51 protein-coding genes, 1 tRNA gene and 1 pseudogene (1 of these 53 running past the window's edge) are annotated in these 56843 nt (G+C 65.7%); 26 read left to right on the top strand and 27 right to left on the bottom strand.

Features of this window, described 5'->3' with window-relative positions; all coding sequences use genetic code 11:
• From LTI14_RS12650 to LTI14_RS12635, 4 genes are all read left to right on the top strand, one after another.
• Positions 1-200, top strand: partial view of a flavin reductase family protein gene (locus tag LTI14_RS12650; protein ID WP_241463613.1) — the 3' end only. It extends 331 nt beyond the left edge of the window; 200 of the gene's 531 nt are visible here — the last part of the coding sequence; the start codon falls outside the window, past its left edge; the stop codon is at positions 198-200.
• 144 nt (positions 201-344) lie between these two features.
• Positions 345-2384, top strand: a complete 2040-nt coding sequence (acs, locus tag LTI14_RS12645) for an acetate--CoA ligase (protein ID WP_274616169.1) — start codon at positions 345-347, stop codon at positions 2382-2384.
• Entirely contained in the window at positions 2381-3676 is a 1296-nt protein-coding gene (locus LTI14_RS12640) for an O-acetylhomoserine aminocarboxypropyltransferase/cysteine synthase family protein (protein WP_241463612.1), read from the top strand. Before acs ends, LTI14_RS12640 begins: the two co-directional genes overlap by 4 nt.
• Complete coding sequence (locus LTI14_RS12635) at positions 3676-4212, top strand: CoA-binding protein (RefSeq protein WP_241463611.1); 537 nt, start codon at positions 3676-3678, stop codon at positions 4210-4212. The genes LTI14_RS12640 and LTI14_RS12635 overlap by 1 nt, the downstream gene beginning before the upstream one ends.
• On the opposite strand, the gene LTI14_RS12630 is transcribed toward LTI14_RS12635, so the two are convergent.
• From LTI14_RS12630 to LTI14_RS12620, 3 genes are read right to left on the bottom strand one after another with little or no spacing between them, the layout of a single operon-like run.
• Complete coding sequence (locus tag LTI14_RS12630) at positions 4199-5473, bottom strand: O-antigen ligase family protein (RefSeq protein WP_241463610.1); 1275 nt, start codon at positions 5471-5473, stop codon at positions 4199-4201. The genes LTI14_RS12635 and LTI14_RS12630 overlap by 14 nt on opposite strands.
• Positions 5470-6123, bottom strand: coding sequence for an arsenate reductase/protein-tyrosine-phosphatase family protein (locus LTI14_RS12625; RefSeq protein WP_241463609.1), 654 nt, complete (start codon positions 6121-6123; stop codon positions 5470-5472). The genes LTI14_RS12630 and LTI14_RS12625 overlap by 4 nt, the downstream gene beginning before the upstream one ends.
• Positions 6120-7478 carry a polysaccharide biosynthesis tyrosine autokinase gene (locus LTI14_RS12620; protein WP_241470308.1) on the bottom strand — a complete coding sequence of 453 codons (1359 nt, stop codon included), beginning with the start codon at positions 7476-7478 and terminating at the stop codon, positions 6120-6122. The genes LTI14_RS12625 and LTI14_RS12620 overlap by 4 nt, the downstream gene beginning before the upstream one ends.
• Positions 7479-9181: 1703 nt before the next feature.
• Between LTI14_RS12620 and LTI14_RS12615 the strand changes: the two genes are divergently transcribed.
• Genes LTI14_RS12615 through LTI14_RS12600 form a run of 4 tightly spaced genes read left to right on the top strand, consistent with a single transcriptional unit; the run spans position 9182 to position 12301 of the window.
• Positions 9182-9871: a SipW-dependent-type signal peptide-containing protein gene (locus tag LTI14_RS12615; protein WP_241476719.1), complete on the top strand. Its 690-nt coding sequence runs from the start codon at positions 9182-9184 to the stop codon at positions 9869-9871.
• 26 nt (positions 9872-9897) lie between these two features.
• Positions 9898-10572: a SipW-dependent-type signal peptide-containing protein gene (locus LTI14_RS12610; RefSeq protein WP_241476718.1), complete on the top strand. Its 675-nt coding sequence runs from the start codon at positions 9898-9900 to the stop codon at positions 10570-10572.
• Complete coding sequence (locus LTI14_RS12605; protein WP_241476717.1) at positions 10569-11711, top strand: hypothetical protein; 1143 nt, start codon at positions 10569-10571, stop codon at positions 11709-11711. The genes LTI14_RS12610 and LTI14_RS12605 overlap by 4 nt, the downstream gene beginning before the upstream one ends.
• A 17-nt stretch (positions 11712-11728) precedes the next feature.
• Positions 11729-12301 (top strand): signal peptidase I, encoded by a 573-nt coding sequence (locus LTI14_RS12600; RefSeq protein WP_241476716.1) that lies wholly within the window; start codon positions 11729-11731, stop codon positions 12299-12301.
• Positions 12302-12317: 16 nt separating this feature from the next.
• Here LTI14_RS12600 and LTI14_RS12595 read toward each other — a convergent pair whose 3' ends face one another.
• The 10 genes from LTI14_RS12595 to LTI14_RS12550 form a co-directional block, all read right to left on the bottom strand.
• Positions 12318-13607 carry an adenylosuccinate synthase gene (locus LTI14_RS12595; RefSeq protein WP_241463603.1) on the bottom strand — a complete coding sequence of 430 codons (1290 nt, stop codon included), beginning with the start codon at positions 13605-13607 and terminating at the stop codon, positions 12318-12320.
• Positions 13608-13713: 106 nt separating this feature from the next.
• Complete coding sequence (locus tag LTI14_RS12590) at positions 13714-14364, bottom strand: thymidine kinase (RefSeq protein ID WP_241470312.1); 651 nt, start codon at positions 14362-14364, stop codon at positions 13714-13716.
• Positions 14365-14400: 36 nt separating this feature from the next.
• A complete protein-coding gene (locus LTI14_RS12585) occupies positions 14401-14823 on the bottom strand; it encodes a DUF3151 domain-containing protein (protein ID WP_241463601.1) in 423 nt (140 codons plus the stop codon).
• Positions 14824-14978: 155 nt separating this feature from the next.
• On the bottom strand, positions 14979-15398 hold the full coding sequence (locus tag LTI14_RS12580) for a hypothetical protein (RefSeq protein ID WP_241470313.1): 420 nt from the start codon (positions 15396-15398) through the stop codon (positions 14979-14981).
• Between the two features lie 219 nt (positions 15399-15617).
• Positions 15618-16640, bottom strand: coding sequence for a class II fructose-bisphosphate aldolase (gene fbaA / locus LTI14_RS12575; protein ID WP_241463599.1), 1023 nt, complete (start codon positions 16638-16640; stop codon positions 15618-15620).
• A gap of 60 nt (positions 16641-16700) precedes the next feature.
• Positions 16701-18956: an MMPL family transporter gene (locus LTI14_RS12570; RefSeq protein WP_241476715.1), complete on the bottom strand. Its 2256-nt coding sequence runs from the start codon at positions 18954-18956 to the stop codon at positions 16701-16703.
• A 349-nt stretch (positions 18957-19305) separates the two neighbouring features.
• Entirely contained in the window at positions 19306-22752 is a 3447-nt protein-coding gene (locus LTI14_RS12565; protein WP_241476714.1) for a pyruvate carboxylase, read from the bottom strand.
• 119 nt (positions 22753-22871) lie between these two features.
• Complete coding sequence (locus tag LTI14_RS12560; RefSeq protein WP_241463596.1) at positions 22872-23189, bottom strand: P-II family nitrogen regulator; 318 nt, start codon at positions 23187-23189, stop codon at positions 22872-22874.
• Positions 23189-24691 carry a DUF1538 family protein gene (locus tag LTI14_RS12555; protein ID WP_241470316.1) on the bottom strand — a complete coding sequence of 501 codons (1503 nt, stop codon included), beginning with the start codon at positions 24689-24691 and terminating at the stop codon, positions 23189-23191. Before LTI14_RS12555 ends, LTI14_RS12560 begins: the two co-directional genes overlap by 1 nt.
• Before the next feature lie 44 nt (positions 24692-24735).
• A tRNA-Ala gene (locus LTI14_RS12550) sits at positions 24736-24808 on the bottom strand.
• A gap of 217 nt (positions 24809-25025) precedes the next feature.
• Between LTI14_RS12550 and LTI14_RS12545 the strand changes: the two genes are divergently transcribed.
• The 3 genes from LTI14_RS12545 (at position 25026) to LTI14_RS12535 (ending at position 28389) form a co-directional block, all read left to right on the top strand.
• Positions 25026-25814 (top strand): PTS sugar transporter subunit IIA, encoded by a 789-nt coding sequence (locus tag LTI14_RS12545; RefSeq protein WP_241476713.1) that lies wholly within the window; start codon positions 25026-25028, stop codon positions 25812-25814.
• Between the two features lie 9 nt (positions 25815-25823).
• Positions 25824-27359 (top strand): PTS ascorbate transporter subunit IIC, encoded by a 1536-nt coding sequence (locus LTI14_RS12540; RefSeq protein WP_241476712.1) that lies wholly within the window; start codon positions 25824-25826, stop codon positions 27357-27359.
• Positions 27360-27507: 148 nt separating this feature from the next.
• Positions 27508-28389: a hypothetical protein gene (locus LTI14_RS12535; protein ID WP_241463592.1), complete on the top strand. Its 882-nt coding sequence runs from the start codon at positions 27508-27510 to the stop codon at positions 28387-28389.
• 36 nt (positions 28390-28425) lie between these two features.
• Here LTI14_RS12535 and LTI14_RS12530 read toward each other — a convergent pair whose 3' ends face one another.
• Together LTI14_RS12530 and LTI14_RS12525 are read right to left on the bottom strand one after the other, a co-directional pair.
• On the bottom strand, positions 28426-29055 hold the full coding sequence (locus LTI14_RS12530) for a TrmH family RNA methyltransferase (protein WP_241463591.1): 630 nt from the start codon (positions 29053-29055) through the stop codon (positions 28426-28428).
• A gap of 106 nt (positions 29056-29161) precedes the next feature.
• The gene (locus LTI14_RS12525; protein WP_241470321.1) at positions 29162-29833 is read right to left on the bottom strand and encodes an O-methyltransferase; all 672 of its coding nucleotides are present in this window, start codon (positions 29831-29833) and stop codon (positions 29162-29164) included.
• Between the two features lie 85 nt (positions 29834-29918).
• On the opposite strand from LTI14_RS12525, the gene LTI14_RS12520 reads away from it, so the two are divergent.
• Positions 29919-30458, top strand: coding sequence for a GNAT family N-acetyltransferase (locus tag LTI14_RS12520; protein ID WP_241476711.1), 540 nt, complete (start codon positions 29919-29921; stop codon positions 30456-30458).
• 43 nt (positions 30459-30501) lie between these two features.
• Here LTI14_RS12520 and LTI14_RS12515 read toward each other — a convergent pair whose 3' ends face one another.
• From LTI14_RS12515 to LTI14_RS12500, 4 genes are all read right to left on the bottom strand, one after another.
• Positions 30502-31431: an endonuclease domain-containing protein gene (locus LTI14_RS12515; protein WP_241463588.1), complete on the bottom strand. Its 930-nt coding sequence runs from the start codon at positions 31429-31431 to the stop codon at positions 30502-30504.
• A 184-nt stretch (positions 31432-31615) separates the two neighbouring features.
• Complete coding sequence (locus LTI14_RS12510) at positions 31616-32875, bottom strand: MFS transporter (RefSeq protein ID WP_241463587.1); 1260 nt, start codon at positions 32873-32875, stop codon at positions 31616-31618.
• A 43-nt stretch (positions 32876-32918) separates the two neighbouring features.
• Positions 32919-33512: an orotate phosphoribosyltransferase gene (gene pyrE / locus LTI14_RS12505; RefSeq protein ID WP_241463586.1), complete on the bottom strand. Its 594-nt coding sequence runs from the start codon at positions 33510-33512 to the stop codon at positions 32919-32921.
• Positions 33513-33525: 13 nt separating this feature from the next.
• Complete coding sequence (locus tag LTI14_RS12500) at positions 33526-34317, bottom strand: potassium channel family protein (protein WP_241463585.1); 792 nt, start codon at positions 34315-34317, stop codon at positions 33526-33528.
• Between the two features lie 273 nt (positions 34318-34590).
• Between LTI14_RS12500 and nadE the strand changes: the two genes are divergently transcribed.
• Both nadE and LTI14_RS12490 read left to right on the top strand, forming a co-directional pair.
• On the top strand, positions 34591-35418 hold the full coding sequence (gene nadE, locus LTI14_RS12495) for an ammonia-dependent NAD(+) synthetase (RefSeq protein WP_241476710.1): 828 nt from the start codon (positions 34591-34593) through the stop codon (positions 35416-35418).
• A gap of 44 nt (positions 35419-35462) precedes the next feature.
• The gene (locus LTI14_RS12490) at positions 35463-36266 is read left to right on the top strand and encodes an exodeoxyribonuclease III (RefSeq protein WP_241463583.1); all 804 of its coding nucleotides are present in this window, start codon (positions 35463-35465) and stop codon (positions 36264-36266) included.
• Between the two features lie 410 nt (positions 36267-36676).
• Here LTI14_RS12490 and LTI14_RS12485 read toward each other — a convergent pair whose 3' ends face one another.
• The gene (locus LTI14_RS12485) at positions 36677-37252 is read right to left on the bottom strand and encodes a sigma-70 family RNA polymerase sigma factor (protein ID WP_241476709.1); all 576 of its coding nucleotides are present in this window, start codon (positions 37250-37252) and stop codon (positions 36677-36679) included.
• 795 nt (positions 37253-38047) lie between these two features.
• Between LTI14_RS12485 and LTI14_RS12480 the strand changes: the two genes are divergently transcribed.
• The 4 genes from LTI14_RS12480 to LTI14_RS12465 all read left to right on the top strand — a co-directional run bounded on the left by LTI14_RS12480 (position 38048) and on the right by LTI14_RS12465 (position 44684).
• A complete protein-coding gene (locus LTI14_RS12480) occupies positions 38048-42106 on the top strand; it encodes a Pls/PosA family non-ribosomal peptide synthetase (RefSeq protein WP_241476708.1) in 4059 nt (1352 codons plus the stop codon).
• 38 nt (positions 42107-42144) lie between these two features.
• Positions 42145-43149, top strand: a complete 1005-nt coding sequence (gene dapA / locus LTI14_RS12475; protein WP_241463580.1) for a 4-hydroxy-tetrahydrodipicolinate synthase — start codon at positions 42145-42147, stop codon at positions 43147-43149.
• Positions 43150-43265: 116 nt separating this feature from the next.
• On the top strand, positions 43266-44369 hold the full coding sequence (locus tag LTI14_RS12470; protein ID WP_241463579.1) for a heparan-alpha-glucosaminide N-acetyltransferase domain-containing protein: 1104 nt from the start codon (positions 43266-43268) through the stop codon (positions 44367-44369).
• Between the two features lie 63 nt (positions 44370-44432).
• Positions 44433-44684, top strand: coding sequence for a hypothetical protein (locus tag LTI14_RS12465; RefSeq protein ID WP_241463578.1), 252 nt, complete (start codon positions 44433-44435; stop codon positions 44682-44684).
• Between the two features lie 34 nt (positions 44685-44718).
• On the opposite strand, the gene LTI14_RS12460 is transcribed toward LTI14_RS12465, so the two are convergent.
• Positions 44719-45108 (bottom strand): 4'-phosphopantetheinyl transferase family protein, encoded by a 390-nt coding sequence (locus tag LTI14_RS12460; protein ID WP_241476707.1) that lies wholly within the window; start codon positions 45106-45108, stop codon positions 44719-44721.
• Positions 45109-45457: 349 nt separating this feature from the next.
• On the opposite strand from LTI14_RS12460, the gene LTI14_RS12455 reads away from it, so the two are divergent.
• Both LTI14_RS12455 and LTI14_RS12450 read left to right on the top strand, forming a co-directional pair.
• Entirely contained in the window at positions 45458-46759 is a 1302-nt protein-coding gene (locus LTI14_RS12455; RefSeq protein ID WP_241470329.1) for a M1 family metallopeptidase, read from the top strand.
• A 182-nt stretch (positions 46760-46941) separates the two neighbouring features.
• On the top strand, positions 46942-47838 hold the full coding sequence (locus LTI14_RS12450) for a hypothetical protein (protein WP_241470330.1): 897 nt from the start codon (positions 46942-46944) through the stop codon (positions 47836-47838).
• Positions 47839-47885: 47 nt separating this feature from the next.
• On the opposite strand, the gene LTI14_RS12445 is transcribed toward LTI14_RS12450, so the two are convergent.
• Positions 47886-49010 (bottom strand): helix-turn-helix transcriptional regulator, encoded by a 1125-nt coding sequence (locus tag LTI14_RS12445; RefSeq protein WP_241476706.1) that lies wholly within the window; start codon positions 49008-49010, stop codon positions 47886-47888.
• A gap of 268 nt (positions 49011-49278) precedes the next feature.
• On the opposite strand from LTI14_RS12445, the gene fdhA reads away from it, so the two are divergent.
• Positions 49279-50496, top strand: coding sequence for a formaldehyde dehydrogenase, glutathione-independent (fdhA, locus tag LTI14_RS12440; RefSeq protein WP_241463573.1), 1218 nt, complete (start codon positions 49279-49281; stop codon positions 50494-50496).
• A gap of 155 nt (positions 50497-50651) precedes the next feature.
• Here fdhA and LTI14_RS12435 read toward each other — a convergent pair whose 3' ends face one another.
• The 5 genes and pseudogenes from LTI14_RS12435 to LTI14_RS12415 form a co-directional block, all read right to left on the bottom strand.
• A complete protein-coding gene (locus LTI14_RS12435) occupies positions 50652-51419 on the bottom strand; it encodes a GAF and ANTAR domain-containing protein (RefSeq protein ID WP_241463572.1) in 768 nt (255 codons plus the stop codon).
• Positions 51420-51425: 6 nt separating this feature from the next.
• Positions 51426-51764 carry a hypothetical protein gene (locus LTI14_RS12430; protein WP_241463571.1) on the bottom strand — a complete coding sequence of 113 codons (339 nt, stop codon included), beginning with the start codon at positions 51762-51764 and terminating at the stop codon, positions 51426-51428.
• On the bottom strand, positions 51761-52495 hold the full coding sequence (locus LTI14_RS12425) for a GAF and ANTAR domain-containing protein (protein WP_241463570.1): 735 nt from the start codon (positions 52493-52495) through the stop codon (positions 51761-51763). Before LTI14_RS12425 ends, LTI14_RS12430 begins: the two co-directional genes overlap by 4 nt.
• A gap of 460 nt (positions 52496-52955) precedes the next feature.
• Positions 52956-53103 (bottom strand): annotated as a pseudogene (locus tag LTI14_RS13370) (manganese catalase family protein); the annotation flags it as partial.
• 159 nt (positions 53104-53262) lie between these two features.
• A complete protein-coding gene (locus tag LTI14_RS12415) occupies positions 53263-53712 on the bottom strand; it encodes a hypothetical protein (protein ID WP_241476705.1) in 450 nt (149 codons plus the stop codon).
• A gap of 495 nt (positions 53713-54207) precedes the next feature.
• On the opposite strand from LTI14_RS12415, the gene LTI14_RS12410 reads away from it, so the two are divergent.
• The 5 genes from LTI14_RS12410 to LTI14_RS12390 form a co-directional block, all read left to right on the top strand.
• Positions 54208-54609, top strand: a complete 402-nt coding sequence (locus LTI14_RS12410) for a hypothetical protein (protein WP_241476704.1) — start codon at positions 54208-54210, stop codon at positions 54607-54609.
• 51 nt (positions 54610-54660) lie between these two features.
• Entirely contained in the window at positions 54661-55215 is a 555-nt protein-coding gene (locus tag LTI14_RS12405; protein WP_241463567.1) for a hypothetical protein, read from the top strand.
• Positions 55216-55286: 71 nt separating this feature from the next.
• On the top strand, positions 55287-56207 hold the full coding sequence (locus LTI14_RS12400) for a hypothetical protein (protein ID WP_241476703.1): 921 nt from the start codon (positions 55287-55289) through the stop codon (positions 56205-56207).
• Complete coding sequence (locus LTI14_RS12395) at positions 56204-56629, top strand: phage holin family protein (RefSeq protein ID WP_241476702.1); 426 nt, start codon at positions 56204-56206, stop codon at positions 56627-56629. Before LTI14_RS12400 ends, LTI14_RS12395 begins: the two co-directional genes overlap by 4 nt.
• Positions 56626-56843: DUF3618 domain-containing protein (locus LTI14_RS12390; protein ID WP_241476701.1), on the top strand; the 218-nt coding region annotated here is incomplete at its 3' end. The genes LTI14_RS12395 and LTI14_RS12390, both read left to right, overlap by 4 nt.

Here is a 56843-nt window from a genome sequence, read left to right as displayed (position 1 = left end):
GGGTGGACTACCAGCTCCACGGCTCGGCGCTGCTGCTCGATGGGGTCCCGATGTGGCTGCGCACCCGGATCTACGACCGGGTCCGCGCCGGGGACCACGACATCATCGTGCTGGAGATCCTGGACCTGGGCTTCACCGAGGGCGCTCCTGGGCTGGTCTTCCACCAGCACGAGTTCAAGACCCTGACCACCCTGAGCTGACCCGAAGGACCCTTGTTGAGCATCCACCCTCGATCCACCGTGCCCGCAGCCGCGGCCACTCCCGAAGACTCGACGCACCGCGACACCCCCGAAACAACACCCTCGTGCAAGGACCAGCGCTCCGCGATCGTGCCCTCGCATCCGTTGAGCGCCGACGTGCACGCCTGGACGGACCCGCAGGACGAGGACCAGCGCATGGCATTCTGGTCCGCGGCGGCCACCCTGTTGGACTGGTCGACCCCGTGGGAGACCACCCACTCCTGGACCCCGCCGAACCCGGTCACCCAGCGCGGCCCGAAGATCGGCTGGTATGAGGGCGGGACGCTCAACGCCGCGGTGAACTGCGTGGACCGCCACGTCGCCGCGGGACGCGGGGAGAAGATCGCGCTGCACTTCGAAGGCGAGCCCGGAGACCGCGAGGACGTCAGCTACGCCGAGCTGGGCCGTCGGGTCAACCAGGCGGCGAACGCGCTGACCAGCATGGGCATCACCCGCGGGGACCGCGTGGTGATCTACCTTCCGGTGCTGGTGGAGACCATCGTGATCACGCTGGCCTGCGCCCGGGTCGGCGCGGTGCACTCGCTGGTCTTCGGCGGATTCTCCGCCGAGGCGCTGAAGTTCCGTGTCGAGGACACCGGGGCGAAGCTGCTGGTCACCACCGATGGTCAGTTCCGCCGCGGCAGGGCCGTGCCGGTGAAGGCCAACGCTGATGCCGCCGTCGCCGAGGCCACCGCCGAGCACGGCGGCAACCTCGAACACGTCCTGGTGATCAACCGCACAGACTCCCCCGTGGCATGGACGCCGGCGCGGGACCTCTGGTGGCACGAGGTGGTCGAGACCGCCTCCCCCGAGCACACCCCGGAGTTCTTCGACGCCGAGACCGAGCTGTTCATCATGTACACCTCCGGGACCACCGGCAAGCCCAAGGGACTCGTCCACACCACCGGCGGCTACCTCACCGGGGCCCTGTACACCTACCTGCGGCTCTTCGCCCACCCTGACCCGGAGCGGCGCACCCAGGACGTCCACTGGTGCACCGCCGACCTGGCCTGGGTCACCGCGCACACCTATGAGATCTACGGCCCGCTGGCCGCCGGCGCCACCCAGGTGATCTTCGAGGGCACGCCGAACACTCCGCATGAGGGCCGCCACTTCGAGATCATCGAACGCCACCAGGTCACCACCTACTACACCGCCCCCACGCTGGTGCGTTCCCTGATGGGCTGGTTCCCCGACGGTGTTCCGGCGCAGTATGACCTCTCCTCGATCCGGCTCGCCGGGACCGTGGGCGAGGCGGTCAACCCCGAGGCCTGGCACTGGATCCGCCGCGAGATCGGCCGCGACACCACCGACGACGCCGGCCGACCGGCGCTTCCCATGGTGGACACCTGGTGGCAGTCCGAATCCGGGTCCACGGTGCTCTCCCCGCGGCCCGAGGACGCCCGGTCGACGCACCCAGGGCTCAAGCCCGGGGCCGCGACCCGTGCACTTCCCGGCTGGGGCGCCGCCGTCGTCGATGAGGCCGGCCAGCAGGTGCCCGCGGGCACGCAGGGCAACATCGTGCTCACCCACACCGGCCCCTCGATGGCCAGGACCGTCTGGGGCAACCCGGAGCGGTACTTCACCTCCTACTGGGAGAAGTACGCGGAGCAGGGATGGTTCCTCGCCGGGGACGGGGCGCGGAAGGACGAGGACGGGGACATCTGGATCCTGGGCCGGATCGATGACGTCATCAACATCTCCGGACACCGGCTCTCCACGATTGAGATCGAATCGGCGCTGATCTCCCACCCCGATGTGGTCGAGGCCGGGGTCTGCCCGGTCTTCGATGCCATGACCGGTCACGCGGCCGTCGCGTTCACCGTGCTGACCACCGCCGCCCGCGAGCGCCTCGACGCCGCGGGGGGTGCGGGCAGCGCGGCCGAGCGGGAGCTGCTCGGGACGCTGCGCAGCCATGTGGGCGAGGTGATCGGCCCGGTGGCCAAACCACGCACGGTGATCCCCGTGCCCGAGGTGCCCAAGACCCGCTCCGGGAAGATCATGCGCCGGCTGCTGACCCAGCTGCATGACGGCGAGACCCTGGGAGACACCACAAGCCTGCAGAATGAACCCTGTGTACCGAAGATCGAAGAGATCTGCCAACGGCGCGGAACCGCGCCGAGAAGAGAAGAGGTAGCTACATGAGCGATCGCCAGTTCGGCTTCCGCACCCGCGCCCTGCACGCCGGGGCCGTCCCCGATGCCGTCCACGGATCGCGTGCTGTGCCCATCCACCAGTCCACCTCCTTCGTGTTCAAGGACACCGACGACGCCGCGAACCTCTTCGCGCTGCAGAAGTACGGGAACATCTACTCCCGGATCGGCAACCCCACCGTCTCGGCGCTGGAGGAGCGCGTCGCGTCGCTGGAGGGCGGCATCGGCGCGGTGGCCACCGCCTCCGGGATGAGTGCTGAGTTCCTGGTCTTCGCCGCACTCTGCGGCTCCGGGGACCACATCGTGGCGAGCTCGAAGCTCTACGGCGGCACGATCACCCAGCTCGACGTCACGCTGCGCCGCTTCGGGATCGAGACCACCTTCGTGGACTCCCTGGAACCGGAGGACTACGAGGCCGCGATGCAGGAGAACACCAAGGTTCTCTACACCGAGGTCGTCGCGAACCCCAGCTCTGACATCGCTGACCTGCGCGGACTCTCAGAGGTCGCGCACAAGCACGGAGTCCCGCTGGTGGTGGACTCCACCCTGACCACCCCGTACCTGATCCGCCCGTTCGAACACGGCGCGGACATCGTGATCCACTCGGTCACCAAGTTCATGGGTGGCCACGGCACCACCCTGGGTGGAGTGATCGTGGAATCCGGCGAGTTCCCCTGGGACAACGGGAACTTCCCCGCGATGACCGAGCCGGTGGCCTCCTACGGCGGGCTCTCCTGGTGGGGCAACTTCGGCGAATACGGCTTCCTGACCAAGCTGCGCGCCGAGCAGCTGCGCGACATCGGACCCTCACTGGGCCCGCAGGCCGCGTTCAACCTCATCCAGGGCATCGAGACCCTGCCGCAGCGTATCGACGAGCACGTCGCCAACGCCCAGAAGGTCGCCGAATGGCTCGAAGCCGATGACCGGGTGGTCTACGTCAACTACGCCGGTCTGCCCTCCCACGCCGATCATGACCGGGCCAAGGAGATGCTGCCCAAGGGTGTGGGCTCGGTGTTCAGCTTCGGCATCCGCGGAGGCCGGGCGACCGGCGCCCGCTTCATCGAGTCCCTGCAGCTGGCCAGCCACCTGGCTAATGTGGGGGATGTGCGCACCTTGATCCTGCACCCAGGATCAACCACCCACCAGCAGCTTTCCCCGGAGCAGATGGCCGCAGCCGGGATCCCGGAGGACCTGATCCGCATCTCGGTCGGCATCGAAGACGTCGATGACATCATCTGGGACCTGGACCAGGCGCTGAGCACCGCAGTCGAAGGAGACAAGTGATGAGCGAGCAGACCCTGCAGCACCACGACGAGGCTACGGCCGAACATCCCCACGGCCGCTGGGAAGCGCCGTCGCCCTCCCGCCGGCTGCAGCTGCTGCGCAGCGCCAAGTCGGTGGCGATCGTGGGCATGTCGGACAAGCCAGCCCGGGCCAGCTACTTCGTGGCGACCTACCTGCTGAGCTCCTCGAGCTACACGGTCTACTTCGTGAATCCGCGACTCAAAGAGGTGCTCGGCCAGCCGGTCTACGCCTCACTGAAGGATCTCCCCGAGGTCCCCGACATCGTGGACATCTTCCGCCGAGCCGAGGATGTTCCCGACATCGCCCAGGAGGCTGCCGAGATCGGCGCCAAGACCATCTGGGCCCAGCTCGGCATCGAGACTGAGCAGGCCATGCAGCTGGCCCAGGACGCCGGGCTCAACGCGGTGCAGAACCGGTGCCTGAAGATCGAGCACGGCCGCTTCCACGGCAACCTTCACCTCGCCGGCTTCAACACCGGTGTCATCTCTGCGAAGCGGCAGATCATCGACCGCTGAGTGAGACACGCTTCGAGGGCGCGGCACTGAGGGACTCCGTCTCCGGGTGCCGCGCCCTCGTCCGTCGGTGCTGCAGCAGCCCGAAGAACAGCGCGAACAGCGCGAAGCTGCCGAAGTGGTTGTAGTTGATGAAGAGGAACTCTGTGGGTGACGCGATCAGGAAGATGACCATCACCATCAGCAGTCCCACACCGGTGCGCGTGTCTGTGCTGCGGGCGTAGAGATACGCCCAGCCGGTGGTGCAGCCCAGCACCAGGATCAGCAGCAGCAGGCCCAGCAGACCCAGGTCGACGCCGGTCTGGATATAGGAGTTGTGGAAGTGCGCGATGGCGTAGTCGTCGAACTGCGGCACATACAGGCTGGGAACTTCACCCTCAGGCGAGTGGAAGTAGCCGGTGAAGCCCCACCCCGTCACCGGCCGTTCGGCGATCGCGCGGTAGCCCCATTCCCAGAGCACCGTGCGTCCGGTCAGCGTCGGATCGCGCCCGATCGCCTCCAGCAGAGGCACCCAGACCTGGTTCAGCACCGCCCCAGCGGCCACGCCCACCGGCACCAGGACGGCGAGCAGGCCTCCCAGCGGGATGCGCGGGACCAACAGCTGGGCAAGCGGCACGATGATCACTGCGGCGCCCGCGAGCAGGACCCCCGTGGCGGAGCCGGCCCAGAGGACGAAGAGGATGAACGCCGCGAGCACCAGCACCCGGCGAAGACCGCGCAGCAGCGTCATGGCCAGGACAGCGCCGGTGGCCCCGTAGAAGCCGGCCATGATGTTGTGCTGGAAGAAGCCGCGGATCGGATCTCCGCCGAGGAGGTTAGCGCGGCCATGCGGATCGATGTACAGCACCTGGTCAACGCCGACGAGAGCGAAGGCCATGCCTGCCAGCACCAGCACGGTCAGCACTCGGAGGAACACCCGGGCAATCTGCTGCAATGAGTATTCGGCGGCCAGCATGCACGCGACGAGGATGTTTCCGGCGGCCATGACTCCATAGACCAGTGAATCCGTTGGAGAGACGGACCAGGCGGCGCTGAGGACCACGAGTCCCCCGATACTCACGGCGATCGTGATCGGCACCGGGCTCAGTGACCGTGAGGTCAGCAGGACCAGCACCGAGATCAGGTGAAGCAGGACCCAGCTTGCGGAGAAGATCGAGTTGTCCACGACGCCACCGGCGGGGTCGTACGAGATCAGGATGACGGCATTCGCCCCGAGGGTGCAGGCGATGTAGACATAGAAGAACCAGGTCCGCAGCGACCTCACCAAGGCACTCCCTGCGCGAGCTTCCGCACCGATCCGTGGATGCGCGCCAGCGACTCCTGGACCTGTTCGGCGGACGCTCGGTAGACCTTCGGGGCATGCCCGTAGGGGTCGAGCACGTCCATGGTGTCCGGATCACGGGGTGGAATCATCCCGCGCTGGGCAGCCGCACGCTCGACTCCCTGGCGCAGCTGGTCCGGCAGCAGCGGCGACGCGAGACCCGAGCGAGGTGAGGGCAGCGGCTGGAACCGATGAGCCGACGCCCGCTCGACACCTTCGAGAAGGTCGGCAAACTCGGTCAGCAGGAATGCCTTGCGTGACGCCCGTGGTGCAGCGCGAACCACCTCACTGCGGTGTTCACGCGCCATGCCCAGGACGAGATCGGCTTCCTCGACCATGGTCGGGGTGAGCTGCCTGGCTGTGTGGCCGGTGGCATCGGCTCCCAGTCTCACGGAGAGCGCTGCCGCCTGCTCATCCATGGGGGCTCCTTCCAAGGCTCGGGTCCCCGCACTGGCGATCACCACCGCCGAGCGCCAGGACTCCCCGGCCTGCGCAACCGCGGCCTGCAACAGCTGCGCAGTCTGGGGCGAGCGGCAGATGTTCCCGGTGCAGACCACCAGGACCCTGAACGGGTCGTCACTGACCGGCATCATCGCGGAACCACCCCCACCTGCTGACGGTATGGAGTGCTGTAGCCGTCGACTGCCTTCGGGGGCAGCATTGTGGGCACCACTCCGAACAGCGTCACGTCCACTATGCGCATCGCCTCGATGGCCTTCTGCAGCTGCGGCTTGTGCACCCTGCCAACCGCCACCACCAGAAGCACTCCGGAACACAGGGCGCCCAGCACGCGGGCGTCGCTGACCGGCAGCAGCGGCGGGGCGTCGAAGATGATGATCTCGTACTCACGCTGAAGCGCCGCGACCAGCTCTTCCATGGCCTCGGAGCCAAGGAGCTCGATGGGATTCGGAGGCACCGTCCCGGCAGGCAGCATCTCCAGGTTATCGGGTCCCCAGAATTGGATGACGTCGGGCAGCTCCACGCGTCCGCTGAGCACATCGGTGAGTCCCACCGCGCCCTCGAGTCCGAGCATCTGGGCGGCCATGGGCCTGCGCAGATCTGCATCGACCAGCAGAACCCGGTGGCCTGCGGCGCGCAGGCTGATGGCGAGGTTGACCGCTACCGATGACTTCCCCTCCGCCTCGATCGAGGAGGTGACGACGAAGCTGCGCGCCGACTGTCCCACGGCCAGGAACTGCAGATTGGTCCCGAGCGTGCTGAAGGATTCGGTCAGCGGACTGCCCACATCTGCCTGGGCTATGAGCCGACCCTTCTGCAGCTCCCGGTCGAACTGCACGCCTCCCAGCACTGCCTGATCGGTGACCTCCGTGATGTCCTGCTCGCTGCGGACCTTCGTGTCGAGGACTTCGCGCAGCGCCAGAATCACGATCCCGATGGCGAAGCCGGCCAGCAGTCCGAGTCCCAGGATGCTGATCGGCTGCGGAAAGCTGGGAGCATCCGGGACGAAAGGTTCTTCCACGGCGGTCAACGTGACGTTTCCGTCACCCTCCGTCGATGTCGTGAGACCCTGGACCACATCATCGAGCGCAGCAGTCATCGACGTCGCGATTGCGGCGGCCCGCTGAGGATCCTCGTCGGCGACGGTGACCTCCAGGATCACCGTGCCGGTCTGCGCGGCCACCGTGATCTGTTCGGCGAGCTCTCGCGGGGTGTCCTCAAGCTCCAGGTCCTCCACCACAGGTCCAAGAACGGCTGAGCTCCGGGCGAGCTCGACGAAGCTCCTTACGAGTTCCTGGCTGTAGATCGACCGCTGGCTCAGGTCGTAGGCCTCAGCATCCTCCACCGCGACGTATATGCGCGTCTCCGCCTCGTAGGTCGCCGGCAGCAGCGCGACCAGCGCGGCCGCGGCACCGACGGTCACGACCACGGCCAGGACCAGGGTCAGCCATCCTCGCTTGAGGACTCGGACATATTGCTGGAGCTCCATTGAGAAACCTGCTCTTGTAGAGAAACGACGGCTACAGACTTAGATTACGGTGCAGAATGCGAATCGAGAAGGGTTTTTCGCGGGAGAAGCCAAGGTCAGTCACGATTTGACAGGTTCGTCCACGGTCTGGCAACCTGTTTTGTCTTGACCCCGCAGAGATGAATGGACTGCAGAAGAAGCGCTTCCCGTGAGCACGGGGCAGCAGGCTCCCCGCAGAGCCCGCCGCGAGCGGCCGCGTGCCGGGTGAGGCATCACGCAGTCGGTGCCGAATCTCGTTGCGGGACGAGACGTAGACCTTCGTCATCGCATTGCGCACATGGAAATCTACGGTGCGCAAGGACAACCCCCAGCGCCTCGATGATCTCCTTGTTTGTCCAGCCGTCAGTGATGAGCACAGCGGCCTGGCGCTCTCACGCCGAGAGCCCCTCCAAGACTTCTGCCCCATCGACAGCGACCTCGGCGCAAGCTTCCTGCGGGGGCGTCTCCACGGATTTCACCGCTGAAGGTCGGAGCGGAGCCGTCTCCTGCGCGCGTGAGATCTAAGGTTCCCAGGGCAAGGAAATTGAACGCCCGAAATACGCGGTGGGCGCCGAAATCCGAGACGTGCTGCGCGGAATGGATCGGCTGAGTGCGCGGTCCGCACCACGAGCAGCATCAAATCTGCTCCAACGTTCCACCACGCCCCGGACTCGCCTCGAAGACGCAACAGGTGCTTCACGACCTGCTTATGACCCGGCTCCACGATGGCCTCCAGGCATGGAATCGCTCTTGCCCGGCCGAGACCAGCACTCCGGATTCCCGGCGCACGGCGGTGATCTCGGCTATCATGGGCTCGGCGTCGTCGCACTGGCTCCGACTGATCGAAATCAAGGCCCAGGTCAGGTTCGCGACAAAGACCCCGGCATCCTCGCATCCGGGGACACTGTCACGGCAGTGGAAAGATCGGCAAAGGCGGCGATGGGGTCACCCAGCTGGCGAGAGATGTCTTCCTCTGCTTCGCGGATCTTCCCGGGCCCCGATGACGCTGAAGGCCGGGGCCTCATTCTTCTGCCTCACCTGAAGGCCTACACGCGATGCTCGGCGGTGTCGCCCCGATCCAACCACGCGACATCTAGACACTATGCCCAGCTACCAAAGACCTTCTGGTCGTCTGAGAAAATAGATCATTGATGGAATCGCATAGATCATGGAATCTGAGAAACGTCGACATATGGCCATCCGCTTCACTGATATCAGTTCCAGTTAACGCGCCAAAAATCTAGTCTTTCTACTAGAAGATACTTGAAACAAGCAACAAGTTACTGCTCCGTATCACACCCTCGAGAGCGCACGATTCGACGAGTCACCAGACTTTCTTCGGAAGACTGCGGACAATCACCCAGAATCCCCCTTGCGCCCCACCTGGTTTCATCCTTATGCGGACGCGTGTACGCATTACCGCCCGGGAGATCTAGTCGGAATGGCCAGCAGCTCTTGTGAGTCATATCACTACACCGCGTTGCGGTTACCTGTAATTTTCCTCAAAACCTTGAATACTGCACTTGATTGTGTTTTAGTTAGGACGTCTAAGCGTCTTGCACCGCTTGGATCTGTCACCAGCAGCGAATGCGCGAGTACTTCGCTCCACCCTTGTCCGTTTACTTTCCCGTCCACTGTGCCGTGGATTCATCCGGTACAGCATGCCTGCGCCCAGGAGATCATCCATGACTGCAACACCCCCTGCCTCACGCCCAGAAACCTTCGAATCCCAGACCCGCGCTCACTCACGCCGCCGCAAGATCAAAGCCGTCGTCGCCGCAGGCACCGTCCTCGGCATCGGCGCCGTGGCCACCCTCGCGACCTGGAACGACTCAGAATTCGCCCAAGGCCTGTTCGGCGCCGGGTCGTACAGCGTGGAGAGCTCCAACAATGGCGAGAGCTTCGGCAACCATGGTTCCAAAAATCGTGCCGCAACCCTCAGCTTCGGGGACCTGAACGCAGCCAACGCAGCCCCCGGTGATGAGTTCGCGGCCGAATTCTGGCTGCGCACCACCCCCGAAAGCACCTATGCCGGTCGGATCACCCAGATCAATCTTGTAGATGACTCTGCAGAAGGCCAGTACGAGAACTTCCGCGACGTGGAGGTATGGCATGTGGACGAAGGCAGCAGCTGCACCACTGGCACCGTTCAGGGCACCGTCGTTGCCAGTGGTGATCACCTCGGCGATCTGACCAGCGCGATCAACGGGGGGATCCCCCTGAGCTACAAGAATGAGGCGGCAGGGGACGCGGTTCAGCTGTGCTTCCAGGCCACAGCAACTGACTCCGAGACCGACGGCGTGCCTGACCTGCGCAGCGGAGTCGAAGCGCGCGCCACCTGGTCAATCGAGACTGAGTCGACCCACGAAGACTGATTGTTCACATCACGTAAGCTCAATGAATGAAGACTGTCCCAGCCGGCGATCACCACGATCGGCAGCTACGCACGCGCAGTGCACGTCTCGCGAAACTGCGAGCCCTGCTGGCGAGCGGCAGCGTTCTGGGTCTGGGCGCGTTCGCCACGGTGGCATCCTGGACGGATCAACAGGATGCCACCGGCACGCTGACCGCGGGGGAGTTCGTACTGACCAGTTCGACCAATGGTGAAGACTTCTCTCAGTACAGCCCCGATGCCCCGGCTCCACTGTTCATCGATGCCGCAGAAGTGGACATGATCCCTGGATCTCCGGTCTACGCCCTGCTGAGCGTGAGCACTGATGAGGGTTCGGTCGGCGGCGCAGTCGCCCTGCTGGCTCACCCGGACAACATCACGGGACTGGGCGCGCACCTGACCTACGGAGTCCAGCGGCTCCCCCCGAGTCCGGCCGGCCCCCCTTCCTGCAATGCCGACAGCTTCACAGCCAGTGAGACTGCGGTCGTCCCGCTCGGGTCATCCTTGGCCGATGGCGGCGGTCCGGGCAGTGAACAGGCACTTCAGGCACAGGGGTCCGACCAGGTCGACTTCTGCTTCGCCATCACTCTGCCGCCCGAGATCAGCCCCAGCCCCGACGCGACCTCAGTGGAGGCCTCGTGGGAGCTGGCAGGAACCGCGAATGGAACTGGCAGCAACCAATGACATCGAACCCCCGCATGCTCAGCGCCTGGGCCGCGATCCTCGGCGTGGCCGCGCTGGCTCTGGCCTCCGTGCACCATCCGGCCGAGCTCACCGAAGCGTCCTGGACCGACTCCGAATATGCGGCGGCAGAGCTGCGCTATGAAGCTCCTGAGCCTGAGGAGACGGAGGAGCCCCCGGAATCTGACGCGCCCACCGAGCCAGAGGATCCCTCCGAGGCCGAAGACCCTGCTGATCCGTCGGAACCCGAAGACCCCCGAGACCCCGAAGACCCCGACTCCTCCCCAAACCCAGAAGACCCAGATGAGGGCGAACCAGAGACCCCCGACGTTCCCATCGCAGACGGTGGCGCCGAGGTGGATCAAGCCCGCGTCGACGAGATCAACACACTCCCCGCCCTGCAACCCAAGAATGACCTCGCCGCAATGGGGCTGACCTTCCAGACCACCTCGGTGACCCCCCTCGGAGGACGCACACTCGACTTCTGCCACGACTCCACAATCAGCAACTCCTCTGAAGAGCCCGTGGAATGGGAGCTTGAGTTCGACACATCTCAGGCACCGCTCTGGGGCTGGACTCCCTACGCCACATCGGGGGAACCACGCTTCCAGACCCAGGGAAACCCTCGACAGGGGGCCTTCACCGGCGATTTCGATACAACCTCATCGATCTGGAGCATTCGCGGGCAAGACTTCAGATCTGACGCTCGGCAGTCTTGGCTCGGTGACACTCGCACCATTGAGCCCGGGGCCGATATGGCACTCCGCTTCTGCACGCTGCGCGATTCCGTGCCATACCCCGAGGTTGACACAGCGCTGTTCACCTGGGACTTGAGCAATGATGGCGGATGGTCACTTGGCATCAGCGCAGACGTGCAGACTCCAGTGGAGACGTACATTCCCTGGGCGATCACCATAGATCTGTCCCAGATCGTCTGCCCCGAGTTCCTGGACGACGCGACCCTCCGCTGGCAGGGCGGCGAGGTGACTGCCCTGGATGATTCCGGGCATCGGTTCTCCTACAGACTTTCCCAAAACGATGAGTTCGACCTCATTCGCGCCGATGCACCGGTCCAACGGGGCATCGTTCGCGTCCAGCTGCCCGGTCGATCCGCGGGCGCCAACCTGCAGCCCAACTGCTGATGGGCGTCCAGCGCTTCATGAAACGCGCCCTCCACCTTCTGGGCGAACTCTTCCTGTGGCTGGCTGCGGTCCTCGGCGGAATCTCGATCCTGCTGGTCGTCCTCGGGTGGGCCATGAACATCTCACTGATCATGTTCCGCACCGGGTCGATGGAACCGACGATCCCCACCGGAGCTGTCGCCGTCGTCCAGGAGATCTCAGCCGAGGAGGTGGAGGTCGGCGACATCCTGACGGTCGACCGAGACGACCAGCTTCCAGTGACGCACCGTGTGACGAGCATCGAACCCGGAGCCGGGTCCGCCGAGCGCGTCATCCGCATGCAGGGAGACGCCAACGAGACGGAGGATCCTCACCCGTACACGATCACCGAAGCGCGACTCTCGCTGTTCCACATCCCGCACATCGCCAACGCGGTCCACCAGCTCAACAACCCCTACCTGCTGGGTCTGATCACGGTCGTGGCGGCGGCTGGCGTGGGCTGGACCTTCTGGCCCCGAGAAGAACATCGACCGCGCAGCTCCGCTGCGCCTTCCCCTGCTCCCGCCTCACCGCCTCCACGGCACCGGCCGCGCCATACCTCAGTGGAGTGACGCTGACCGGTCTGGCTCAGTCCTCGATCAAGTCGTGGATCGCGATCACCTGGTCGCGGCCAGGCCCCACGCCCACGCCCGAGATCCGGCAGCCGCTGAGCTTCTCCAGCGCGAGCACGTAGTTCCGTGCGTTCTCCGGGAGGTCCTCCAGCGTGCGGGCGCCGGAGATGTCCTCGGTCCAGCCGGGGTAGTTCTCGAAGACCGGCTTCGCGTGGTGGAACTCGGTCTGGGTCATCGGCATCTCGTCCTGACGGACGCCGTCGACCTCGTAGGCCACGCAGACCGGGATCTCTTCGATGCCGGTGAGCACGTCGAGCTTGGTCAGGAAGAAGTCGGTGAAGCCGTTGATGCGGGAGGCGTAGCGCGCCATCACCGCGTCGTACCAGCCGCAGCGCCGCGGGCGTCCGGTGTTGACGCCGAACTCGCCGCCGGTCTTCTGCAGGTACTCGCCCCACTCGTCGAAGAGCTCGGTCGGGAACGGGCCGGCACCGACGCGTGTGGTGTAAGCCTTGACGATGCCGATGGAGCGCGTGATCCGGGTCGGCCCGATGCCGGACCCGACGGACGCGCCGCCCGCGGTCGGGTTGGAGGAGGTCACGAACGGGTAGGTGCCGTGGTCGACGTCGAGGTAGGTCGCCTGACCACCCTCCATCAGTACCACTTCGCCGCGGTCCAGCGCGTCGTTGAGCAGGATGGTGGTGTCCACGACCATGGGCCGCAGTCGCTCGGCGAAGTCCAGGAAGTACTCGGCGATCTCATCGACCGCGATGGCTCGGCGGTTGTAGAGCTTGACCAGGAGCTCGTTCTTCTGCCGCAGCGCCCCTTCGATCTTCTGCCGCAGGATCGACTCGTCAAAGATGTCCTGGACCCGAATGCCGAGGCGGGCGACCTTGTCCATGTACGTGGGACCGATGCCGCGACCGGTGGTGCCGATGGCGCGCTTTCCGAGGAACCGCTCGGTGACCTTGTCCATGGTCTGGTGATAGGGCGCGACGAGGTGCGCATTGGCCGAGATCTTCAGCTTCGAGGTGTCGGCGCCGCGCGCCTCGAGGCCATCGATCTCGTGGAAGAGCGCCTCCAGGTTCACGACGACGCCGTTTCCGATCACCGGCACGGCGTTCGGGGAGAGTATCCCGGCCGGAAGGAGCTTGAGCTCGAACTTCTCGCCGCCGACGACGACGGTGTGACCTGCGTTGTTGCCGCCATTGGGCTTCACCACGTAGTCGACCCGGGAACCGAGCAGGTCCGTGGCTTTGCCCTTACCTTCGTCGCCCCACTGGGCTCCGACGATCACAATGGCTGGCATGGCAGTCCTTTCCCGAGCTGAGCTGGTCTGGGAGCACCCGCAACCGCAAAGGCGTCCTTGTAGATCCTACCAACGTCGACCGAAACCAGGATTGGTCCTGACACAGTCAGCCCAGTCGACCACCCGAAGCCTCGAGATAGCAGGCGGCGCAGAGGGATTCGTACCAGATGTCGGTGCCGTCGATCGCGACCTGATCACCGTCGAAGATGATCGCGTCACCGGCGCGTCGGGTGTTGAACACCGCCTTGCGCCCGCAGCGGCAGATGGTCTTGAGCTCCTCGAGTGCATGGGCGAGGTCCATCAGCCGCGCCGACCCGGGGAACGCCATCGTCCGGAAATCCGTGCGGATGCCGTAGGCGAGCACCGGAACGTCATCGAGCACGGCGATGCGCAGCAGGTCCTCCACCTGCGCCGGGGTGAGGAACTGGGCCTCATCCACGAGCAGACAGGCCACGGGTTTGATCTGCCGGTTCAGCGCCCCTGACTCCGCTTCCATGTCATCGAGCAACGTTCCCGGCGTGGTCCCCGCCGCATGCTGTGCCACCAGGTCGCGCAGCGGAGCCTGCGGCGGGATCAGGAAGTCCACGTTGCGGGTCACGCCGAGACGGGAGACGATCTCGTCCTCGCCCTTAGTGTCTACCTGGGGCTTCGCCAGCAGAACCCGCTGACCGCGCTCCTCATAGTTGAACGCGGCCTGCAGCAGCCCGGTCGACTTGCCCGAGTTCATCGCGCCATAGCGGAAGTAGAGCTTAGCCATTCTCAGAAGAACCCTTCGGCTTTGACAGCTCCGGGCTCAGCGCAGGCGGCTGATCGCCTCGGGTGCGGAAGCGTCGCAGTCGCGCAGCAGCTTGGTGATGCGTTCAACCTCGGCGGTCTCGCCGATGGCGGCCGCAGCCTGGCCCAGCGCGCCCAGGGAACGCAGGAAGCCGCGGTTGGGCTCGTGGCTCCACGGCACAGGGCCGGCACCGCGCCAGCCGGAGCGGCGCAGCACGTCGAGGCCGCGGTGGTAGCCGACCCGGGCGTACGCGTAGCCCTCCACGGTGTATCCCTGGTCCAGCGCGTCCTCTGCGAGCAGCGCCCAGACCAGGGAGGACTCCGGGTGTTTCGCCGCGAGATCCACGGGCTCCTCGCCGGTGGCCAGCGATTCGGAGACTTCGGGTTCAGCCGGAAGCAGCGTGGGCTCCGGCTCCATCAAATTTTGACCAACGATGCTCATGGCCACATCCTACTGCCAAGATTCCTCACCGGGATTCGCATCCAAAGCCGCTCCCGCACGGGCTGCGCGGCCCTCTCGACGTGAAGATCTCGGCCGGAGCCCGGCGACGGCCCGCCTGGACTCCAGCGGGCCGCCGCCTGATGTGGCTGCGCGGATCACTTCTTCTTGCGGCTGGACTTCTTGCCGGAGTCGACGAGGGCGATGGCGATCGCAGCGAGCCAGGCGTCCTTTGCCAGCGGAGTGCCGTCCTGGGTGGGGCGGACGCCGTCGGACTGGGTCATGCCGTCATTGCGGAAATACATGCTGAGCATGCCCGCGGTGAAGGTGCCGAGTGCGAGACCTGCGACCCGGTTGCTCACGAAGGGTGCCAGCAGCGCGCCGCCGAGGGCGATCTCTCCCCATGCCAGAGCCTTGCCGAACTGCTCCGGCGAGAGCTGCTTGACTGCGGGCACGCCGGTGGCGGCCATGCCCTGCATGCCGGCGGCGGAATCGGCATCAAGGCCGAGCTTGCCGATCCCGGCGTTGAGGATGAAGGCACCGGGGACGGTGCGCAGCGCGATCGTGGACATGTTCATGAGGTTCTCCGACCTGTTGGGGACGTCCGGCCGCCTGAGACGGCGGCCGTTGAAGACGATTTCCCAAGGCTCAACCCTACCGAGGGCGCGGCCATTCCCACGCTCGGGACCAGTCAGCGGCCCGGTCGGCTGGGAACGACGACGGCGGCCGCCGCTTCGCCGAGAAGGGACGGCCACCGTCGTCGTCGTTGCTCGGCGCGGGACGCTGAGCGAGAAGTATTACTTGATGGACTTGCCGGCGGAGCCGAGGCGCTGGGAGGCCTCCACGATGCGGGCGGCCATGGACTCTTCGGCCTTGGCGCCCCAGACGCGCGGGTCGTAGGTCTTCTTGTTCCCGACCTCGCCGTCGATCTTCAGCACGCCGTCGTAGTTGGCGAGCATGTGACCGGCCACCGGGCGGGTGAAGGCGTACTGGGTGTCGGTGTCGATGTTCATCTTGATCACGCCGTAGGAGACCGCGTCGGAGATCTCCTGCTCGGAGGAGCCGGAACCGCCGTGGAAGACCAGGTCGAAGGGTGCCGCCTTGCCGTACTTCACGGCGGCCTCCTCCTGGATCGCCTTGAGGATCTCCGGGCGCAGCTTCACGCCGCCGGGCTTGTACACGCCGTGGACGTTGCCGAAGGTCAGCGCGGTCATGTAGCGGCCGTGCTCGCCCAGGCCGAGCGCCTCGATGGTCGCGGTGGCGTCTTCGATGGTGGTGTAGAGCTTCTCATTGATCGCGTTCTCCACACCGTCCTCTTCGCCGCCGACGGTCCCGATCTCTACCTCGAGGATCTGCTTGGCGGCCGCGCTGCGGGGAAGCAGCTCGGCGGCGATGCGCAGGTTCTCCTCGAGCGTCTCTGCGGAGCCGTCCCACATGTGGGAGTTGAAGATCGGGTCGCGTCCGGCCTTGACCTCGGCCTCGGAGGCTTCGAGCAGCGGCAGCACGAACCCGTCGAGCTTGTCCTTGGGGCAGTGGTCGGTGTGCAGCGCGATGTTTACGCCGCAGCTCTTGGCGACCTGCTTGGCGAAGGCGGCGAAGCCCAGGGAGCCGACCACCATGTCCTTGACGCTGGCGCCGGACCAGTACGCGGCACCGCCGGTGGAGACCTGGATGATGCCGTCAGACTCGGCCTCGGCGAAGCCGCGGATGGCGGCGTTCAGGGTCTGCGAGCTGGTGACGTTCACCGCGGGGTAGGCGTAGCCGCCAGCCTTCGCGGAATCGATCATCTGGTTGTACTTGTCCGGGGTTGCGATAGCCACGTGTGAGCTCCTTATTGCATAAGTCAGAGACGGCAACGTCATTGGTGCGCTGCCGTCATCCTATCGGGGTTGAGCCGCCAGAGCCGAGGAATCTTTCGCTCGATCTGCAGAATCTTCAGGTCCCGACGTGGTCACAGGGTCGTTGCTCCAGCGGTCGCCTCTGCCGATCTTCGAGGGCCACCAGAACCGGTGACCGAGGTCCACGCCGATCGCCGGGACCTGCAGGGTACGCACGATGAAGGTGTCGATCAGCACGCCCAGGGCGACCAGGAAGGCCAGCTGCACCATGAACATCAGCGGCAGCACGCCCAGGGCGGCGAAGGTCGCGGCCAGCACGATGCCGGCGCTGGTGATGACTCCGCCGGTGATGACCAGTGAGTAGAGCAGCCCCTCCTTCGGCCCGCGGCGGATGGTCTCCTCCCGGGCTCGGGTGGCCAGGAAGATGTTGTAGTCCACCCCCAGGGCGGTGAGGAAGACGAAGCCGAACAGCGGCACCGTCGGGTCGGCTCCTGGGAATCCGAAGATGTAGTTGAACACCAGCGCGGAGATGCCCAGTGCTGCGGTGTAGGAGAGCACCGTGGTGACCAGCAGGATCAGCGGGGCAGTCACTGAGCGCAGCAGCACGATCAGGAAGGCCAGGATGACCAGCAGCACGATCGGGATGATCGTGATCAGGTCACGCTGGGCGGTCTCGTTGGTGTCCAGCTGGGTGGCGGTGGTGCCGCCGACCAGCGCTTCGCCGTCGAGCGCGTTGAGCTCCTCGCGGAGCTCCCCGATGGTGCGCTCAGCCTCGAGGGAGTCCCCGGAGTCGGTCAGCGTGACCGAGAGCTGGTTGTAGCCGTCGACCTCATTGGCATCCTCAGGTCCCTGGGCCGGTGCGCCGTTCTCGGCCACCGCGTAGACCTCGCCTACGCCGTCGCGGGCATCGACGATCTCGAGTGCCGCGGCAAGCTCATCCGCAGGCACGAAGACGTTCGCGGGGGCACCGGTGCCGGCATCGAAATGCTCCTCGAGCATCGCCTGGCCATCTTTGGCGTCGGTCTGGCCCAGCACCTGTTCCGACTGCGGGACGCCCTCGGCGCGCAGATCCAGCACGCCCACCGAGGCGATGAGCAGCAGGCCGGTGACCACGAGCCAGATGAACCGGGGACGGGCGCGGACCTTCTCCGCGACCACGGCCCAGAGGGTCCGACGCCGCGAGGTGTGCTTCGTGCGGCGCGTCTCCAGGTCTGGGTTCGCGGCCAGGGCCTCCTCCACGGCGGGCTTGGGCGCATGCGGGACCTTGGGCCAGAAGACCGGACGGCCGAAGAGCGCGAGCATCGCGGGCAGGAAGGTCAGCGTGGCGAGCATCGCGAAGACGATGCCGGTGCTGGCCACGGGGCCCAGTGCCCGGTTGGAGTTCAGATCGGAGAAGAGCAGGCAGAGCAGCGCGGCGGCCACGGTGCCGCCGGAGGCGAGGATCGCAGGGGTGGAGCGGCGCCAGGCTTCCCAGAGCGCATCGAAGCGGTTCTCTCGGGCGAGCAGCTCTTCGCGGTAGCGGGCGACCAGCAGCAGCGAGTAGTCGGTGGCGGCGCCGATGACCAGGATCGAGAGGATGCCCTGGGCCTGGCCGTTGAGCGTGATCCACTCCCACTTGGCCATCTGGAAGATCACGGTGATGGCGCTGGAGAGCGCGGCGATGGAGGAGAGCAGCACCAGGAAGGGCAGCAGCACCGAGCGGTAGACCACCACCAGGATGACGAAGACCGTGATCACGGCGACCAGCAGGAGCAGCCCGTCGATGCCGGCGAAGGCGTTGGCGAAGTCATCGGAGAGCGCCGCCGGTCCGGTGACGTGGGTGGTCCACTCATCTTCCGTGAGCTCGGAATCGACGAGGTTGCGCAGCTCTTCGACAGCACCGTCCTCGACCGCGGCCTCTTCCATGAGCACCAGCACCTGGAAGGCCTCCCCATCTTGGGAGACCTGCGGGGGCAGGGAGCGGTCGACGCCGCCGAGCTCGTTGATCTCGCCCACCAGAGCCTCCAGGGAGGCGAGCGCCTGCTCATCGACCTCACCGCCGGCGGGTTCACCGATGAGGGTCGCCGGGACGGAGTCATCGTCGGAGAAGCCCTGGCTGAGTTCGAGCGCCTGGGTGGACTCCGCGTCGGCGGGAAGGAAGGTGGTCTGATCATTGGTGGTGACCTCGCTGACCTTCCCGAAGGTCTGACCGCCCACGGCGGTCACCCCGAGCCAGACCAGCACCAGAATCGCGGGGATCAGGATCCGGATCCAGCCGGGCTGGGTGCGGCTGCGCCCCTGCTGAGTCTTGTTCTTCACGTCTTCTCGCTATCGTTCCCGCCGTACCTAGACGCTGCGCCGCGCCACGTGGCACGAAACGCTGCACTGTACGGGCATAACCTCGGCCTTCACCGGCAGGTGTTGATCCCTGCGTGGAAGACATCTGACGAAGACACTGTACTGCGCTCGAGTATTTCTAATTTGTAGCAGATTCCCAGGCTTGGGTGGGCGTGCGAGATGCGACTGTCGACTCCCCCCACATCTCGGCTCGCTTCGCGCGGGACGCGGAGACGCGGCACGCGCAGCGTCACCTGTAGGCCCGGAGGTGGCTCAGGTGACGCTGCGCGGTCGGCGGCGTCGAGCAGAGGGTGAGGTGCTCGCGTGCTGACTATTCGACGACGACGAGCAGATCTCCGCCGTCGACCTGCTGCACCCCGCTGATCACCGCTCGGGTCACGGTGCCCGCCACCTGGGTGGTGATCCCAGCTTCCATCTTCATCGCCTCGATGGTGGCCACGTTCTGTCCGGCCTCCACGGTGTCACCCTCCTCGACCGTGAGCGTGACCGCTCCGGCGAAGGGTGCGGCGACATGGCCCGACTTGGAGGCGTCGGCCTTCTCGGCGACCGCCACGGTGGCTTCCACGGAGTCGTCCCGGGCGCCGACCTGGCGGGCCTGCCCGTTGAGCGTGCACATGACGGTCCGCACACCCTTGGGGTCAGGGTCTGAGACGGTCTGCAGCGTGACCAGCAGCCGCACACCTCTGCCCAGCGAGATGACGTGTTCGTAGCCGGTGCGCATTCCGTAGAGGAAGTCCCGGGTGTGCAGGACTTGGACGTCGCCGTACTTGTCCCGGGCGGCCTCGAAGTCCTTGGTCGGGCCGGGGAAGAGCAGCCGGTTCAGCGTGCGACGCCGGACGGCGGCGTCGTCGGAGCGCAACGCTGCGGAGTCCTCCTCGGTGAGATCCTGATCCAGCGGCTTGATCGTGCGGCCTTCCAGCGCCTTTGAGCGGAACGGCTCGGGCCACCCGCCTGGCGGGTCTCCGAGCTGTCCGGCGAGGAACTGGATCACCGAATCGGGCAGGTCGAAGCTCTGCGGGTTCGCCTCGAACTCTTTGGGGTCGACGTCCATGCCGACCAGCTGCAGCGCGAGATCCCCGACCACCTTCGAAGACGGGGTGACCTTCACCAGCCGGCCCAGCATGGTGTCGGCTGCGTGGTACATGTCCTCGATGTTCTCGAACCGCTCCCCCAGGCCCAGCGCGATGGCCTGCTGGCGCAGGTTCGAGAGCTGACCACCCGGGATCTCGTGCCGGTAGACCCGGCCGGTGGGGCTGGTCAGCCCTGATTCGAAGGGCGTGTAGATCGAGCGCACGGCCTCCCAGTAGGGCTCCATGGAGGCCACGGCCTCCAGGCCCAGCCCGGTGTCGCGCTCGGTGTGCTCCAGGGCTGCCACGAGCGCCGAGGCCGGAGGCTGCGAGGTGGTCGCCGCCATCGAGGCCACCGCGACGTCGACGGCGTCGACCCCGGCCTCGGCGGCGGCCAGCAGGGTGGCCAGCTGTCCGCCGGCGGTGTCGTGGGTGTGCAGGTGCACGGGCAGGTCGAAGCGTTCCCGCAGGGCGGTGACCAGGGTCTTCGCCGCGGAAGGACGCAGGAGCCCGGCCATGTCCTTGATTGCGAGGATGTGCGCGCCGGCGTCGACCATCTGCTCAGCCAGGCCGAGGTAATAGTCCAGGGTGTAGAGGTCCTCATCCGGGTCGGAGAGGTTGCCGGTGTAGCAGATGGCGGCCTCGGCCACGGCTGTACCGGTCTTGCGGACCGCCTCGATGGCCGGGACGATCTGGTTCACATCGTTGAGCGCGTCGAAGATCCGGAAGATGTCGACCCCGGTGGCGGCGGCCTCGGCCACGAAGGCGTCGGTGACCTCCAGCGGGTAGGGGGTGTAGCCCACAGTGTTGCGGCCGCGCAGCAGCATCTGGATCGGGATGTTCGGCAGCTCAGCGCGCAGCAGGCGCAGCCGGTCCCAGGGGTCCTCGGAGAGGAAGCGCAGCGCGACGTCGTAGGTCGCGCCGCCCCAGGCCTCGACCGAGAGCAGATCGGGGGTCACATGCGCGACGGCGGGCGCGGCGGCGAGCAGGTCGCGGGTGCGCACGCGGGTGGCGAGCAGCGACTGGTGGGCGTCACGGAACGTGGTGTCGGTGACGGCCAGCGCGGTCTGTTCGCGGAGCTTCCGGGCGAAGCCCTCGGGGCCCTCGCTGATGAGGACCTGGCGCCAACCGTCGGGCTTGGGGTGGTCCGAGGGGCCGTCGAAGGGACTGCGGTCCGGCTCGTCGCGCTTGTCGCCGGGGAAGTGCGGGAGCTTGTCGCGCGGGTCGATGCCTTCGACCCGGGGGCCGTAGGGCTGGTTCACGGTGACGTCGGCCAGGTACTGCAGGGCCTTGGAGCCGCGGTCCTGGGAGCGGTTGATCTTGGCCAGCTCGGGGTGGGCGTCGATGAAGTCGGTGGCCACGTCCCCTGCGAGGAACTCCGGCGAATCCAGCACGTTGAGCAGGAACGGAATGTTGGTGGCGACCCCGCGGATCCGGAATTCCGAGAGCGCGCGACGGGCGCGGGCGATGGCGGTCTGGTGGTTGCGGCCGCGGGCGGTGAGCTTGACCAGCATCGAGTCGAAGTGCGGGCTGATCTCGGCGCCGGCGTAGACGGTGCCGCCGTCGAGCCGGATGCCGGAGCCGCCGGCGGAGCGGTAGACGGTGACCGTGCCGATGTCCGGGCGGAACTCGTTGGCCGGGTCCTCGGTGGTGATCCGGCACTGCATGGCGGATCCGCGCACGCGCAGGTCCTCCTGCCGGATGTCGAGGTCTTCGAGGGTCTCCCCTGCGGCGATGCGCATCTGGGCGGAGACCAGGTCGATGTCGGTGATCTCTTCGGTGACGGTGTGCTCCACCTGGATGCGCGGGTTCATCTCGATGAACACGTGCTGCCCGGCGCGCTCACCGACGGTGTCCACGAGGAACTCCACCGTGCCGGCGTTGCGGTAGTTCATGGCCTTGGCGAACGCGACGGCGTCGCGGTGCAGCGCCTGGCGGATGTCCTCGTCCAGGTGCGGGGCCGGGGCGATCTCCACGACCTTCTGGTAGCGGCGCTGCAGCGAGCAGTCGCGCTCGAAGAGGTGGACCACGTTGCCTTCGCCGTCGGCCAGGATCTGGACCTCGATGTGGCGGGGACGCAGGACAGCCTGTTCGAGGAAGACGGTGGGGTTGCCGAAGGCGGTCTCGGCCTCGTGCATGGCCGAGCGCAGCGATTCGGCGAGGTCTTCACGCTTGTCCACCCGGCGCATGCCGCGTCCGCCGCCGCCGGCGACGGCCTTGACGAAGATCGGGAAGCCGATCTCCTCGGCGGCCTTGATGAGCTCTTCGGTGTCCTTGGAGGGCTCGGAGCTCTGCAGCACCGGGACTCCGGCCTTCTTCGCGGCACGCAGGGCCTTGACCTTGTCTCCGGTGGATTCCAGGACGTCGGCAGGCGGACCGATGAAGGTGATGCCCGCCTCGTCACAGGCTCGGGCCAGGTCAGGGTTCTCGGAGAGGAAGCCGTAGCCGGGGTAGATGGCATCCACGCCGGCGTCCTTGGCGACGCGGATGATCTCTTCGATGTTCAGGTAGGCGCGGACGGCGTGGCCCTCTTCGCCGATCCGGTAGGCCTCGTCGGCCTTCTGCCGGTGGAAGGAGTTGCGGTCCTCATGCGGATACACGGCGACGGTGCGCGCGCCGAGTTCGACGCCGGCGCGGAACGCGCGGATGGCGATCTCCCCGCGGTTGGCGACCAGGATCTTCGAGAACATAACTGCGGTCTCCCTCACTTCGTGGCGCCGCCACCTCATTGTGGCGGCGTTGGAGCGATCCTACCGGGCTGGGGGTTCGAGGAGGAGGGTCTCCCTCAGTCGCGCGGGTCTCCTCGTGTTCACTCGTGGTGTGAGAGGCCCGGCACCGAGATCTGATCCACCGGGACCGAGAAGCAGATGCCGTGAGACTCCCCGCGCTTGAAGAGGACCTGATGCAGGGAGTCCGTGATGGGCTGCACCTTTTCCTCCTGCACGACCATCATGAGCACCGACTGCGCGCCCGTGAAGCGGACCCCGAAGAACGTCTTGTGCGGATGAGCGCCCACGCCTCGGGCCGACAGCGCTGTCACGCCGGTCGCTCCGGCGTCCTCGACCAACGAGATGGCTCTCTCCTCCTGATCGTCCGGGATCACGACGAAGACGACTCGGTGCGGCATCAGGTCTCCTTGGGGGCGGTCGATGAAGATCTTCGAGCTTGCGCCGTGGCGGCGAATCTCACGACGCAAGCATAGGCGAGGACCGCGATGACCGGACCGACCGAGGCGAACGCGATGAGCCCGAAACCGTCCATGAGCATGTCCCTGCCGGGCGTCGCCGTAGCCAGGCCGATTCCCAGAGCGGTGATCAGCGGGACGGTGATCTCGCTGGTGGTGACTCCACCGAGGTCGAAGGAGAGCGGAACCAGGTCCTTCGGCGCCAGCAGCAGCAGGAGCAGCGCGAGCAGGTACAGCCCGATGATGATCGCCACGAATGACCCCCCGGTCAAGATCCGCAGCACGCCTACTCCGATGCCCACCGCGACGCCGCAGGCCACCAGGACCCTGAGCGTGTTCGCGCTCAGACGCTTCTCGGAGATCTCCTGCGCCTCCTCGCTGATGGCCATCAGCGCAGGCTCTGCCATGGTCGTGGCGAACCCGATCAGCACGCCGAAGGCGACGATGAGCAGGACCTGGTCCGTCTCGATGAGCTGCTCCGCCATCCGACTGCCCATCGGCAGGAGTCCGATCTGCAGCCCCACGATGAACCCGTAGAGGCCGAGGACGACCATCGCGAAGCCGACAGTGACCCCGATGGGATTGCCGAGTCTCCTGCGCAGCACGACGAACTGGAAGAACAGCACCACGGCGATCACCGGAAGCACGTCGCGAACAACGGTCATCAGGCCCACCAGCAGATCCAGCCACCATGCCGCTTCATCCGCTGAGTCAGTCGAGACGACGGCCGCGGCATCTCCGAACTGATAGACCACGATCCCGTAGAGCTGGACGCTGATCATCGGAACCATCACGCACAGCGCCACGAGACCGAATCCGTCTCCGAGGCGACTCCTGCCGGTGATAGAGGCGGCCATCCCGATGCCGATCGCCGCGATGAGCGGGACCGTGACGATGTTCGTGGTGACCCCACCGGAGTCGTAGGCCAGGCTGGCGACCTCCTCCGGTGAGATCAGGGTCAGCCCGATGACGACGGTGTAGCCGATGAGCAGGACTCTGTGCAGGGCCCAGCCCAGGAACACACGCAGCGCGCCGATCACCATCACAAGCCCCACGCTCAGCGCGATCACGAATCGCAGCGTCATGCTGTTGATCCGGCCCTCGCTGACCAGCTCCGCCTGATCTGCGACCGAGATCAGCGCCGGCTCGGCAATGACCGCTGCGAACCCGATGAAGAAGCAGAAGGGAAGAAGCTTCCACAACGACGCCGTCTTCACCAGCTTGTTGGTGATCGACTTCCCGACCGGAAAGACGCTGCGCTCCAGTCCCTCGAGGAAGAGCGCGATCCCCGCGGCGACGATCAACAGCCCGATGAGGATGGAGCCGGCCCCCTCCGGGACCTGTCGGAAGACCGCGGCCTGGAAGAGGACGACGACCAGAAGGATGGGCAGAAGTGCCCTGAGCGCGTGGATGAACCGTCGTCGCAGCGAACCCAGCAGCTTCACATCAGATCCCTCCCGTGCAGCTGCTGCACCTCGACGTCGAAGAGTGGAGCTAAGGGGAGTCGAACCCCTGACCTCGTCGATGCGAACGACGCGCTCTACCAGCTGAGCTATAGCCCCGCGCCCTGCCGCCGTGCTGCAGACCAGACTTCTCCGGCCATCTGGACCCGCGGCGTCGGCCCTCACAGGATAATGGACATGAGACGCCGGCTGCTGAGGCTGCCGCCGCCGATCCCACGCCCTAGGGTCTCCACCCCAGCCCGTGGTAACGTCTCTGACCCTCCGCAGCACTTGCGCCAGCAGCGACACGAGCAGGTCTGAGCAGAACGGATCAACAATGTCCTCATCTCTCCCTGAACTCATCCACCAGGACTCGATTCTGCTGGATGCGGAAGCAGCCGACTGGAAATCCGCCGTGCGCCTAGCAGGTGGCCTCTTGGAACAGGCAGGCGTCGCGTCTGCTCAATACACCCAGGCGATGATCGACAACGTCGTCGACAACGGTCCCTATATCGTGATCGCACCCGGCTTCGCGTTCGCGCATGCCCGCCCCTCCGAGGCTGTCCAGCGCACCGGCATGTCCTGGGTGCGGCTGAAGGAGCCGGTCGACTTCGGAAGTGGGGACAACGACCCGGTCTCCTTGGTCGTGGCACTTGCTGCCGTAGATTCCAAGCACCACACGCATGCCCTGGCCGAGCTCAGTGGCGTCCTGGGCGATGAGGACACCCGGGCCGCGTTGGACGCCGCCCCGTCCCCCGCAGCCATCTCCGCCATCCTTCGAGGAGAAGACGAGTCCCCTAAGTCTGCAGGCCCGGCGACCCGGTCGTCGGGCGGGAACGAACAGCACCTGATTCTCACCGTCTGCGGCAACGGCCTCGGGACCTCGTTGTTCTTGAAGAACACTCTTGAAGGTGTTCTGGACACGTGGGGCTGGGGTCGGTACCTCAACGTTGAAGCCACCGACACCATCTCGGCTCGCGGACGGGCTTCAGAGGCGAAGGCGATTCTCACCTCCGGAGAGATCGCCAAGTCCCTCGGCGACGTCGGCATCCCGGTGAAGGTCATCGAGAATTTCACCAGCAAAGACGAGCTCGACGGCGCTTTGCGCGAACTCTACAACGTCTAAGGAACTCACATGGACTGGCTCGTCGCAATAGCCGAATTCCTCGTCAACGAGATCCTCTCCGTCCCGGCGTTCCTGATCGGCATCATCGTCGCCGTGGGACTGATCGCGCTCAAGAAATCCACTGGACAGATCATCGGTGGCGCGATGAAGGCGATACTCGGATTCCTGCTCATCGGTGCGGGAGCCGGGCTCGTCGTCGCATCTCTGGACCCGCTGGGGATCATGATCCAGGGGGCCACCGGCGCCCAGGGCGTCATCCCCACAAACGAAGCCATCGTCGGCATCGCCCAAGAGACCTATGGCGCCCAGGTGGCGTGGCTGATGATCCTAGGATTCGCCATCAGTCTGGTGCTGGCGCGCTTCACCCCGCTGAGCTACGTCTTCCTCACTGGCCACCACATCCTCTTCATGGCGACGCTGCTGACTATCGTGCTGGCCACTGCCGGGTACTCCGGGCCACTCACCGTAGGACTCGGCGGAGCTCTGCTGGGCATCCTGATGGTCTCTCTTCCGGCCTTCTCACAGCCCTTCACCCGCAAGATCACCGGCGATGACAGCATCGCCATGGGGCACTTCGGCACCGCTGGCTACATCGCGGCAGGCACCGTGGGTCGCCTGGTCGGCGGCAAGTCCAGTCGATCCACTGAAGACCTGAAACTGCCTGAAGGCCTGCGGTTCCTCCGAGACTCCATGGTCGCGACTGCACTGTCTATGGTGATCATGTACGTCGTCGTGGCACTGATCTTCTTCGCCCGCGAAGGTGAAGCGGCTTACGAGGCATTCGACGGTGGAGCCGAGAATCTCGGCAACTTCATCATGCTCTCGGTGACGCAGGGGCTGCAGTTCGGCATTGCGGTAGCAGTGATACTTTTCGGTGTCCGCACCATCCTCGGAGAGATCGTCCCCGCGTTCCAGGGCATCGCAGCCAAGATCGTGCCGGGTGCCAAGCCGGCCCTCGATGCTCCAATCGTGTTCCCTTTCGCGCAGAACGCAGTGCTTATCGGTTTCCTCTCGAGCTTCACCGGTGGATTGGTGGGACTCGCGGCGCTGACCCTCTGGCTCAACCCGGCACTCGGACTGGCCCTGATCCTGCCGGGGCTGGTGCCGCACTTCTTCACCGGCGGCGCAGCCGGTGTATACGGCAACGCGACTGGTGGTCGGCGCGGAGCAATCGCAGGAGGCTTTGTCAATGGGCTCCTCATCACGTTCTTGCCCGCACTTCTGCTCCTGGTCCTTGGAGACTTTGGAAGTGCCAACACGACGTTTGGAGATACTGACTTCGGCTGGTTCGGGATTCTAGTCGGCTACGGAGCAGGCATCGGCTCTGTCGCCGGCATCGTGGTCGTCTCGGCCCTGGGCCTGGTGATTCTTGGTGCTGCGATCCTGGTGCAGCGTCGCGTCGTAGACCGGAACTGGGACCCATCGCCCAATCGGCCCGACCAGGGAGAACGGGCCTCGATCGACACTCCCGCAGCAGACGCCCACGGTCAGTATCCAAAGATTGCCCCACCCGAGGGAGCGCCCGCACCGCCTCCGCGAGGGTAGCTCTGCTGCGTGCCGTCCTCTGCCAGGCCAGGAGTCGCTCCAAGAGCGCTCGGCAGAACGAATGCTGCTGCGCCCACCACTCAGCGTCAGAACCGAACCTCCCCGCCACGCCGACCCGCGGCGTCACCGACTACGGGATAATGGACACGTGACTTCCACTGCTGAGGCTGCGGCCTTCAATCCCACCCCTCCCTTCGGTCTGCTGCTCGACGTGGACGGGCCCATCGCCTCTCCGGTCAGCCGCACCGTCGCCATCGAGTCCATCGCCCGGGATCTCACGGCGATGGCCAACCAGGGCATCCCGGTCATCTTCAACACCGGACGATCCGACGACTTCATCGCCCGACAGGTGATCCCACCGATGCGCGCCGCCGGCCTGCTCCCCGACGCCCCGGTCTTCACCATCAGCGAGAAGGGTGCGGTGTGGGCCGAGGTCACCCCTGAGGGTCTCGGCGAGATCCACATCGACGAGGAGCTCAAGCTCACCACCGGCCTCTCCGACGATGTTCGGACCCTGGTCACCGAGCGCTTCAGCGCGCACATGTTCTTCGATGAGACCAAGCGCGCCATGATCTCTGTGGAGCAGTCCACCGAGGTCGAGAACAAGGACTACCTCGAAGCGCAGAAGGAGTTCGACGCCGCGATCCCCGGCCTGCTGAGCAAGCACCAGCTGGAACATGTGCGGATCGACCCGACCATCATCTCCACCGACGTGGAGCACGAACGCGTGGGCAAGGACCTCGGCGCCGAGCGCTCCCTGAATCTGCTCAAGGCCCGCGGCATCACCGCGGAGACCTGGTTCACCATGGGTGACTCCCGCACCGACTACGCCATGGCCACCTGGCTGCACGAGCGCGGCCTGCCCGTCTCCCACGTGGACGTGCGTCCCGAGGACGGGATCCCCGAGACCGCATATGAGGTGCTCACCTCCTCCACCGGCGCGATCCATGACGAAGCGGGTGCTGAGTTCCTCAGCCGCTGGGCCGCAGACCCCGCCACCACCAAGGCCGGCCGCGGGGAGACGTCGTAGGTTCCAGCGGTGAAAGTGATGTCGTTGCGGAGCCGGTCAGCTGTCGAAGCGGTGCTGCCGGATCCAGGCGTGCATCGCGATCCCGGCCGCGGTGCCGGCATTGATCGACCGGGTGGAGCCGAACTGCGCGATGGACAGCGTGTCCAGCGCGGCCTCCCGCACCTCGTCGCTGAGCCCCGGACCCTCCTGGCCGAAGACCAGCACGCACCGCTTGGGCAGCTCATAGGTCTCAATCGGCATCGAGTCCGGGAACAGGTCGACGCCGAGCACCGGCAGTCCCTCCGACTCGGCCCAGGCCACGAAGTCCTCCACCGATGCGTGGTGGCGGACGTGCTGGTAGCGGTCGGTGACCATCGCGCCGCGGCGGTTCCAGCGGCGGCGCCCGATGATGTGGACCTCTTTGGCCATGAACGCGTTGGCGGTGCGCACCACGGTGCCGATGTTGAAATCGTGCTGCCAGTTCTCGATGGCCACGTGAAAGTCGTGCCGGCGGGAATCAAGGTCCGCGACTATCGCCTCATGGGACCAGTAGCGGTACTCGTCGACCACATTGCGGCGGTCGCCCGCGCGCAGCAGCTCCGGGTCGTAGTGCTCACCTGAGGGCCAGGGTCCCTCCCACGGGCCCAGGCCGATCTCACGTTCGGTGGGCTGCCCAGATTCATCCATGGATTCGAGGCTATCCCACCGGTGGGGTGTCAGGATTCGGTGGTCTGCGCGCGGGGGTCCGGGGCTCAACGTGCCGAGCAGAGTGTGCGTGGCGGGGCGTGCAGGGTCAGTTCACGCGCGCCAGGAGGAACCCGTCCCAACCCTTGAGCCCCACGGTCTGCAGAGCGGTGGCGCTGAGCCGCTCATCGGCCTGGATCAGCTCCATCAAGGTGCGGATGCCTTGGATGTCCGGGTCGGCGCTGTCCTGCTCGAGCACCGCACCGGAGCGCACCACGTTGTCGATGACGATCACCGTGCCCGGGTGCGACAGCGTCAGCGAAGCTTCAAGGTAGTGCGGGGTGTTCGCCTTGTCGGCGTCGATGAACACCAGGTCGAAGGGGTGGGTTCCCTCATCGATCAGCGCGTGCGCGGATTCCAATGCGGGGCCGATGCGCAGCTGGATGCGCTCTGCGACGCCGGCGGCATGGAAGTTCCGCCGGGCCACCTGCGCTGCCGCCGGGTCGATGTCCAAGGTGACCACGGCGCCGTCGTCGTCCATGGCTCGGGCCATCCAGATGCTGGAATACCCGGCGAGGGTGCCGAACTCCAGGACGCGGGTGGCGCCGGTCATCTGCACCAGCAGCGCGAGGAAGGCGCCCATGTTCGCGGTGACATCGATCCCCGGGGTGGCGGTCTCCGCAGAGCTGAGCCGGGTGTCCGCGAGCGCCTGGTCCTCGTGCACCAGATGATCGATCAGGTAGGCGTCGACGGCTGCGAAATCATCGTGTGCTGTGACCATGCCAGCACCCTAGGCCGGGAATGGTCTTGGGCACCAGGAGGCGTGTGTCCTGAGGAGGGGCGGGAGCGGGGATTATGCTCCTGCTATGCCTGATGCCGACTCCCTCGCATCCCCCGCCTCCCCGGTGCGGATCCGCGATGCAGAGCTGCCCGATCTGCCCGCGGTGGTGGAGATCCAGACCCACTACGCCCACCACACGGTCACCACCTTCAGCGAGGAGCCGCTGAGCCTGGCGGCTTGGGCTGAGAGCCTGGAGGAGAAGCGCGCGGCGAATCATCCGTTCCTCCTTGCGGAGCAGGACGGGGTCGTTCTCGGGTTCGCCTACGCCGGGCACTGGCGGCGGAAATCCGCCTATCGGTACACCGTGGAGGACACGATCTATCTGCGTCCCGGGGCGGAGGGCCGTGGGGTCGGGCGGGCGCTGCTCACCGAGCTGCTGGCCCGGTGCGAGGCCGCCGGGCACCGGCAGGTGATCGCGGTGCTCACCGACGACGTCTCCACCCGCGCCTCCTACGCGCTGCACCTGAAACTCGGGTTCACCCAGGTGGGGCGGTTGGCCGATGTCGGGGTCAAGCGCGGGCAGACGCTGAGCACCGTGCTGATGCAGCGCTCACTGGGGAGCTAGGTCGGGGGCTGCTGCTGCGGGTGCAGACCCGGCGCGCATCGGCTCAGCCTCCCGCGAGCGCCGCGCGAACCTGCGTCACGGCCCGCTGGAACCCTTCCCGGGAGTCTTCTGCATTGAACCGCAGCACCCGCCAGCCCTCCGTGAGAAAGACGTTGTCGCGTCGCTGATCCGCGCGCTGCTGCTGCGGTGTGAAATGGGTGTCACCCTCGTATTGGATCGCGACCTTCAGGGCCGGGTAGCCCAGATCCGCGCGGGGAGACCAGCGAAATCCCGGCTGCGCGGGTACCTGCAGCTCAGGTTCAGGCAGTCCCGCCCGGATCAGCGCGAGTCGAAGCAGCGTCTCCTGCACGGAATCAGAGCCCACCCGAATCCAGGTCAGGGCCGTGAGGCAGCGTCGTCGTCCCGCTGCTCCAGGGGTTGCCTGGAGGAGGTCTCGCAGTTCATCGATGGTGGTGTGCGGGGTGGTTCGGGCGTCGAACCGCGGGTACGGGTGGCGCACGAGCAGGTCTCCCATGATGATCAGCTCCCGCACGCTGCAGACCCTGGCGACGTCGAGCCAGGTCCTCGCTGGGGTGCTGAGCCGGAGGCCCTCACGCGTGGTGATGTCCTGGGGCCGCAGCGATACCCGGTGTCCGCAGACACCCCGTCGGCGAGTCCAAAGGCCTGGTTCCAGTGGATGAGAGAGGTGCAGGCGCTGATCCGTCAAGGGCCCGCCGGGAAGCCATAGCCGATGGATCTGCGCGGCGCTCGAGTGGGAGATCCACGCGTCTGGGCGCTCGCGAAGGAGTGCGGCCGCTTTGAGCTGGAGCGTTTCCAGTGGGGTGCGTGCATCTGCGAGCGTCTGCACTGCGTAGACGCCTGCCCCGAGCGCCACCACGTCTTTGCGCCGCAGTCGCTCTCGCGGCACACCCTTGCGCAGGGCCTCGGCCGCGGTGAACGCCCCTCCGGTGAGCTCCTGCGGCAGCGGGTACATGGGGTCAGTGTGCCCAAAGTCCCCGAACAACCCTCTGGTTTTCCACACCGCCACATCTACTGGGCGATTTGAGGGAATTCTGCCTCCGTTTCGGCCCCCATTTCTCCTCATATTGCACAGTAGATGGCGGGCGGGTGGGGACACGAGCGGGTGGGGACACGGGTCGAAGAGGGCGATCCGTGATTCAGCCGCGGGACGCCTGTGCGGGGATGCTGGCCGCGATCGCACCCAGGCCGAGCACCGCCAGTCCCGCCAGGACGCCGAACATCGCCTCGTAGCTGCCCAGCCAGTCGGCCAGGATCGCGCCCACGAAGGGCGCGACCGCCACGGCGAGCATCATCGGCCCGTTGAGCACCCCTGAGAGGCGGCCGTAATCCCTGATCCCCCACCGGTCGGTGACCGCGGTGGCCTGAAGCAGCGTGACGATCCCGCGCGCGACGCCGGCCGCCATCGAGATCATGATCAACAGCACCGCGGCGGTGATGTTCCAGGCCAGAGCCGCCGTGGTGAGGGCGAGCAGCGCGTAGATGAGCACGCTGCGCTGCCGCACGCTGGTCCCGCGATCCAGCCGGGCATAGAAGATGCGGCCGATGACCTGCCCCACCCCGCCGAGGCCGAGCACCCAGGCGGCCACCATCGGGGAGACCCCGCGCTCCACCAGCATCGGCACCAGGTTGATCAGCCCGGCATACATCGCCACCGCACCCAGTGCCATACCGGTCACCAGCAGGATGTAGGGGCGGCTGCGCATGATCGTGGCGGCGTAGTCCCGCGGAGATGGCTGGGGCGGGAGCTCCGCAGCGGTGGCGCTGACGGGGGCGGCGGCAGCGTCGGCGGCACCCGGGACGACGTCGGCGGACTCACCCGTCTGCTCCTTCGGCCAGGGCCGGCTCAGCACCACCGCGTGCACCGGGACCACCAGCACACCGAGCACCACCGCCAGCACCACGTAGGTCTCTCGCCAGCTCAGCTGGGTGGCCAGCGCCTCCGTGACCGGCGCGAACACCGTGCTCGCCAGGCCTCCGGCGAGGGTGACCATGGTCAGCGCGAAGATCCGCCGCCGTCCGTACCACCGGGTCAGCGCTGCGAAGGCGGGCGGGTAGAGCGTCCCGGACATCGCGACGCCGAGGAGAAGCCAGCCCAGCAGGAACACCCAGTACGACGGCGCGGCGGCCACTGCCAGCAGCCCCGGGACTGCGAGCGCCGCACCCATGGTCATGATCAGCCTGGGACCGCGTCGGTCCAGCACCCGTCCAAGTGGAATCCCGAGCAGTCCAGAGATCACCAACGCTGCAGAGAAGGCCGCGGTCAGCGCCGTGGCGGACCAGCCGGTGTCAGCAGCGATGCGCGGCTGCAGCACCGGGAACGCGTAGAAGAGCACCCCCCAGGAGGTGATCTGGGTGAGGCACAGCCCGAGGAGGACCGCCCGTTTGGAGGGGTGCACCTGATCAGTGTCGCGGACTGCGCCGGGCCGGGGTCAGCCCGGCTCAGTCCAGTCCGAGGTCGTTCTTGGAGTACGCGAACAGGTAGGGCACGCCGGCCGTGGCTTCGATGTGCTCCTTGGCGCCGGTGTCGCGATCGACGATCACAGCCACCGCCTGCACGATCCCGCCGGCGCCACGCACGGCCTCGACGGCGGTCAGCGCGGAGCCTCCGGTGGTGGAGGTGTCTTCCAGGACGACGACCTTCTTTCCGTCCACGCTGGGGCCCTCGACCTGGCGGCCCATGCCGTGGGACTTCTGCGCCTTGCGCACCACGAAGGCGTCCGTGGCGGTACCGTCCTGCGCGGCAGCGTGCATCACGGCGGTGCCCACCGGGTCCGCGCCCATGGTAAGCCCGCCTGCGGCGACGTAGTCGATGCCAGCTTCGGCGAGAAGCATCCGGATGACCCGCCCGACCAGCGGGGCGGCCTCATGCTGGAGGGTGATCCGACGCAGGTCGATGTAATAATCGGCTTCCTTGCCTGAAGACAGAGTGACCTTGCCGCGCACCACGGCGAGCTCGCTGATGAGTTCTTGGAGGCGCTGGCGATCGGCGGCATGGTCGGCGGGCTGCGGGGTTCCGGCGGCGGTCTCAGTCATGTGACCATCCTAGCTATGGCCCCGGCTGCGGCTCGGCCTCCTTGGGATTCGGTCGAGCCCCGCCGCCCGGTCCGGCCGGGCCGCCCGGTCCGCTCTCCTGGCCGGTGGTGACCTGGCGCTGGGCCTCGGTGATCCGCTCCACGAACCACGAGGCGATCGTGGCGGTGATCGAACCGATGAGCGCGATGCCGGCGATCATGAGGCCTATCGCGATGAGCCTCCCCAGACCGGTGACTGGATAGTAGTCGCCGTAGCCGACCGAGCTGATGGTGACGAAGGCCCACCAGAGCGCATCTGAGAAGCTGGTGATGTTGGCGCCCTCGGCGTTCTGCTCCGCATCGAGGACTCCCAGCGCGGCCACCAGCACCAACATCCCCGAGACGCCGGCGACGTAGACCGACACCTTTCCGCGCAGCGCAGAGCCCATCGTCCGATGCATCACCGCGACCACCTTGACCAGACGGAGCAGCTGAAGCGGACGGAGGAAGGGGAGCGCCGCCATCGCGAGTTCATGCAGGTGGGTGACGAACCAGCGTCCTCGATTCCGCACCAGCACCAGGCTGATCACGTAGTGCAGAGCGAAGACGACCCAGACTCCGATGAGGAAGATCGGCGGCCAGGAGACATCGGTGGGCCTGGTGTTCGCGAGCACCAGATAGGCATACACGACGAGGAAGGCCAGCGCCACGATCGCCATCGGCAGCTCCGTGGCCTTGTCCCAGCGTTGATAGCGGGCCCCGAAGTCAGCCTTGGACCGCTCCCGTCTTCCCAGGACCACGGGTTCGGATGCCTCTTCTGGTGCCATCAGAGTGTTCCCCCTTCGCCCTGCGGGGTGGTGTCGCCTCAGCGTACCGAGCCGCCCATCTCGACAGCCATGCCTCGCGCACCCGGGAAGGTCCTTCTACGGTCTTCTCGAAGCCGCCAGGCCGGAGGGTCCCGGGCCGGAGGGTTGCGCACGACTCGCCGCCCCGCCGGCCTCCGCCTCGGCGTCGGTCTCCTGCTGCGCCTGCGCCCCGGTGCAGCGGACACACAGGCTCCGGTGATCTGACCGAAACTTGCTGCTGAGTAGACTCGGATCATGCGTGAGCTACAGACAGACATTGTGGAAGAGATGGGCGTCAAGCCCGAGATCGATCCCGCAGAGGAGGTCAGCCGGCGCGTGGACTTCCTGGTGGAATACGCCAAGACCGCGAAGGCCAAGGGCTTCGTGCTGGGCATCTCTGGCGGAGTGGATTCCTCGCTGGCGGGCAAGCTCTGCCAGCTCGCGGTGGTGAAGCTGCGCGAGGAAGGCCACGAGGCCGAGTTCCACGCGGTGCGGCTGCCCCACGGTGTTCAGCACGACGCCGACGACGCCGATGCCGCCCTGGACTTCATCGCCCCGGACCAGACACACACCTTCAACATCGAGAAGGCCGTGACCGGAGTGAACGCCGCTTTCGACGAGGCCCTGGGCCGCCCCATGCAGGATTATCACCGCGGCAATGTGAAGGCCCGGCTGCGGATGACCGTGCAGTACGCCATCGGCGGCGAGAACAACCTGCTGGTCGCCGGCACCGATCACGGGTCCGAATCCATCACCGGATTCTTCACGAAGTACGGCGACGGCGGCGCAGATGTGCTGCCGCTCTTCACCTTGAACAAGCGCCAGGTCCGGCAGCTGCTGAAGCACCTCGGCGCCTCCGAGACGCTCTGGTCCAAGGCGCCTACCGCGGATCTGCTCGATGACAAGCCCGGTCAGCTCGATGAGACCGAGCTCGGGATCAGCTACGACCACATCGATGACTACCTCGAGGGTCGTGCGATCCCGGACAGCGAGGCCGCGGTCCTCGAAGAGCACTACCTGCGCACCCGGCACAAGCGCACCGTCCCGGTGTCCATCCAGGATGACTGGTGGCGCCACGGCTGAGCACCTCGCAGGGAGCATCAGTGCGCCGCTGGTAGTTTTGGGCCATGCGGATTGCGACATGGAATGTGAACTCGATGCGAGCTCGAGCCGACCGGGTCGAGGCCTGGCTGGATCGATCAGAGGTGGACGTCCTGGCGATCCAGGAGACCAAGTGCAAGGACGAGAACTTCCCCTGGGAGCTCTTCGAGGCCAACGGCTACGACGTCGCCCACTTCGGACTCAGCCAGTGGAACGGCGTCGCCATCGCCTCCCGGGTCGGCATGAAGGACGTGGAGCGGACCTTCCAGGACCAGCCGGTCTTCGGCAAGGGCGGCAAGGACCCGATCCAGGAAGCCCGCGCCATCGCCGCCACCTGTGGCGGAGTGCGCATCTGGAGCCTCTACGTGCCCAACGGGCGCTCCCTGGAGGACGAGCACATGAGCTATAAGCTGGCCTGGCTGCGACAGCTCAACGAGCACGCCGAGTCCTGGCTGGGCGAGGACCCCAAGGCCCAGATCGCGCTGATGGGCGACTTCAACATCGCCCCGCAGGACGAGGATGTCTGGGACATCGACTTCTTCCGCGAGCAGGGCCTGACCCACGTCTCCGCCCCCGAGCGCGAGGCGTTCCAGGGGTTCCTGGACAGCGGCTACACCGAGGTTGTGCGGCCGCACACCCCAGGCCCCGGGGTCTACACCTACTGGGACTACACCAAGCTGCGCTTCCCGAAGAAGGAAGGCATGCGCATCGACTTCGTGCTCGGCTCACCCGCCCTGACCGAGCGTGTCACCTCTGCCTCGATCGACCGCGAGGAGCGCAAGGGCAAGGGCGCCTCCGACCACGCCCCCGTGGTGGTCGAGCTGAACTGACGCGGTACCGCTAGACCTGCTTGGACGACGACGGCGCCTGATCCCCCACGTGGAGGATCGGGCGCAGAGACCTTGAGCCGGCGATCATCATCTACGCAGGTCAGCCTGGTATCTCGGGTTGCTCAACAGCCCTCGCATCACGCCGCCATCGGCCATGAAACACGAGGCTGGCGTCAGCCATGCATCAGGACGGCGAGTACGACCTCGACCGTCCATCTTCGCCGTCTGAATCTCGGTCAGCTTCGAAGGTTGATCTGCGGATCCGTTCCTCAAGGCCTGGAGGTGGGGCCTCCTCCTGCCAGGTCACGTTCGCCGCATCAAGACGAGCGGCCGTTGCGCGAAGCTCCGCGAGCTCCACGTCGATCGACGGGTCTGCCGCCCGGGCCTGGTCGAACTCCTGCCACTCAGCGTCACTGAGATCGCCCGTCAGCGCCCCGGCGATAAGCTCCTCCCGCCGCGAAGGAATCTCCCCCATCGTGAGCATTCCCCCCCAGTGCCGTCCGCAGTGATCTGAGCCCGTAGTACATCCGCGTCCGTAAGGTCGCGACCGGAACCCCCGTCTGTTCCGAAAGCTCTTGATAGCCTACGCCGTCCAGTTGAACAGCGGCAATGACCTCCCGGTGCTCGAAGGTGAGGGTGGCCAGGGACTCATACAGGACGAGCCGCTCCACGATGAGCAGGTCTTCCGTCACCGGCTCGCTCGCCCATTCGATCTTCTCCGCGTCCGAGGGCGCCGGGCGCCGGGCGCGCGCCCGGAGGCAGTCGATGACGAGGTTCCGCACGATGGCGAACAGCCAGGTCCGCACCGAGCCGCGCGAGCTGCTGTATCGCTCTCGGTTCCGCCAGGCTCGGATGAACGCTTCCTGCACGCAGTCCTCCGCCTCGGCTCGGTCACCCAGCGCGTTGAGGGCGAAGGAGAAGAGGGCTCCTCCGTGTTCGGCAAAGGCTTCCCGTACATCGAAGGGCTTGTCATCCTCGGGGTCCATCGAAGACACCCCCTCGCGAGCCAGGGCTCCGGAATATGGATGAGCTGCCATCGAATGAAGAGGTCCGCGTGATGAGCTGGCGACGTCCAGATGGAGGTGCGATGCTCACGCCTGACTCAAACACCCTCACCAGCGCCGAAGGCCGCTGTACCAGAGGGGTCAGCGAGGGCGAATCAGGCTCACGAGGGGGCTGTGCCGTGGTAGAAACCATCTTCCCAGCGGTGCTGCGTGGAACGGTTGGGGAGATAGGCATAAGAACTCACCTTCCTGGTCCCCGAGCGCGTCCGGTGCAAGGAAGTGACCCGGGGACGGTCCTTAAGTACTGAAGCCTCTAGCAGACTAGCCGGGAAGTCCTGGTTTCCACAAGATGTGGTTGAACTCACATTGTCGGCAGAGCGTCTCGTGCGCCCCGCCTGCTCCCCTGCCCCCCCCCTGCGCCGCGGGTGAGGAGCTTGATTGCCCTCCTGCAGAACGCTGGCATTCGCATCACATCGGCGTTCCGGACGCGATCCGCACATGAACCGGGACGCTCGCCCTGAGCAACAAGTCACTGTCGAGCTGCACCCTTCGCCGTGCGCTGTGACCCAAGACGTCGTCAGCCCTGTCCACCAATTTGACCCTGTGGGCACGACCTCCCCCTGCATCCATGTGCGCAGTCTTTTTGAAACTTCATTGAACGCTGCGACGAATGCTCCCGTATCCCTATTCACAACCGTTCCGCCATACGGACCGGAAACCATCGGTCGCGCCCTGATACCGAAGAGACGCTGACATTTCCATCCGAAAAGGTGATTCATGGTTCTATACGAAGGCTCGCCCAAGGCCCTCCCCTCGCTGGCCCCGGACCTTGCACTCAAGACTTCCTCAGTCCCAGTCCGCCGAGAAGAAACACCCCATGAGGTCTTGGCACTGACCGCTCCGGCAGGCTCCTCCAAGTACAGAGGCAATTTCGCGCCGTCGACCGCCGTGTACTCCGGCGGGACTGTGCCCGCTCCGCGCACCCTGTTGGACATCTTCTTCCACGCCGTGGACAACTATCCCGATGCAATCGCAATCGACGACGGTGTCGTCGCGCTGACCTACATGGATCTCCTGGGCCGCATCGAATCGGTGGCGCTGACCATGAGGGAATCCGGCATCGGCACGGGTGACCGCGTAGGCATCCGGGTGCCGTCAGGAACTGCGGACCTCTACATCGCCATTCTTGCGGCCCTCATCCGCGGCGCCGCCTACGTTCCGGTGGACCACGACGAACCGGAGGATCGCGCCAGTCTGGTGTGGACAGAGGCCGACGTCACCGCCGTGGTGGAATCTGGACTGAATGTTCGCCTCAGGCCCGAGTCACCCCCGCGTGGAGCGGATCGTCCTCCCACCGGCGATGACGATGCCTGGATCATCTTCACCTCCGGCTCCACCGGCAAGCCCAAGGGCGTCGCCATCTCGCACCGCTCGGCGGCGGCGTTCGTGGATGCCGAGGCCTCTGTGTACTGCGTCGATTCACCGCTTGGACCCGGCGATCGAGTACTGGGAGGCCTTTCCGTCAGCTTCGACGCCTCCTGCGAGGAGATGTGGCTGGCCTGGCGCTACGGAGCCTGCCTGGTGCCTGCACCACGCGACGTCGTCCGCTCCGGCGAAGACCTCGGTCCCTGGCTGACTGAACGCGGCATCACTGTCGTGTCGACCGTTCCGACGCTGGCTGCGCTGTGGCCGGCGAAGTTCCTGAAAGACATCCGACTTCTGATCTTTGGAGGCGAGGCCTGCCCTCCGGAGCTTGTGGCCCGCCTGGCCACCTCCGGCCGGGAGGTCTGGAACACCTACGGCCCAACCGAGGCCACCGTGGTCTCCACCGCCGCTCTGGTCAACGAGTCCATGCCGGTGCGCATCGGCCTCCCCCTTCCGGGCTGGCAGCTGGCCGTGGTGGATGCCGAGGATCAGCCTGTCGCCTGGGGCGAAGTCGGAGAACTGGTGATCAGCGGGGTCGGGCTGGGACGCTACCTGGACCCGCAGAAGGATGCCGAGAAGTACGCTCCGATGACGACGCTCGGCTGGCCTCGGGCCTACCGCAGCGGCGATCTGGTCCGAGCCGAGATCGAGGGGCTGATGTTCGTGGGCAGGTCTGATGATCAGGTCAAGCTTGCAGGTCAGCGTGTTGAGCTGGGCGAGGTTGATGAGGCCCTCAGTCACCTGCCGAACGTTGCCGCGGGTGCCAGCGCGGTGCAGAGCAGCCCGGACGGCAATGGCATCCTCGCGGGATACCTTGTGCCGGCAGCGGGCCGAACCATCGACCTTGTCGAGGCCCGCGCCCAGCTCAGCGAGCAGCTGCCAGGGCGGCTCATCCCCGCACTCGCGGTGATCGATGAACTGCCGGTGAAGACCTCCGGCAAGGTCGATCGCAAGGCGCTGCCCTGGCCCCTGCCCGCCGACCCGAGCGCAGCAGCCGCAGCCACCGCGCTGCACACCGACTTCGTCTGGCTGGCAGAGAAGTGGACCAGCCTGCTGGGACCGGTCCCGCTGAGCGCGGACAGCGACTTCTTCGCCATGGGCGGATCGAGCCTGACCGCAGCACAGCTCGTCTCGACGCTGCGCAAGCGCTACCCGGACGTCTCTATCGCTGACCTCTACGCTCATCCCACACTTTCCGCGATGTCCTCACACCTTCGACAGCTGGATCCGGCAAGCGCCGTGGAACGCACGACTCGTCCCACGCCACGATGGACCGGCTTCCTGCAGATGCCGCTGATCGCGGGCCTCTACAGCATCACTGGCCTTCGCTACGTGACCGGCATCGCGATCGTCTGCCTGGTGCTCTTCCAGATCGGTGAAACACCCTGGGTCCCGAACCCGCCGCTGGTGCCGACACTGATCGCCTGGCTGGTCCTGTTCAGCCTGCCCGCCAGGGCGGTGGCCGCGATCGGCTCTGCCCGCTTGCTGCTTTTCAAGGTCAGACCGGGCATCTACCCGCGAGGCGGGCAGATACACGTCCGTCTCTGGGCCGCGGAACGGATCATGACCTTCTGCCAGTTGGACGGGCTGATGGGGACTCCTTTCGCCCCGGCATTTGCCCGCGCCATGGGTTCCGGGGTCGGCAAGGACGTCCACCTGGACGCGCTCCCGCCGGTCACCGGCCTCGCCGCGATTGAGTCCGGCGCCTCCATCGAACACGACGTCGACCTTGCCGGCCACTGGCTGGAGGGCGACGAGCTGCACATCGGCGTGGTCCGAATCGGCCAGGACGCCCGCGTGGGCACCAGGTCGACCCTGCTCGGCGGGGCAGTGATCGGTGACAACGCAGAGATCGCCCCCGCCAGCGTGGTCACCGGCATGGTCCCGGCGAATGAGCACTGGGCGGGTTCCCCGCTGGAACTGGTCGGCGTCTCCGGACAGGACTGGCCGGACACTGAGGAGGCCAAGGAGCACCGCTCCCGCGGCATCGATCTGCTGTACCCGCTCGGGCTCGTCCTGCTGGGGCTGCTGGGGCTGCTGGCATCTCTGCCCGGAGCGGCACTCATGCTCTACCTGATCTCAGACTACGAAGCACTGGTCCCTGCGCTGTGGACGCTCGCCGCTTGGACACCGGTGTTCATCATCATCTCGGTGATTGCATACCTCGGCCTGCTGGCGGGTTCCGTCCGGCTGATGGGCCGACTGATGCCTCGCGGCACCTATTCGGTGCACAGTGTTCCCGCGTGGGCCGCCTGGATGTCCGGTCAGCTGATGTCGAAATCGCTGACCAACATGTATCCGCTCTACAGCAGCATGCTCACCCCCGTCTGGCTTCGCCTGCTCGGTGCCCACGTGGGGAAGGACGTCGAGGCGGCCACCGTTGAGGCCATCCCACATCTGACCAGCGTCGGTGACAAGTCCTTCCTGGCCGACCATTCGCTGGCCTCCTCCAAGTACGTTCGTCGCGGCTGGCTGAAACTCGAAAGCGGCAGCGTCGGCCAGAAGGCCTTCCTGGGCAATTCGGCGATCCTCGGTCCGAACCAGAGAATGCCCTCCAACTCACTCGTCGCCGTGCTGTCTTCGGCACCGAAGGACATGCCGCTGAACTCCCTGTGGCTGGGCAACCCTCCGATCGAGCTGCCGCGAGCCGTGGAGGAGGTCGACACATCACTGACCTTCAATCCGCCCCGCAGGCTCAAGGTCGCCCGGGCAACGATCGAACTGTGCCGCATATTGCCGATGTTCATCACCGCATGGCTGGCGCTGGTCACGGTCTGGGTGCTCGCCATGGTGTACACCAACTACGGATTCGGGCTCGCAGTGCTGCTCTCAGGGCCCGTGCTGCTGGCAAGCGGGATCGTCGCCGCGCTGATCGCGGTGACCGCCAAGTGGCTGCTCGTCGGTCGGTTCAAAGCATCCGAACGCCCGTTGTGGAGCTCGTTCGTCTGGCGCAACGAGCTGGCCGACTGCTTCTCCGAAGCCCTCGCCGTGCCGGGGCTCATCCGAATGAGCCTGGGCACCCCGCTGCTGAACCTCTGGCTGCGCGCCATGGGAGCGCGAATCGGTCGAGGAGTCTGGTGCGAAACCTGGTGGCTGCCCGAGTTCGATCTGATCCAGCTCGACAAAGGCGCATCGGTCAATCGCGGGACCGTCCTGCAGACACACCTCTTCCATGACCGCATCATGCGGCTGGATCGGGTCCATCTCGAGGAGGGCTCCTCGCTCGGGGCGAACAGCATCGTGCTCCCCGGCAGCTCCCTGGGGGCGCATGCGATCGTCGGCGCCGGCTCACTGGTGATGCGTTCGGAGAGCATCCCTGCATCAACCACGTGGAACGGCAACCCCATTCGGCGGACCCACGACGCTGCAGACACCCGAAAGTCTTTCGAAACCGCCGAAACGCTCCGTTGAGACGGCACAAGGTTGAGAACCCAGAAGAAGGAGACACAATGGACTCGGCACAAGACTTCAGGTTTCGGATCACACCCCAGTTCGGCACAGTGATGACGGCCATGGTGACACCCTTCGACAAATCCGGGCAGCTGGACTTCGAAGGGGTCAGAGACCTGGCCCGCTGGCTCACCCGTGACGGCTGGAACGACGGACTCGTCGTCAACGGCACCACCGGCGAGTCGATCACCACCACCGACGCCGAGAAGACAGCCATCATCAGGACGGTGTCCGCCGCGGTCGGCGGCACGGCGACAGTGATCGCAGGAGTCGGGGTGGCAGACACCCAGCACAGCATCGAGCTGGCCCAGGCTGCCGCGGCGGCCGGCGCCGATGGACTGATGGTGGTCGCGCCCTATTACTGCCGTCCCGACCAAGCGGGCCTGCTGCGGCATTTCACGGCCATCGCGGACAGCACCTCGCTGCCCGTCATGCTCTATGACATCCCGAAGCGCACCGGCGTTGAGATCCGCCGGGAGACTCTCGTCGCGGCCGCGGAACACCCGCAGATCGTCGCGGTCAAGGATGCCAAGGGTGATCTGGCCTCGAGCTCCTGGGTCATGAGGCACACCGATCTCGCCTACTACTCAGGCGATGATGTGTTGAACCTGCCGCTGCTTTCGATCGGGGCGACGGGTTTCGTCTCAGTAGTCGGGCACGTCGCCGCGGATCTGCTGCGCCACCTGCACCGCTGCCACCAGCAGGGAAGGACGGCACAGGCTGCCGGAATCCACCGCCAGCTGCTCGCCATCTATGAGGGCATGTTCCGCTCGCCCGCAGCCGCTTCGGTCAAGGCGGCGTTGGCGATGCGGGGGCTGCCCGCCGGTCCGGTGCGGATGCCCCTGGTGGAGCTCGACGAAGCGCAGCGGGAGCAGCTGTCTCAGGACCTGACGGCATCCGGCATCCCGGATCGATCGATGCCGAGCCGACCTTTGGTGTCAGCCGAGGCCACGGTGTCGCAGTCCGGTCAGTCGCGACCTGTTCTGAGCCTGCGGCTGCCGTGAAGGGTGTCCTCAGAGCTTCCGTCTCCGGCACTTCGCCGCAGACATCCGCACCCGGGGACACGCGCAGACGTCGTCTGATCGGGGTCGATGCAGCGCGAGGCCTTGCGCTGATCAGCATGATGGCCATCCATATCCTTCCATCCTGGACGGACAACGATGAGCCGACCTTCATCTGGACTGCATTCTCAGGTGTGTCGGCCACGCTCTTCGCCCTGCTGGCAGGCTTGGCTCTGGCATTCATGACGGGCGGCACTCGTCCGCCGCACGGCCCCGCGCTGACCGCCTCCCGGGCGGCGCTGGGCGTCCGGGCGGCGCTGATCGCCGTCCTTGGACTGTTGATCGCCTACGTCGATCCGCCGGCATCCATCATCCTGGTCTACTACGGCGTCATGTTCCTCCTGGCCATCCCGCTGCTCCGGCTCTCCGTCAGGGCACTGGTGGGCGTCGCAGTCGGCATCGCGGTGCTGGGTCCGGTCATGGTCCATCTGACGCAGAACGCCCTGCCGAACCTCGACGGCTACGATCCCACCTTCACCACCCTTCTCACCGAGCCGATCACGTTCGTCAGCGTCGTGCTGTTCACCGGCAGCTTCCCGGTGATCCCGTGGATGGCGTACGTATGCGCAGGTCTGGCTATCGGTCGCCTGGACCTGAGGAACCGGCGCACCGGGCTTCGACTGTTCCTCACCGGCACACTGGTCGCCGTCGGCGCCTGGTTGACCTCATCGCTGCTCCAGGGACCGCTGGGAGGCCGGGAACGGCTGCTCGCGGCGACCCCGTGGTCAGCACGGGAGATGACTGAGTTCCTCACCTGGGGTCCGCCCCCGGACCTTCCGACGACGACATGGTGGTGGCTGACTGTTCTGGCCCCCTATACATCGACGCCGTTCGAGGTGTTCCATTCACTCGGCATCGCGGTGGCGGTGCTCGGAGCCATGCTGCTGATCGCTCGATCGGCGAGGCGGATGTTGCACCCGTTGGCGGCGATCGGAGGCATGACGTTGACGCTGTACTGCGCGCATCTGCTCCTGCTGGCCACCGGATTCCTTGCGGACGCGCCCTGGGTCTCGCTCATCGTCCAGACGATGGCGGCCATCGCGTTCGCCGTAGTCTGGCTGCACTTCAAGGGGCCGGGCCCGCTGGAGCGGGGGGTCTCGACGGCCGCCCGGATCGTGCGGGGCCGGGTCGAGACTCGGCTGCGGGGAAGGACACCGGGATAGCGACGCAGAGACGCCTGCAGTTCTCGGTCCACTAGACTGTCTCCGAGAATCAGGCGTTGCCATATGCGCACGCCTTCTTGTCTTTTGTTTTCCACGGTGCTGGAGGGGTACGTGCGCAGTAACCGGGACGAGGCGGGCAAATCCTTGTACGACGAACGAAGGAAGATGCTTGCCGGTCTGATGATGTCGGAGGCTGAGCCATGGGAAGATCTGCCCGAGGACGTGAAGGAACGATGGCGGCGCAAGTGCGACAGCGCCGGAACGCCCGGTGACGCCGCCGAGCCCGGGCGGTCCTCCGAGGGCCGACGCAGGTAGCATCGTCGGATCGGGCCGTCTTCCGCCCGAGGATTCACCGGCGCGGGCGCCTGACCGGGCCTGTGTTCTGGGCCAGAGCCAGCATCACGGGCCCAGAGTCCCCGACGTCGTCCCGGGTGGGCAGGTCGGTCAACGTCACCAGGGCGTGGCTGAGACACGCGGGGGCTTCCCAGGGCTCGTTCAGCACCACGGCAGTGGGCGGCATGCCGCCGCGGCTGGTGTCGAAGCCCGTATGCAACGACTTCAGCACCGCCTCCTTGCGCACCCAGGTTCGCAACAGCCAGGACAGTCGCTGCGCCTCAGCGACACGTCTGGTCGCGCGGAACCACCGGATCTCCTCCGGCGCCAGCACCACCTCCGCAAAACGGCGTGGCTCTGTCGCCGAAGCCAGAAATGGCCTCACCGCCTCGATGTCGATCCCCAAGGAGAACTTCTCACTTGGACCGGCACAGGCCGCCGCGACATATCCCTGCGAGCGGGACCTGGAGACCTCTATCCGCTGCCCCTCGATCCTGGCCTCCGGTGCTCCACGCCTACGGGGCAGTTCCACCCGTGCCGGCTCGACACCATAGGTTTCGGCAACCAGGGCGCGGACGACCGAGTCCACCTCGCTGCCGAAACGATACGTCCACTCCACCGAACCACCTCCCGAAACCCTGACTCGCGGTGAACACTGAACCTGATCGAATCAGCTCATTCTCACACCGTTTCGCTGCGCACGAGGGTCGCGAACCGAAATCTGACGATCTTGCAGAAGGACGCGTGTTTCTCCCATGAGCCAGCTCGACTCCTATACTCCGACCTCTGGATCGACTGATCTCCAGATCGACCACTACGACCTCGATCTGGACTACGAGATCCGGCCGAACCGACTCACCGGCCGAGCAGTGCTCCACGGCCGGGTGCTCGCCGAGGCGTCCACCATCGAACTTGATCTGTGCGGGCTGAAGGTCAGCCAGGTGCTGCTCAACGACACCAAGACCCGGTTCAAGCAGACTCGCACCAAGCTGGTGCTGCACTCACACTTCGCCGCGGATGAGCCGATCATCATCGACGTGCGCTATGCCGGAAAACCCCGACCACAGCGCGGCACCTGGGGCGACGTCGGCTGGGAGGAGCTCTCCGACGGCGTGCTGGTGGCAGGCCAGCCGAATGGAGCGGCCACCTGGTTTCCGTGCAACGACCACCCCAGCCACAAGGCCACCTACCGCTGCACAGTTCTGGTCGATTCGGACTACACGGCGATCAGCAACGGCGAGCTGCTGGAGGTGACCCGGCATGGCAGCCGGACCGCATGGACCTGGGAATCCGCACACCCGCTGGCCACCTACCTCGCGACGGTGCAGATCGGCGCGTATCGACGCGACCGGATCTCACCCGCCGGACACGCGCCCGCACGAGTTCCCCTGTGGCTGGCCTGCGGGGATCATCTGTGGAAGCAGGCGCAGGACTCTCTGGGCAAGCAGCACGCGATGATGACGGTCTTCGATCGGCGTTTCGGGGAATACCCCTTCGGCTCCTACACGGTCGTCGTGACCGACGAGGCGCTGGAGATGCCGCTGGAATCCCAGCCGCTGTCGATACTCGGCTCGAATCATCTCAGGCCTGGTTGGAGCAGGGAGCGCCTGGTCGCCCACGAGCTCGCTCACCAATGGTTCGGCAATTCGGTGACCCCGCATCGATGGGCTGACATCTGGCTCAACGAAGGCTTCGCGACCTACGCGGAGTGGCTGTGGTCGGAGGACTCCGGCCAGCGCGGCATCGACACCCACGCACGCGAGGCGCACGATCGACTGGCGACCCTGCCGCAGAACATCGTGCTCACCGATCCCGGCGGCCCGGGCATGTTCGACGACCGTGTCTACATGCGCGGTGCGCTCACGCTGCACGCCCTGCGTTCCCTCACGGGGGACGACGTGTTCTTCCGGGTGCTGCGCTCATGGACGGCAGAGAATCGATACCGCACGGTGTCCACCGCTGGTTTTCTCGACCACGCCGAGCGAGTCTCAGGCCAGCCGATACGGTCACTGCTGCACGCCTGGCTGTTCGAACCGCGACTCCCCCGCCTGCCCTGAGCAGCGCTTCCATCAGTGGACACCGGGTTCCTCACGCATTTGCGCTCAACTGCGGCCCCGTATCTCATACACTCTTCGCAGAAGCCACTCATGCCGATGCACGAACCCCATCAGATCCACCGTCCGGCGTCTCCGAAGAACCCTCGGAGCCGACGCCCGGTGCAACCACGAGGAATGCAGCTATGACGAAGCGTTGGGCATTGTTGTCCGGAATGGGGGTAGCCGTGCTCGCCGTGCTCGTCGGGTTCTTCATGCTGAGCATGCTCTTGGGTGAAGAGGAGGACACGGAGGCCGCTGAGGAGTCCCCTGCCAGATGTGAAGCACACGGGATCGCGCCACCCGACCCGCGGGCGAACCCCGATCCCGTCAGCGGCGGCGAGTCTGGGGATGCAGTGGACTCTGTGCAGCTCGCTCGCGAGTTCACCTCGGGCTATTCGACCAGCAGCTACCACCTTTACACCAGGGGCGTGAATTTCGACGAGCCGGTAGGCGTGGTGGTCAGGCTCCATGGCGACGGCGGGGCCGAACATCAGGACCCCGACGGGCTGCTGAACTGTCTCGCCGCCGTCGCCGCATCGCACAACATGATGTTGCTGGCACCGCTCACCCCGGATGCGCAAGGCGAAGTGACCTGGTGGAACGACATCTCGACGAACCTTCCCTGGCTGCGCGATTTGCTCAACGAACGCGTGCTGGAACCCTACGCCGTCGACGCCGGGCGCGTCTGGTGGATGGGGTACTCGGGGGGTGCCGAGATGATCACCTATGGCGTGCTCCCCCGGACCCCTGAAGCTGTGACCGGGGGCGCCGTGATGATCGGCGGCGGAGGAGCTCCACAGGCCGCCGTCGCAGAACCCACATCGGCGCAGCGGGAGTCCCTTGAACTGCTCTGGGTGACGGGCACCTTGGATGACGGCACTGTCGCCTACGCACCATTCGACGCAGTGACGGCCGCCCAGAAAGGCTCAGCCTGGTATCGCCAACAGGGGTTCGAGCAGGTGCGGGCCGAGTATCCGGAGGGAGAGGACCACTTCTCGCTGCCCCAGGCGCAGATCCTCGATGAGGCGCTGGCGGAATAGTCCAGGGCGAAATCTCGTACGAGCGAACTCCACGATCTATGGGTTCCTCAGGCCCGTTGCTCAGCCAGGAGCGCGGCGATGGCCTCCGCGCGGGAGTCGGCCTTCAGCGTGTGCAGGATCCGAGAGATGTGAAACTTCACCGTGTTCTCGCTGATCCCCAGCTCATCAGCGATGGCACGATTCCTGCTTCCTGACGCCAGAAGGTTCGCTACTTGCATCTCCCGTGGCCGGAGGCCGGCGATCGCTGCCGTGGACGGCAGAACCGGGGGAGGATCCAGCGGAAGGACCACCTTGAGCTCTGCACCCCAACCTGATGTCGAATTCACCGAAATCTGCCCCCTGAGTGCATGGACGCGCTGCTGAGCAATCTGCAGCAAGGTATCTGCATCGGCGGTCCCACCATCGCCATCATCGCGAACATTGACGATGAGATCGGTGCCGTCGCAGTCCCACTGCACGCGCACACGGCTGATCTCAGAACTCTCCATCCGGCTGAGAATGACTCGGTGGACCACGGCCCTGGCTCCACGAGCGATGTCATCGGAGACCAGGTGGTCACCCTCAGGCGGTTCTATGAACTCGAGTTCAACGTGCCAGTAGCGCGCGGCGGACCAAAGTTCTTCTTTCAGACGCGCGAAGGACCTGGCCACCGGCTCCTCTGCTACGGTGCGCGCCTGCCCGGTCATGGTGTGAAGTCGAGTCAGTCCTGCGGCGGATCGGGCAATGGCAGCGTCTCGCGCTGAGGCATCAGAAAGCTGTCCTGATCTGAGCGGAACAAGGATGCTGTCCAGAATCGCCGAGTACTCGTCTCTGATCTCGCTCAGCGCCTGGAGACGGACCCCCGCAGTCGACCGTGCATGGCGGAGATAGTCCGGCGCGGCTTCGTCTGCGCGCTCCTGCACGTGCAGCGAGACGATGTTCCAGATGTCCAGCAGTCGCTCGACATCAGACACCGGGCCTGGATCAGTGATGACCAAGAGCGCACCGTTGCGGGCCAGAACCTGCAGTGTCGAGCGCTCATCCTCCCCGACCCGCAGCGTGGTCTGGTGGACGCCCTCGACACTGCCGATCGTTCTCCGGATCTGATCAAGGTCCAGTCCACGCACACCGCGGTGAACAGCCGGATCGCCAGAATACTGAGAACGGCCGCCACTGATGTCGGCGGTGAACATGACCAATGCTGAGTGCGACACCAGCGGGCCCAGCAGCTCAGAGAGCCCGCGAGCGATCGAGCCGAGCGGCGAGCCGAGAACTTCGAAGAGCCGGTGGAGCAGATCGTCGGAAAATGTGACGCGTTCCATATTCCGAATACTACTGATGTGACCTACCCGAAGGTAGAGGTGTAACCAACCTCAAGGGTCATTGAGAAGAATCACGCCCAAATAGAGACTTGATGCATGTGGCGGAACCCACCCGCCATGGTCCAACGAGAGGATAGCAATGTCTGCAAACAGTGCAATCGCGTACAAGAGTCCGGGTGTGGTGGAGGTCGTAGATACTCCTTATCCCGAGTTCGAGCTCAAGGACGGGCCAGGCGTCAATCCCGCCAACATCGGACGCAAAGTTCCGCACGGCGCCATCCTCCGGACAGTGGCCACGAATATCTGTGGCTCCGACCAGCACATGGTGCGAGGCCGGACCACCGCCCCCGCGGGGCTCGTTCTCGGACATGAGATCACCGGTGAAGTGGTGGAGGTAGGCCCTGATGTTGAATTCATCAAGGTCGGCGACATCGTCTCAGTGCCGTTCAACATCTCCTGTGGGCGGTGCCGCAACTGCAAGGAACGCAAGACCGGAATCTGTCTCAATGTGAATCCAGACCGCCCTGGCAGCGCCTACGGATACGTGGACATGGGAGGGTGGGTCGGAGGGCAGGCGGAGTATGTGCTGACGCCCTATGCCGATTGGAACCTGCTGAAATTCCCAGACCGGGACCAGGCATTGGAGAAGATCCTTGATCTGACCATGCTCTCGGACATCTTTCCGACCGGCTTCCACGGCGCCTACTCTGCCGGTGTCGGACCCGGATCTACCGTGTACATCGCCGGTGCTGGCCCCGTCGGACTGGCCGCTGCCGTCGGTGCACAGCTGCTGGGCGCAGGTGCGGTGATAGTCGGTGACCTCAATGAGGAGCGATTGGCTCAAGCCCGTTCCTTCGGGTGCGAAACCGTCGATGTCTCCAAGGGCGATCCCCGCGACCAGATCGAGCAGATCCTCGGGGTGCCGGAGGTCGAGTGCGGCGTTGACGCAGTCGGCTTCGAGGCCCGTGGACACGGCGCTGGTTCAGCACAGGAGGCACCTGCAACCGTCTTGAACTCGCTGATGGACCTCACCGAAGCGGGCGGCGCGCTCGGAATTCCCGGCCTGTACGTCACCGGAGATCCAGGCGGAGTCGACGAGGCAGCCCAAGTAGGATCCCTCTCGATCCGTCTGGGATTGGGCTGGGCCAAGTCCCTGTCCTTCGCCACCGGTCAGTGCCCGGTGATGAAGTACAACCGTCACCTCATGCAGGCGATCCTTCAAGAGAAGGTGCAGATCGCCAAGGCCGTCAGCGCCACTGCGATACCACTTGATGAGGCGCCGGCTGCATACGCAGAGTTCGACGCAGGCGCGGCGAAGAAGTTCGTGCTCAATCCCAACGGCTACATCAAGAACTGATTCGCTTCAGGGGTGGCCCCTGCCGTTCAAAGGAGAACGACGGAACCCCCTGGCGAATACCGCGTCCAGCGACTCCGGGATGTCGATCTCTCGACATCCCGGAGCGCAGCCGGGGTCAAGCAGGCGAGTCGAAGCTCCCCATCTTGCGCTTCCGCTCAGGTCTTGCCGCCGGTAAGTTCTCCGCTGTTGACCAGGTCTTCGGCAAGGACCTGCAGCTTCTTGTTGGTGTGCTGACTGGCCTTGGCCAGCAGCAGAAAGGCCTGATGTCCAGTGATCTTGTAGCGCTCCATCAGGATTCCCTTGGCCTGTCCGATCACGTCCCGGCTCTGCACCGCCTCGTGGAGCTGGCTGACCTGCTGGGCGTCGGCGAGGGCAACCGCGGCATGTGAGGCGACGATCAGCCCGACATGCTCAGAGTCATCGTCGAACGCGTCGACCTGACTGGAGTAGAGGTTCAGCGCGCCCAGGTTGTCTCCCACCACGAAGAGCTGGAAGGCCAACATGCTGCCCACTCCGGCTTCGGTCGCCTTCTCAGCAAAGCTGGGCCACCGGGTCTCGGTCGCCATGTCACGCACGCGGATGGTTCGTTCCGAGTAGATCGCCTCGAGGCAAGGACCTTCGGTCAATTCCACCTGCAGATCGTCCAATCGTCTGAGCAGCTCGCTGGAGGGAGCCACCGTCTCGACCTCCTTGCGCCCGGTGACGATGCTCAGAGAGGCCTCTTCGACGCCGGGGATGAGTTCGATGGCGGCGGCCACCACGAGCTCGAGAACAGCCTCCGGACTCTCCTGGTTGAGGGATCGGGCCAGATCGCCGAGCTGTGAGGCCAGCTGATGCGCCCCGGCAGAGCTTCCTTGGTCGTGCGCGGAAGGCTGTCCCTGTTCTGTGTTCGCCTGCGTCCGAATTTCTTCTACGCTCTGCATGATGTCTTACCCCTGAAGTTCTTTCGTCGGCGGGCCGCCGTCGTCCGTGTCATCGCTGTATGACGCCCGGGGCGGCGGCGGGAGCATGTCGATCATCTCGTTCACGGCCTGGGCCAAGATGTCCTGCTGAAGATCAGGCAACGAGTACGAGGCGTTGATGTAGGCATCGAGCTCGTACTCACCGGCCGTGCCGCCCATGCTGAAGTAGTGCAGCCACAGCCCTTTCAGTGGAAGCGCCGAATGGCGCACCGCCCGGCCAAGGATTCGGCGCTGCGACTCCCCCGAACCACCGGAGGGCAGGTCGCCCTCAGGCCGTGAAGGCTTCGGTGGATTGGGATCCTTCACAACTGATTACCGCCCTGGCGCTGGCCGTCTGCGATGATGTGTTCGGCGACCTCCAGCACAGTGATGCGTTCGGCGCGGGCGACCTGAATCAGGCGCAGGGTCGCGGCTTCCTCGTCGAACCCGGATTGGGCCATGAGGATGCCTTTGCCGATATTGATCATGTCGCGCCTGCCCATGGCGTTCCGCAAGGATCCGCTGAGCTTCACCGGAAGGTCCTTGGTCTGCACATGAGACAAGAGCGCAGCGGCCGGAACGGCGAACATCGTCAACAGCCGTTCGGTCTCCGAGGTGAAGGCGGAGTCCGCGGCGGAGTAGACCTTCATGGCGCCGACGGCGATCTCCTGATGCTGCAGCGGCGCGCTGAGCACGGACCGAATTGGCAGCCCGACGACGGCCGCGGACCAGTCAGGCCAGCGGGGATCGGACTGGACGTCTTGGACGTTGACAACCATGCGCGATGCCCAAGCACTCAGGCAGGGGCCCTCCCCTGTCACGTATTGGAGATCATCGGCCTCGCGGACCACCCGGTCAGTGCTGCCGGCGCTCTCCTTGCTCCCTGCATCGCTGATCAACGTCACACCGGCGCCGATCGCGCCCGGAACAGTGCTTTTCGCCGCCTGGGCGAGGAGTTCAACCGCGCGTTCGACGGTTTCTTCACTGAGCAACATGCCATTGACGCGGGCGAACACCAGCGACAATTCGTCCAGTGGCAGTTCGGTTGGCATCATCATCTCCCTGTGGCGGCACCGGTGACGCGCGCAGAACGCAACACCGACAAGATTTGATCCAGTCCCCGGCTCGAAGAGAGCTTCACACGTGAGCGTGGAGTCCTGCTCACGGGTGGATGTGGGAATGGCACGGAACTCACCGGACGCACCTGACCTGCGGTCATTGTTGCGCCACTGTGAAATCGATCCGGCTGCTCTGCGCCCTGTCCTGCAACCACTCGACGGCCCTCCTCCGTGAGGGCAACCATACGCCTTCAACCTGTGCGGTCCGCACAAGGCGGGGCCCCACCCATGGCGCGATCCCGCCTCGCGTGAGCAGGTCGTGGCTACTCCTTCCTCAGCTTGTCCTGCCACCGCACCGGCCGTCTTCTCCACGATGTTCGGCACCTCGGTGGCGGGGTCTCCACATAGCTGAACTCACCGAGTCCGTCCGGGCTGGGTCCCGAGGCCCACGAACCGTCAGCCATAGCAGGTCCCGGTACTTTCCGGGAATGCGGGCGTTTCATGCCTGGAAGGCTGTACTGCATGGCCACGGTGATCTCTCCGTACTGACCACCTATGACTTCCTGGAGTTTGCGGGCGTAGACGGCGTCTGGCTTCTCGGGCGTTGCGTAGTACGCAGAGCTTGTTCTGCAGAACCATGAGGCTTCTTCTGGCTGGTCCGGATACCTGAACATGTTCCCAACGACGGGCAGTATGCGCCATGGACCACCTGGCAGCCCCTGGGCTGCGGGTCTCATGTCAGCAGCTACGGGATGCTTCTTGCTTACTCAAACGGGGCGAAGGTCCTCTTGACTGCGCAGAACAGCACTCTTCGATGAACGCCAGCGAAGGAACGGGCGCCGTTCGTAGGTGTTCTCAGACCGCGGTTCCGAGCGCGAGCGGGAGTCCCAGTGCGGGTCCCGAGTTCTCATGGCAGCAGACTCATCGGCCACGCACGGCCGCGGAAAACGCGGTGTCGCCAGAGATATCTCTGGAAGACCTTGGGGAACACGGTGGCCAGCGAAGTACATCTCCAACGCCGCCAGCCCCACGGGCTCGATATGCGCCGTGCCCCGCAGGTCGACGATCAGATCCGGAAACGAACGGACGGCCAGCAACTGGTCAAGGACTGCAGACGCTGCCGAGAAGCTTTCCAAGGTCAGGCATCCCACGACCTCCACGATGATCGGTCCAGACAGACCGGAGGTGCTGATGACTACTCGGGAAATGTGCTCCATGGGACACCCTTGTCTGAAGAAACAAGAACCCATCTTCTTGAGCTATGGCCACAGCGTAGCTGACCGATCCATCGCCGCATGCAGCACACAGTTCGCTCTCGCCTCTCTGCCGCTGAGATGAGTTTCCACGCGAGCTGTCTGTGCGAGGTCTTTCGAGTTTCAGGCGCTGCGAACGGTTTGCTTCTGAGGGAATAGCCCGTAGTCTCAGAGCAGAGTTCAAGTAGCGGACTCCTCCTACCGATCTGTTTAGGTAATGATGGAGCACACGCTACGTACCGGTATAGCCGTCGAACTTCTTCCCGGTCCTCTCCCCATCGATCTTGATGGTTGTCTGACCCAGGACCGCATCCAGCTTCCTTCCCGAGGCGACGAGCAAGCTTCGCCGTCTCCGCGCCGGGACGCCCCTTTCGTCGGACATGAGCCGTCCCCGTTCGAGAAGCACGCGGACCATCCCCCGTCAATCCTCCCCACGTCCTCGGACATGGCAGGTGCCTCATGACACTCACCGAGGCAGACGTAGGGCTGGATCCGGGCGCTCCATCGCGAAGCCGCACGGTGATTCCGCTGGTCAGCGGCACCGAACAGAACCTCCGCGACTCCCTTCGCCCGCTGAGCCCGGAGGTCTCGTCATCGACGAGATGTGTGGACTTGATCGAGACCCCCGTTCCATCTCTGCACCCAGAAGACTCCTTCGACGTCGATGTCTCGACGCTCCAGGTTCACGGAGTCCGACCCCTGCTGGTCCGCGACGAGGTAGAACTCATCGGTGTTCTCGAACCCACCACCGTCTTCCCATGGTGCGCACAACACCGGCCGGCGGTCCTGGAAGAGCTAGCCGCTCTGGCCAGCAGAGGAGAAATGCCCGACTGGAACCTCGGCTTGTCCGGCGAGCCGTGACCACCACGATTTCCCTGGTTCAATCCCCCCCCCTACACGAAGGAATCCCCAATGACGCAGAACTCGTACACCCCTGAATCCCGCCCCAACACTCCGGCTGCGAACCGGCCCAAAACCGATCGCACCGATCATGCTCCGGCCCCCAAGCAGCGGCGCGCCGCCGCGACCGGCCTGATCGTCACCGTGGTGGGCGTGCTCCTCTTCAACATCGCGCCGTTCCTGGACTGGGTGACCACCGAAGACTCCGAGTCCTACAGCGGTTATGAGACGGACTCCCTGATTCCGTTCATCGCCTACCTGGGGGTGGGTCTGCTGGTCGCCCTGTTCCTTGCCCGCGGACGTGCTCGACGCGGCCAACACCGCGGTCTGACCTTGGTCTCGATGGCCGTCGGCATCGCAGCTGCTGCGCAGTGCCTGGCCTTCGCCATGGAACCCATGGGAGCGCTGGAACGCGGTGACAACCTCTCCATCGAGCTCGGCGTGTGGCTGGGACTGATCGGCGCAGCCATCTGGGCGATCGGCTCGGGTCTGTTGGCCAAGGAGATCGAGGGCGACGACAACGATCGCACCCATGATCACATCCGCGGCGCCAAAGCTGCACACTGAGGCACCAGATACGCCCAGTCTGAGCCCCACCCCGCTCATCGCCTCGTCGAAGATCACAACGAAAGGCAGTCATGACTGACTCCACCAACACTTCACAGAACCGCCAATTCCCGGAGAGCGCGGGCGACGTCACCCCCCGCTCCGGCATACCCCACGCATCGCGACAGACCACGGATGCGACCGACCAGTTCCGGTCCGGTCCGGCCAGCGCGAGCCGGCCCAGCACTGGCCAGAGCACATCAGACCAGAGCACATCAGATCAGGGCTCATCCGAGCAGGGCAGGTCAGATCAGGCCAAGTCAGATCAGGCCAAGAGTGCGGCCCAGGACGTGGCCGGTGATGCCAAGGACGCCGGCCGGGCCGTGAAGGACACCGCGGCGCAGGAGGCCGCTGGGGTCAAGGACGACGCGGTGCGTGAGGCCAAGCGCCTCGGCGGTGAGGCGAGCACGATGCTGGAGTCCCAGGCCGCGGAGCAGCTGGATCGGGCGGCAGTCACGGTGCGCACCTTCAGCGATGACGTCGGGCGCATCGCGCGTGGTGAGAAGCCTGAGCCCGGGGTCGCGAAAGACCTCGTGGACCAGCTGAACTCCCGCGCCGAGACCACCGCGAGCTGGCTGGAGGATCATGATCCCAAGGAGGTCCTCCAGGAGGTCCAGAGCTTCGCGCGCCGTCGGCCGGTCGCTTTTCTCGCGATCGCCGCTGGTGTCGGGTTCGCCGCTGGTCGGCTGACCCGGGGCATCTCGCAGCATCACGCCGATGACGACAAGCAGGGCACCTCCACCCCGCGCAGCGAGTCCCGCACCGAGTCCCGCTCTGCCTCGAGGACCACACCGGGGGCCACACCTGGGGCCGCACCTGGGGCCACACCGGAGGCCGTCCCGGGGACCATGCCAGACACCACACCGGTGACCGCCGGTGGTCCGACGACCGGGGCTCCGACGCCCGGTTACCCGGCCGGTACCGATCCCTATGCCGGGGGTGGTGGCCGATGAGCAGCTCCAGCTTCCCCACCGAACCCGAGCGCAAGGCCGAGCAGGAGTCTCTGGGTTCGCTGATGTCTCAGGTCAGCGATGACCTCTCGACCTTGATCCGGCAGGAGACCGCGCTGGCGAAGGCGGAGCTCTCCGAGACCGCGAAGAAGTCAGGGAAGGGTGCTGGCATGTTCGGCGGCGCCGGGATCGCGGGGCACTTCGTGTTGTTGTTCCTCTCGATCGCTCTGTGGTCCGGGATCGGTGCCACTGATCTGGGTCATGCATGGTCTGCGGTCATCGTGGCTGTGGTCTGGGCGATCGTCGCTGCGGTGTTGGCGGTGCTCGGTAAGAAGACCCTTGATGAGGTTCAGGGTGCCCCGCAGACTGCGGAGACCCTTAAAGAAGTTCCTGATGCTCTCACCCCCACGAAGGAGACCCGATGACACAGCAGAGTCCAGAAGAGATCCGCGCTGATATCGAGCGGACCCGCAGCAGTCTTTCCCTTGACGTGGACGCGGTCGCGGACAAGGTCTCCCCGTCGAAGGTAGCTGCGCGCCAGACCGAGAAGGTCCGCAGCACCGTGGGTGGGTGGAAGGACCAGGTGATGGGGTCGGCCGAGGATGCCTCGAGTCAGGTCTCGGACCAGGCCCACAGTGC

The organism is Nesterenkonia sp. YGD6 (genome assembly GCF_022565895.1).
Taxonomy (GTDB): Bacteria; Actinomycetota; Actinomycetes; order Actinomycetales; family Micrococcaceae; genus Nesterenkonia.
The sequence above is the reverse complement of the archived record's forward strand: the minus strand, read 5'-3'. Positions and strand labels throughout refer to the sequence as shown.

What these genes read in the sequence shown, in the direction of transcription:
- LTI14_RS12625 (WP_241463609.1), bottom strand. Translation starts at nt 6,123, where the DNA reads ATGATGCCGGTCAGTGACGACCCGTTCAGGGTCCTGGTGGTCTGCACC.
- LTI14_RS12635 (WP_241463611.1), top strand. Translation starts at nt 3,676, where the DNA reads ATGAGCGAGCAGACCCTGCAGCACCACGACGAGGCTACGGCCGAACAT.
- LTI14_RS12590 (WP_241470312.1), bottom strand. Translation starts at nt 14,364, where the DNA reads ATGGCTAAGCTCTACTTCCGCTATGGCGCGATGAACTCGGGCAAGTCG.
- LTI14_RS12610 (WP_241476718.1), top strand. Translation starts at nt 9,898, where the DNA reads ATGAAGACTGTCCCAGCCGGCGATCACCACGATCGGCAGCTACGCACG.
- LTI14_RS12640 (WP_241463612.1), top strand. Translation starts at nt 2,381, where the DNA reads ATGAGCGATCGCCAGTTCGGCTTCCGCACCCGCGCCCTGCACGCCGGG.
- LTI14_RS12445 (WP_241476706.1), bottom strand. Translation starts at nt 49,010, where the DNA reads ATGTTCACCGCCGACATCAGTGGCGGCCGTTCTCAGTATTCTGGCGAT.
- LTI14_RS12515 (WP_241463588.1), bottom strand. Translation starts at nt 31,431, where the DNA reads ATGTACCCGCTGCCGCAGGAGCTCACCGGAGGGGCGTTCACCGCGGCC.
- pyrE (WP_241463586.1), bottom strand. Translation starts at nt 33,512, where the DNA reads ATGACTGAGACCGCCGCCGGAACCCCGCAGCCCGCCGACCATGCCGCC.
- LTI14_RS12600 (WP_241476716.1), top strand. Translation starts at nt 11,729, where the DNA reads ATGAAACGCGCCCTCCACCTTCTGGGCGAACTCTTCCTGTGGCTGGCT.
- LTI14_RS12465 (WP_241463578.1), top strand. Translation starts at nt 44,433, where the DNA reads ATGCGCACGCCTTCTTGTCTTTTGTTTTCCACGGTGCTGGAGGGGTAC.
- LTI14_RS12435 (WP_241463572.1), bottom strand. Translation starts at nt 51,419, where the DNA reads ATGCAGAGCGTAGAAGAAATTCGGACGCAGGCGAACACAGAACAGGGA.
- dapA (WP_241463580.1), top strand. Translation starts at nt 42,145, where the DNA reads ATGGACTCGGCACAAGACTTCAGGTTTCGGATCACACCCCAGTTCGGC.
- nadE (WP_241476710.1), top strand. Translation starts at nt 34,591, where the DNA reads ATGCGTGAGCTACAGACAGACATTGTGGAAGAGATGGGCGTCAAGCCC.
- LTI14_RS12400 (WP_241476703.1), top strand. Translation starts at nt 55,287, where the DNA reads ATGACTGACTCCACCAACACTTCACAGAACCGCCAATTCCCGGAGAGC.
- LTI14_RS12525 (WP_241470321.1), bottom strand. Translation starts at nt 29,833, where the DNA reads ATGGTCACAGCACACGATGATTTCGCAGCCGTCGACGCCTACCTGATC.
- LTI14_RS12530 (WP_241463591.1), bottom strand. Translation starts at nt 29,055, where the DNA reads ATGGATGAATCTGGGCAGCCCACCGAACGTGAGATCGGCCTGGGCCCG.
- LTI14_RS12500 (WP_241463585.1), bottom strand. Translation starts at nt 34,317, where the DNA reads ATGGCACCAGAAGAGGCATCCGAACCCGTGGTCCTGGGAAGACGGGAG.
- LTI14_RS12520 (WP_241476711.1), top strand. Translation starts at nt 29,919, where the DNA reads ATGCCTGATGCCGACTCCCTCGCATCCCCCGCCTCCCCGGTGCGGATC.
- LTI14_RS12595 (WP_241463603.1), bottom strand. Translation starts at nt 13,607, where the DNA reads ATGCCAGCCATTGTGATCGTCGGAGCCCAGTGGGGCGACGAAGGTAAG.
- LTI14_RS12615 (WP_241476719.1), top strand. Translation starts at nt 9,182, where the DNA reads ATGACTGCAACACCCCCTGCCTCACGCCCAGAAACCTTCGAATCCCAG.
- LTI14_RS12540 (WP_241476712.1), top strand. Translation starts at nt 25,824, where the DNA reads ATGGACTGGCTCGTCGCAATAGCCGAATTCCTCGTCAACGAGATCCTC.
- LTI14_RS12415 (WP_241476705.1), bottom strand. Translation starts at nt 53,712, where the DNA reads ATGGAGCACATTTCCCGAGTAGTCATCAGCACCTCCGGTCTGTCTGGA.
- LTI14_RS12455 (WP_241470329.1), top strand. Translation starts at nt 45,458, where the DNA reads ATGAGCCAGCTCGACTCCTATACTCCGACCTCTGGATCGACTGATCTC.
- LTI14_RS12565 (WP_241476714.1), bottom strand. Translation starts at nt 22,752, where the DNA reads ATGTTCTCGAAGATCCTGGTCGCCAACCGCGGGGAGATCGCCATCCGC.
- LTI14_RS12490 (WP_241463583.1), top strand. Translation starts at nt 35,463, where the DNA reads ATGCGGATTGCGACATGGAATGTGAACTCGATGCGAGCTCGAGCCGAC.
- LTI14_RS12545 (WP_241476713.1), top strand. Translation starts at nt 25,026, where the DNA reads ATGTCCTCATCTCTCCCTGAACTCATCCACCAGGACTCGATTCTGCTG.
- LTI14_RS12560 (WP_241463596.1), bottom strand. Translation starts at nt 23,189, where the DNA reads ATGCCGCACCGAGTCGTCTTCGTCGTGATCCCGGACGATCAGGAGGAG.
- LTI14_RS12580 (WP_241470313.1), bottom strand. Translation starts at nt 15,398, where the DNA reads ATGAACATGTCCACGATCGCGCTGCGCACCGTCCCCGGTGCCTTCATC.
- LTI14_RS12620 (WP_241470308.1), bottom strand. Translation starts at nt 7,478, where the DNA reads ATGGAGCTCCAGCAATATGTCCGAGTCCTCAAGCGAGGATGGCTGACC.
- LTI14_RS12605 (WP_241476717.1), top strand. Translation starts at nt 10,569, where the DNA reads ATGACATCGAACCCCCGCATGCTCAGCGCCTGGGCCGCGATCCTCGGC.
- LTI14_RS12405 (WP_241463567.1), top strand. Translation starts at nt 54,661, where the DNA reads ATGACGCAGAACTCGTACACCCCTGAATCCCGCCCCAACACTCCGGCT.
- LTI14_RS12470 (WP_241463579.1), top strand. Translation starts at nt 43,266, where the DNA reads ATGATGGCCATCCATATCCTTCCATCCTGGACGGACAACGATGAGCCG.
- LTI14_RS12450 (WP_241470330.1), top strand. Translation starts at nt 46,942, where the DNA reads ATGACGAAGCGTTGGGCATTGTTGTCCGGAATGGGGGTAGCCGTGCTC.
- LTI14_RS12485 (WP_241476709.1), bottom strand. Translation starts at nt 37,252, where the DNA reads ATGGACCCCGAGGATGACAAGCCCTTCGATGTACGGGAAGCCTTTGCC.
- LTI14_RS12395 (WP_241476702.1), top strand. Translation starts at nt 56,204, where the DNA reads ATGAGCAGCTCCAGCTTCCCCACCGAACCCGAGCGCAAGGCCGAGCAG.
- LTI14_RS12480 (WP_241476708.1), top strand. Translation starts at nt 38,048, where the DNA reads ATGGTTCTATACGAAGGCTCGCCCAAGGCCCTCCCCTCGCTGGCCCCG.
- LTI14_RS12425 (WP_241463570.1), bottom strand. Translation starts at nt 52,495, where the DNA reads ATGATGATGCCAACCGAACTGCCACTGGACGAATTGTCGCTGGTGTTC.
- fdhA (WP_241463573.1), top strand. Translation starts at nt 49,279, where the DNA reads ATGTCTGCAAACAGTGCAATCGCGTACAAGAGTCCGGGTGTGGTGGAG.
- LTI14_RS12410 (WP_241476704.1), top strand. Translation starts at nt 54,208, where the DNA reads ATGACACTCACCGAGGCAGACGTAGGGCTGGATCCGGGCGCTCCATCG.
- LTI14_RS12585 (WP_241463601.1), bottom strand. Translation starts at nt 14,823, where the DNA reads ATGAGCATCGTTGGTCAAAATTTGATGGAGCCGGAGCCCACGCTGCTT.